General features: G+C 70.4%; 52 protein-coding genes, 1 tRNA gene and 1 pseudogene (2 of these 54 cut by a window edge). 19 read left to right on the top strand and 35 right to left on the bottom strand.

The genetic code is table 11. The features are described from left to right. The 6 genes from ACZ56E_RS24715 to ACZ56E_RS24690 form a co-directional block, all read right to left on the bottom strand. Positions 1 to 1,107 carry the 5' portion of a sensor histidine kinase gene (locus ACZ56E_RS24715; RefSeq protein WP_471217364.1) on the bottom strand. It extends 222 nt beyond the left edge of the window, so the window shows 1,107 of its 1,329 coding nt (coding positions 1–1,107); it begins with the start codon at positions 1,105 to 1,107; its stop codon lies beyond the left edge, outside the window. Between the two features lie 651 nt (positions 1,108 to 1,758). Continuing rightward, positions 1,759 to 3,420: an AMP-binding protein gene (locus ACZ56E_RS24710; protein WP_471217362.1), complete on the bottom strand. Its 1,662-nt coding sequence runs from the start codon at positions 3,418 to 3,420 to the stop codon at positions 1,759 to 1,761. 168 nt (positions 3,421 to 3,588) lie between these two features. Then, positions 3,589 to 4,191, bottom strand: coding sequence for a lytic polysaccharide monooxygenase auxiliary activity family 9 protein (locus ACZ56E_RS24705; protein ID WP_468601463.1), 603 nt, complete (start codon positions 4,189 to 4,191; stop codon positions 3,589 to 3,591). Between the two features lie 78 nt (positions 4,192 to 4,269). Beyond that, a complete protein-coding gene (locus ACZ56E_RS24700) occupies positions 4,270 to 4,914 on the bottom strand; it encodes a nucleoside/nucleotide kinase family protein (RefSeq protein WP_471217360.1) in 645 nt (214 codons plus the stop codon). Continuing rightward, the gene (locus ACZ56E_RS24695; RefSeq protein WP_471217767.1) at positions 4,898 to 6,070 is read right to left on the bottom strand and encodes an SPFH domain-containing protein; all 1,173 of its coding nucleotides are present in this window, start codon (positions 6,068 to 6,070) and stop codon (positions 4,898 to 4,900) included. Before ACZ56E_RS24695 ends, ACZ56E_RS24700 begins: the two co-directional genes overlap by 17 nt. A 77-nt stretch (positions 6,071 to 6,147) precedes the next feature. Further along, positions 6,148 to 7,251 (bottom strand): peptidoglycan-binding protein, encoded by a 1,104-nt coding sequence (locus ACZ56E_RS24690; protein ID WP_471217358.1) that lies wholly within the window; start codon positions 7,249 to 7,251, stop codon positions 6,148 to 6,150. A 209-nt stretch (positions 7,252 to 7,460) separates the two neighbouring features. Between ACZ56E_RS24690 and ACZ56E_RS24685 the strand changes: the two genes are divergently transcribed. The 4 genes from ACZ56E_RS24685 to glxA all read left to right on the top strand — a co-directional run bounded on the left by ACZ56E_RS24685 (position 7,461) and on the right by glxA (position 12,270). After that, positions 7,461 to 7,534, top strand: a tRNA-Lys gene (locus tag ACZ56E_RS24685). An 89-nt stretch (positions 7,535 to 7,623) separates the two neighbouring features. Further along, on the top strand, positions 7,624 to 8,337 hold the full coding sequence (locus ACZ56E_RS24680; RefSeq protein ID WP_468601469.1) for a FadR/GntR family transcriptional regulator: 714 nt from the start codon (positions 7,624 to 7,626) through the stop codon (positions 8,335 to 8,337). Positions 8,338 to 8,446: 109 nt separating this feature from the next. Next, positions 8,447 to 10,333 carry a glycosyltransferase family 2 protein gene (locus ACZ56E_RS24675; RefSeq protein WP_471217356.1) on the top strand — a complete coding sequence of 629 codons (1,887 nt, stop codon included), beginning with the start codon at positions 8,447 to 8,449 and terminating at the stop codon, positions 10,331 to 10,333. Next, positions 10,333 to 12,270 carry a radical copper oxidase GlxA gene (gene glxA, locus ACZ56E_RS24670; RefSeq protein ID WP_471217354.1) on the top strand — a complete coding sequence of 646 codons (1,938 nt, stop codon included), beginning with the start codon at positions 10,333 to 10,335 and terminating at the stop codon, positions 12,268 to 12,270. The genes ACZ56E_RS24675 and glxA overlap by 1 nt, the downstream gene beginning before the upstream one ends. A gap of 3 nt (positions 12,271 to 12,273) precedes the next feature. Here glxA and ACZ56E_RS24665 read toward each other — a convergent pair whose 3' ends face one another. Continuing rightward, the gene (locus ACZ56E_RS24665; protein WP_471217353.1) at positions 12,274 to 13,305 is read right to left on the bottom strand and encodes a glycoside hydrolase family 6 protein; all 1,032 of its coding nucleotides are present in this window, start codon (positions 13,303 to 13,305) and stop codon (positions 12,274 to 12,276) included. A gap of 454 nt (positions 13,306 to 13,759) precedes the next feature. Between ACZ56E_RS24665 and ACZ56E_RS24660 the strand changes: the two genes are divergently transcribed. After that, positions 13,760 to 14,230, top strand: coding sequence for an ANTAR domain-containing protein (locus ACZ56E_RS24660; RefSeq protein ID WP_471217351.1), 471 nt, complete (start codon positions 13,760 to 13,762; stop codon positions 14,228 to 14,230). A gap of 291 nt (positions 14,231 to 14,521) precedes the next feature. Here the strand turns inward: ACZ56E_RS24660 and ACZ56E_RS24655 are convergent, their stop codons facing one another. From ACZ56E_RS24655 to ACZ56E_RS24600, 12 genes are all read right to left on the bottom strand, one after another. After that, on the bottom strand, positions 14,522 to 15,187 hold the full coding sequence (locus ACZ56E_RS24655; RefSeq protein ID WP_471217350.1) for a class F sortase: 666 nt from the start codon (positions 15,185 to 15,187) through the stop codon (positions 14,522 to 14,524). A gap of 15 nt (positions 15,188 to 15,202) precedes the next feature. Next, complete coding sequence (locus tag ACZ56E_RS24650) at positions 15,203 to 15,751, bottom strand: hypothetical protein (RefSeq protein WP_471217348.1); 549 nt, start codon at positions 15,749 to 15,751, stop codon at positions 15,203 to 15,205. A gap of 59 nt (positions 15,752 to 15,810) precedes the next feature. Continuing rightward, the gene (locus ACZ56E_RS24645; RefSeq protein WP_468601481.1) at positions 15,811 to 16,590 is read right to left on the bottom strand and encodes an HAD-IIA family hydrolase; all 780 of its coding nucleotides are present in this window, start codon (positions 16,588 to 16,590) and stop codon (positions 15,811 to 15,813) included. Positions 16,591 to 16,671: 81 nt separating this feature from the next. Then, positions 16,672 to 17,754: a 2-aminoethylphosphonate ABC transporter substrate-binding protein gene (locus ACZ56E_RS24640; RefSeq protein ID WP_471217347.1), complete on the bottom strand. Its 1,083-nt coding sequence runs from the start codon at positions 17,752 to 17,754 to the stop codon at positions 16,672 to 16,674. A 48-nt stretch (positions 17,755 to 17,802) separates the two neighbouring features. Further along, positions 17,803 to 18,600 (bottom strand): ABC transporter permease, encoded by a 798-nt coding sequence (locus ACZ56E_RS24635; RefSeq protein WP_471217346.1) that lies wholly within the window; start codon positions 18,598 to 18,600, stop codon positions 17,803 to 17,805. Beyond that, a complete protein-coding gene (locus tag ACZ56E_RS24630) occupies positions 18,587 to 19,552 on the bottom strand; it encodes a 2-aminoethylphosphonate ABC transporter permease subunit (RefSeq protein ID WP_471217344.1) in 966 nt (321 codons plus the stop codon). The genes ACZ56E_RS24635 and ACZ56E_RS24630 overlap by 14 nt, the downstream gene beginning before the upstream one ends. Beyond that, complete coding sequence (locus tag ACZ56E_RS24625; protein WP_471217343.1) at positions 19,545 to 20,597, bottom strand: ABC transporter ATP-binding protein; 1,053 nt, start codon at positions 20,595 to 20,597, stop codon at positions 19,545 to 19,547. The genes ACZ56E_RS24630 and ACZ56E_RS24625 overlap by 8 nt, the downstream gene beginning before the upstream one ends. Further along, positions 20,597 to 21,292, bottom strand: coding sequence for an HAD family hydrolase (locus tag ACZ56E_RS24620; protein ID WP_471217342.1), 696 nt, complete (start codon positions 21,290 to 21,292; stop codon positions 20,597 to 20,599). The genes ACZ56E_RS24625 and ACZ56E_RS24620 overlap by 1 nt, the downstream gene beginning before the upstream one ends. Positions 21,293 to 21,297: 5 nt before the next feature. After that, positions 21,298 to 22,422, bottom strand: a complete 1,125-nt coding sequence (locus ACZ56E_RS24615) for a TIGR03364 family FAD-dependent oxidoreductase (RefSeq protein ID WP_471217341.1) — start codon at positions 22,420 to 22,422, stop codon at positions 21,298 to 21,300. A 133-nt stretch (positions 22,423 to 22,555) separates the two neighbouring features. Further along, on the bottom strand, positions 22,556 to 23,350 hold the full coding sequence (locus tag ACZ56E_RS24610; RefSeq protein WP_471217337.1) for a GntR family transcriptional regulator: 795 nt from the start codon (positions 23,348 to 23,350) through the stop codon (positions 22,556 to 22,558). Positions 23,351 to 23,445: 95 nt separating this feature from the next. Beyond that, complete coding sequence (locus tag ACZ56E_RS24605) at positions 23,446 to 24,327, bottom strand: hypothetical protein (protein ID WP_471217336.1); 882 nt, start codon at positions 24,325 to 24,327, stop codon at positions 23,446 to 23,448. 1,070 nt (positions 24,328 to 25,397) lie between these two features. Next, positions 25,398 to 26,600, bottom strand: a complete 1,203-nt coding sequence (locus tag ACZ56E_RS24600; RefSeq protein ID WP_471217335.1) for an ROK family transcriptional regulator — start codon at positions 26,598 to 26,600, stop codon at positions 25,398 to 25,400. Between the two features lie 56 nt (positions 26,601 to 26,656). Here ACZ56E_RS24600 and ACZ56E_RS24595 point away from each other — a divergent pair, with 56 nt between their 5' ends. From ACZ56E_RS24595 to ACZ56E_RS24580, 4 genes are all read left to right on the top strand, one after another. Next, entirely contained in the window at positions 26,657 to 27,793 is a 1,137-nt protein-coding gene (locus ACZ56E_RS24595) for a Gfo/Idh/MocA family oxidoreductase (RefSeq protein ID WP_471217334.1), read from the top strand. After that, complete coding sequence (locus tag ACZ56E_RS24590; RefSeq protein ID WP_471217332.1) at positions 27,790 to 28,269, top strand: heme-degrading domain-containing protein; 480 nt, start codon at positions 27,790 to 27,792, stop codon at positions 28,267 to 28,269. The genes ACZ56E_RS24595 and ACZ56E_RS24590 overlap by 4 nt, the downstream gene beginning before the upstream one ends. A gap of 130 nt (positions 28,270 to 28,399) precedes the next feature. Further along, on the top strand, positions 28,400 to 29,290 hold the full coding sequence (locus ACZ56E_RS24585; protein WP_471217330.1) for a radical SAM protein: 891 nt from the start codon (positions 28,400 to 28,402) through the stop codon (positions 29,288 to 29,290). Between the two features lie 10 nt (positions 29,291 to 29,300). Continuing rightward, positions 29,301 to 29,711: a nucleotide triphosphate diphosphatase NUDT15 gene (locus tag ACZ56E_RS24580; RefSeq protein ID WP_468082755.1), complete on the top strand. Its 411-nt coding sequence runs from the start codon at positions 29,301 to 29,303 to the stop codon at positions 29,709 to 29,711. Between the two features lie 27 nt (positions 29,712 to 29,738). Here ACZ56E_RS24580 and ACZ56E_RS24575 read toward each other — a convergent pair whose 3' ends face one another. The 7 genes from ACZ56E_RS24575 to ACZ56E_RS24545 form a co-directional block, all read right to left on the bottom strand. Then, on the bottom strand, positions 29,739 to 31,433 hold the full coding sequence (locus tag ACZ56E_RS24575; protein WP_471217329.1) for a hypothetical protein: 1,695 nt from the start codon (positions 31,431 to 31,433) through the stop codon (positions 29,739 to 29,741). A 44-nt stretch (positions 31,434 to 31,477) separates the two neighbouring features. Beyond that, a complete protein-coding gene (locus tag ACZ56E_RS24570; protein ID WP_471217328.1) occupies positions 31,478 to 32,320 on the bottom strand; it encodes a trypsin-like peptidase domain-containing protein in 843 nt (280 codons plus the stop codon). Between the two features lie 141 nt (positions 32,321 to 32,461). Next, complete coding sequence (locus ACZ56E_RS24565; RefSeq protein ID WP_471217327.1) at positions 32,462 to 33,067, bottom strand: hypothetical protein; 606 nt, start codon at positions 33,065 to 33,067, stop codon at positions 32,462 to 32,464. Between the two features lie 85 nt (positions 33,068 to 33,152). Beyond that, the gene (locus ACZ56E_RS24560) at positions 33,153 to 34,010 is read right to left on the bottom strand and encodes a fumarylacetoacetate hydrolase family protein (protein ID WP_471217326.1); all 858 of its coding nucleotides are present in this window, start codon (positions 34,008 to 34,010) and stop codon (positions 33,153 to 33,155) included. A 115-nt stretch (positions 34,011 to 34,125) separates the two neighbouring features. Next, complete coding sequence (locus tag ACZ56E_RS24555) at positions 34,126 to 34,893, bottom strand: YidC/Oxa1 family membrane protein insertase (protein ID WP_471217766.1); 768 nt, start codon at positions 34,891 to 34,893, stop codon at positions 34,126 to 34,128. A 153-nt stretch (positions 34,894 to 35,046) separates the two neighbouring features. Further along, a complete protein-coding gene (locus ACZ56E_RS24550; RefSeq protein ID WP_468601516.1) occupies positions 35,047 to 35,367 on the bottom strand; it encodes a DUF6412 domain-containing protein in 321 nt (106 codons plus the stop codon). Positions 35,368 to 35,444: 77 nt separating this feature from the next. Continuing rightward, positions 35,445 to 35,975, bottom strand: a complete 531-nt coding sequence (locus tag ACZ56E_RS24545) for a winged helix-turn-helix transcriptional regulator (RefSeq protein ID WP_471217325.1) — start codon at positions 35,973 to 35,975, stop codon at positions 35,445 to 35,447. A 107-nt stretch (positions 35,976 to 36,082) separates the two neighbouring features. Here ACZ56E_RS24545 and ACZ56E_RS24540 point away from each other — a divergent pair, with 107 nt between their 5' ends. Further along, on the top strand, positions 36,083 to 37,510 hold the full coding sequence (locus ACZ56E_RS24540) for an MFS transporter (RefSeq protein ID WP_471217323.1): 1,428 nt from the start codon (positions 36,083 to 36,085) through the stop codon (positions 37,508 to 37,510). On the opposite strand, the gene ACZ56E_RS24535 is transcribed toward ACZ56E_RS24540, so the two are convergent. From ACZ56E_RS24535 to ACZ56E_RS24525, 3 genes are all read right to left on the bottom strand, one after another. Beyond that, positions 37,476 to 39,005 (bottom strand): sodium:solute symporter family protein, encoded by a 1,530-nt coding sequence (locus ACZ56E_RS24535; protein ID WP_471217322.1) that lies wholly within the window; start codon positions 39,003 to 39,005, stop codon positions 37,476 to 37,478. The two genes, ACZ56E_RS24540 and ACZ56E_RS24535, sit on opposite strands and share 35 nt — an antisense overlap. Continuing rightward, positions 39,002 to 39,238, bottom strand: a complete 237-nt coding sequence (locus ACZ56E_RS24530; RefSeq protein WP_471217765.1) for a DUF3311 domain-containing protein — start codon at positions 39,236 to 39,238, stop codon at positions 39,002 to 39,004. The genes ACZ56E_RS24535 and ACZ56E_RS24530 overlap by 4 nt, the downstream gene beginning before the upstream one ends. 98 nt (positions 39,239 to 39,336) lie before the next feature. Continuing rightward, complete coding sequence (locus ACZ56E_RS24525) at positions 39,337 to 40,110, bottom strand: class E sortase (RefSeq protein WP_471217763.1); 774 nt, start codon at positions 40,108 to 40,110, stop codon at positions 39,337 to 39,339. Here ACZ56E_RS24525 and ACZ56E_RS24520 point away from each other — a divergent pair. The 3 genes and pseudogenes from ACZ56E_RS24520 to ACZ56E_RS24510 all read left to right on the top strand — a co-directional run. Then, positions 40,039 to 40,194 carry a hypothetical protein gene (locus tag ACZ56E_RS24520; protein ID WP_471217798.1) on the top strand — a complete coding sequence of 52 codons (156 nt, stop codon included), beginning with the start codon at positions 40,039 to 40,041 and terminating at the stop codon, positions 40,192 to 40,194. The two genes, ACZ56E_RS24525 and ACZ56E_RS24520, sit on opposite strands and share 72 nt — an antisense overlap. 414 nt (positions 40,195 to 40,608) lie before the next feature. Beyond that, positions 40,609 to 41,649 carry an SEC-C domain-containing protein gene (locus ACZ56E_RS24515; RefSeq protein ID WP_471217320.1) on the top strand — a complete coding sequence of 347 codons (1,041 nt, stop codon included), beginning with the start codon at positions 40,609 to 40,611 and terminating at the stop codon, positions 41,647 to 41,649. Between the two features lie 442 nt (positions 41,650 to 42,091). Further along, positions 42,092 to 44,269: pseudogene (locus tag ACZ56E_RS24510) on the top strand (DUF3427 domain-containing protein); the annotation flags it as partial. On the opposite strand, the gene ACZ56E_RS24505 reads toward ACZ56E_RS24510, so the two are convergent. Further along, on the bottom strand, positions 44,262 to 44,870 hold the full coding sequence (locus ACZ56E_RS24505; RefSeq protein WP_471217319.1) for an ATP-binding protein: 609 nt from the start codon (positions 44,868 to 44,870) through the stop codon (positions 44,262 to 44,264). The pseudogene ACZ56E_RS24510 and the gene ACZ56E_RS24505 overlap by 8 nt on opposite strands. A 227-nt stretch (positions 44,871 to 45,097) precedes the next feature. Between ACZ56E_RS24505 and ACZ56E_RS24500 the strand changes: the two genes are divergently transcribed. The 5 genes from ACZ56E_RS24500 (at position 45,098) to ACZ56E_RS24480 (ending at position 48,884) form a co-directional block, all read left to right on the top strand. Beyond that, positions 45,098 to 45,946 (top strand): helix-turn-helix domain-containing protein, encoded by an 849-nt coding sequence (locus ACZ56E_RS24500; RefSeq protein WP_471217318.1) that lies wholly within the window; start codon positions 45,098 to 45,100, stop codon positions 45,944 to 45,946. Beyond that, the gene (locus tag ACZ56E_RS24495; protein ID WP_471217317.1) at positions 45,943 to 46,149 is read left to right on the top strand and encodes a DUF397 domain-containing protein; all 207 of its coding nucleotides are present in this window, start codon (positions 45,943 to 45,945) and stop codon (positions 46,147 to 46,149) included. Before ACZ56E_RS24500 ends, ACZ56E_RS24495 begins: the two co-directional genes overlap by 4 nt. A gap of 709 nt (positions 46,150 to 46,858) precedes the next feature. Beyond that, complete coding sequence (locus tag ACZ56E_RS24490) at positions 46,859 to 47,914, top strand: SRA domain-containing endonuclease (RefSeq protein ID WP_471217315.1); 1,056 nt, start codon at positions 46,859 to 46,861, stop codon at positions 47,912 to 47,914. Positions 47,915 to 47,964: 50 nt separating this feature from the next. Beyond that, entirely contained in the window at positions 47,965 to 48,480 is a 516-nt protein-coding gene (locus ACZ56E_RS24485; protein ID WP_471217313.1) for a nucleoside deaminase, read from the top strand. Between the two features lie 101 nt (positions 48,481 to 48,581). Beyond that, positions 48,582 to 48,884, top strand: a complete 303-nt coding sequence (locus ACZ56E_RS24480; protein WP_471217312.1) for a hypothetical protein — start codon at positions 48,582 to 48,584, stop codon at positions 48,882 to 48,884. Positions 48,885 to 48,918: 34 nt separating this feature from the next. Here ACZ56E_RS24480 and ACZ56E_RS24475 read toward each other — a convergent pair whose 3' ends face one another. The 4 genes from ACZ56E_RS24475 to ACZ56E_RS24460 all read right to left on the bottom strand — a co-directional run bounded on the left by ACZ56E_RS24475 (position 48,919) and on the right by ACZ56E_RS24460 (position 53,482). After that, on the bottom strand, positions 48,919 to 49,341 hold the full coding sequence (locus ACZ56E_RS24475; RefSeq protein WP_471217310.1) for a hypothetical protein: 423 nt from the start codon (positions 49,339 to 49,341) through the stop codon (positions 48,919 to 48,921). A gap of 125 nt (positions 49,342 to 49,466) precedes the next feature. Continuing rightward, complete coding sequence (locus ACZ56E_RS24470) at positions 49,467 to 50,444, bottom strand: GlxA family transcriptional regulator (RefSeq protein ID WP_471217309.1); 978 nt, start codon at positions 50,442 to 50,444, stop codon at positions 49,467 to 49,469. Between the two features lie 58 nt (positions 50,445 to 50,502). After that, a complete protein-coding gene (locus ACZ56E_RS24465; RefSeq protein WP_471217307.1) occupies positions 50,503 to 51,984 on the bottom strand; it encodes an MFS transporter in 1,482 nt (493 codons plus the stop codon). 196 nt (positions 51,985 to 52,180) lie between these two features. Further along, the gene (locus tag ACZ56E_RS24460) at positions 52,181 to 53,482 is read right to left on the bottom strand and encodes a DUF445 domain-containing protein (RefSeq protein ID WP_471217761.1); all 1,302 of its coding nucleotides are present in this window, start codon (positions 53,480 to 53,482) and stop codon (positions 52,181 to 52,183) included. Between the two features lie 314 nt (positions 53,483 to 53,796). On the opposite strand from ACZ56E_RS24460, the gene ACZ56E_RS24455 reads away from it, so the two are divergent. Beyond that, on the top strand, positions 53,797 to 55,119 hold the full coding sequence (locus ACZ56E_RS24455; protein WP_468601542.1) for an SGNH/GDSL hydrolase family protein: 1,323 nt from the start codon (positions 53,797 to 53,799) through the stop codon (positions 55,117 to 55,119). A 131-nt stretch (positions 55,120 to 55,250) separates the two neighbouring features. On the opposite strand, the gene ACZ56E_RS24450 is transcribed toward ACZ56E_RS24455, so the two are convergent. Beyond that, positions 55,251 to 55,530, bottom strand: the 3' portion of a protein-coding gene (locus tag ACZ56E_RS24450; protein ID WP_471217305.1) for a DUF1707 SHOCT-like domain-containing protein. 449 nt of this gene lie beyond the right edge of the window; only the last 280 of its 729 coding nucleotides appear in the window; the start codon falls outside the window, past its right edge — the gene reads right to left on this strand; its stop codon occupies positions 55,251 to 55,253.

The following is a 55,530-nucleotide window of genomic DNA, read 5'->3' as shown; positions in this document are numbered from 1 at the left end:
GGCGGTGATGCGGGCCCGGGTGGCGCCGCTGTGCTTGCCGATGTTGGTGAGGGCCTCGCGGACCGCGAAGTAGGCGGCGGACTCGACGGCTTCGGGCAGCCGCGGGAGGGGGATGCCGTCGTCGCTTTCCATCTCCGTCTCCACGGGGACGGCCGAACGGTCCGCGGCGTCCTCGACTGCCGCGGCGAGGCCGTAGTCGGCGAGCACTTGGGGGTGGATGCCGCGGATCAGCTCGCGCAGCTCCGTGAGGACGCGGCCCGCCTCGTCGTGCGCGGTCGCGAGCTGCGCGGCGAGGGGGCTGTCCGGGGGTGCGTCGAGCCGGGCGAGCCCGAGGACCATGGTGAGAGCGACAAGCCGCTGCTGCGCCCCATCATGCAAGTCCCTCTCGATACGGCGGCGTTCGGCCTCGAAGGCGTTCACGAGGCGGGCGCGTGAACGGGTGACCTCCGCGAGGGCGTCGGCGGTTTCCGCCTCGCGCGGGGCGAGGAGGAGGCGGGTGAACGCGGCGCGGGCCGCGGCGTAGGCGCCCAGCGGGTACGCGAGGGCGAGAAGCAGGACGAGCCCCAGCAGCGCGGTGCCCCACGCCGCGGGGTACGACTCCACGAGCCACAGCTTGGCGGGCCGGACCCCTCCCTGCCCCGGGCTCCCCGGGCCGCCGGTCAGGGCGAGGTGGGCGGGGGCGGCGAGGAGCAGGCCGGGGAAGGCGGTGGTGCAGGCGAGGACGAGGAGGTCGAGGGGCCACAGGACGAGGGCGAACAGGACGGTGTACGCGAGTTCGCGCCAGGTCGCCTGCTCCTTCGTCCGGAGCCGGAACCAGGCGGGGATGCCGGGGGTGGTGGGGGTGCGGTGGGGGGTGGGCGCGGGGGTGGGCTCGACGAGAAGCAGGCGGCGGCGCTCCAGGGCGGCGACCGGGACACCGGCGAAGGCGAGGGCGCCGAGGAGGGGGATGCCGATGAGGACGAGACTGAGGAGGACCCCTACGGTGGTGAGGACGACCCCCATGACGAGAATCCCGGCACCGAGGATCGCCCCGCCCAGCAGGTACACGGCACTGCGCCAAGGCACAGCACGCTCCGAACAGCGGACCACCACACTCCCCCGGACCATGGCCCTACGGTAGACGGATGCTGGCGGGGTTCGCCTTCTGCCCGTCTGTGGGGCGGGGCCGCGGGGGTATGTGCGTACTCGCCATCCCTGCGCCCCGCTGCCCGAACAAAGACGCCAGAGCCGGCTCGGTGCTCCGTTCGCACATACCCCCACGTCCCCTCGCGAGCGCGAGCGGCTGCGGCCCGGTGGGGGCCTTGCGCCTTCCCCTGCGGGCGCGCTTGCGCCTGCGGCCCGGCGGGGGTTGCGCCTTCCCCTGCGGGCCGTCGCGGGGAAACAGCCCGCCCGCCCCTACCTCCGCAGGACGGGGCGGGGCAGTCCCCTACCTGCCCGCCCCCATCCCCGCAGGACGTCATGGGGTACACCCACCCACCCGCCCCTACTCCCGCGGAACGTCGCGGGGTGAACCCCCGCCCGCCCTCCCCTACTCCCGGAGGGCGTCGCGGGGCGACCCCCACCCACCCGCCCCTACTCCCGCAAGGCGTCGCGGGGTAAACGGGTGGGTGGGTGGGAGGCATCCGCCGCGAAGCGGCGGGCTTGGGGCCCCTACTCCCGCTGGACGGTGCGGGGTGAACGGGTGGGTGGGTGGGAGGTATCCGCCGCGGAGCGGCGGGCTTGTCGCCCCTACCCCCGCGGGACGGCGCAGGGCAGCAGTCACCGGTCCAACAGCATCGTGCGGGAGTGCGCGGCGTACCTCGTCAGGAGGGAGGACACGTCGGAGGGTGTGAGGCGCCGGTAGGACCCGGAGCCCGGGGGGCGCCACCAGACGGGGTCCTCGCAGAGGAACGCCTCACGCCGCAGCAGCCCCCGCGCCACCTTGTTCGTCCCAGTCGTCGGCATCCCCCGCACCACCCGGACATACGTAGGAGCCATCTTCGTCCCCAAGTCCGGTTGGGAGAGGAGGAAGTCCGCGAAGGAGCGCGGGTCGAAGGGGACGTCGGGCGGTGGGGCCAGCGCCGCCATGACCTGGTCGCCCGCCACCGGGTCGGGCACCGCGTACACCGCCACGGCCACCGCCCCCACGTACCGCGCGAGAATGTTCTCGATCACCGCCGCCGCCAGGTTCTCACTGTCCACCCGCAGCCGGTCGTCCGTACGCCCCGCGAAGTACAGGAACCCCGCGGTGTCGCGGTAGAAGAGGTCACCCGTCCAGTACCAGCCGTCGCGGCACCGTTCCGCCTGCGCCTCCTCGTTGCGCCAGTACCCCTCGAAGGGGTTCGGGCCCCGGTTGACCAGTTCCCCTATGGCAGTCGTGCCGTTCAGGAGGCGCCCGTCCGCCCCGAATCGAGCCGGTTCGCACTCCCGCCGCGTCTCCGGGTCCACCACCGCGAGGTCGTCCCCGGGCGCCGCGCGCCCGATCGCCCCGGCGGGCGTGCCGGAGGTGCGCTGGATGGCCGCGCCGCCCTCGGAGGAGCCGTACCCCTCGACGAGCCGCACGCCGAAGCGTTCCTCGAAGCGCGCCGCGTCCACCGCCCCCGCCTCGGTCCCGAAGCCGACGCGCAGCGGGTTCTCCCGGTCGTCGGGCCGCTCGGGCGTGGCCAGGATGTACTGGACCGCCCGGCCCACATACGTGAAGTACGTCGCGTCGAACTCCCTGACGTCCGGCAGGAAGCCCGACGCGGAGAAGCGGGACCGGAGCGCCACCCCCGCCCCCGCGGCCAGCGCCGGGGCCCAGTCCGCGATCACCGCGTTGCCGTGGAACATGGGCATGCAGATGTAGTGGGTGTCGGAGGCCCGGATGCCGAAGTGGCCCACCAGTGAGCGGCCCGCTGCGGCCAGCCTGCCCTGGCTGCAGATCGCCGCCTTGGGCGCGCCCGTCGAGCCGGAGGTGAAGTAGAGCAGCATGCGGCTGCCGGGGCGCACGGTCCGGGCGATCTCCGGTTTCGCGTCGGCGTAGGGGGCCAGCAGGTCGGCGTAGGCCTCGGTGTCGGTCACGAGGACGCGTACGCCCGGGAGTTCGAGCCCTTCGAGGAGTGGCAGGTGTGCCTGTTCCGTCACGAGGAGCGTGCAGTCGGTGTGCAGGATGTCGCGGGCCAGCTCCGCGCCGCGCCGCGTGGGGTTGATGCCGGCGACCGCCGCGCCCGCGAGCGCGGCCGCGCTCAACCACAGGGGGAATTCAGGGGTGTTGTCGAGCAGGACGCCGATGTGGCGTTCGCCGTGCGGGGGCAGCAGGTCGGTGAGGAGCGCGGCCCTGGCCGCCGCGCCGGCCGTCACCTGGTGGTGGGTCAGCCGCCCGCCCGTGTGGCGCAGGCCGGTGCGGTGATCGCCCCAGCGCGCCTGTACGAGTTCCGCGACCGTGGTTCCGGTGCTCTCCATGGCCGCGCACGGTAATTGATGGAGCGTCAGATGGGGAGTCCGACGCGTGTTCACGTACGGCTCCGCGCACGCCGTGTGGTCAGGACGGCGTGCGCGGAACCTACCCGAGGGGTGCGGGGAAGACCCTCGGGCCCTGGTCGGAACCGGCCGGGACGCGGGGAGACCTCGTCAGAACTGGACGTCCGAGCAGGCGTAGAACGCGTTCGTCGTGTCCGCGACCGTCCAGACGGCGACGATCACGTGGTGGCCGCTGCGGCCACCGGGGATGGTGCCGCTGTGCGACAGGGTCGCGGGCGGCTGCTGGCTGTTGTAGGGAACGCTGAGGAACGGCGTGGTGTCCAGGGCCGCCCTGGTCACCGCCTTGCTGTCGTCCCAGCCCTGCTTGGTGATGTAGTACTTGAAATCGGTGGTGCGGTGGCGCGCGGTGAACTGCCAGCGGAACGTGTAGTTCTGGCCGCCGCTCACCTTCGTGGTCGGCCAGGCCGCGCCGCCGGGCGTCTTGGGCGAGTTGAGCTGGTTGAAGCCCGCGATGCCCGCCGAGCAGATCTTGCCGTCGGCCGGACCCCCGGCGGGGAAGCCCTTCGGGCCCTCGACGCTCTGTGGTTCGTACTGGATGGAGCCACAGTTGGCCACCACGCCCTTGGCGCAGTTGATCTGCCGGCTGGCCGGCAGGTCCGTGTAGCCGTGGCTGCTGGCGCCACCGGAGGAGAGCGCGAACGCGCCGACCGTGCCGAGGCCGACCAGGGCCGCGTACATCTTCTTGTTTCGCATGTGCCGCTCCTGCCGAACGTGGGGAGTTCCGTGGGACGTGCGCGCACTGCGGTCTAGACCAAGTTCAGATTATTGCCGTTAGTTGAACATGTCCATACCAATCTCGGAGAGGATCCGTCCGCATCTCCCCCGCGACGTCTCCACAAGTTCACCGTTGGGCTCGTCGTTCGCCGCGACCCAGGCCGCGGCCTCCCCCGGCGACCTGCCGCCCGCCAACTGCCGTTCGACGAGGCGCCGTTGACGTACCTCCGCTGGTGAGTCGAGGTACCAGCACTCCGCCATGAGGCCGTACGCGGCGCGCCAGCCCGGCAGGTCGCAGGCGAGGTAGTTCCCCTCGGTGATCACGAGGCGGGCGGAGGGCGGGACGAGGTGCCGGGCCGCGACCGGTTCGTGGAGCGTGCGGTCGTAGTCGGGTACGTAGATGTCGTGCCCCGGGTCGTCGAGCACCCGGCGCAGCAGCGCGACATATCCCGCCACGTCGAAGCTGGGCTCCGAGCCCTTGCGCCCGGTAAGGCCGAGCCGCGCCAGCTGACCGTTGGACAGGTGGAAGCCGTCCAGCGGCAGATACGCGGCGTCCGCGCCGATCCGCTCCACCAGGGCTCGCGCGAGCGTCGACTTGCCGGTGCCGGGCGGTCCCGCGATCCCGAGGACGGCGCGCGGGACGCCGGCCGTCAGCCTCCGGGCGTCGGCGGTGAGACGGGCGAGGTCATCGGTGTTCTCCATGGCCCGTATAGAACGCCACCGTCAGGTCCTTCACCAAGGCCTTGCGCTCGTAGTCGTCGAGATCCACGAGGCCCCGCGTGGTCAGCCGCGTCACCGTGTCCTCGACCGAGTCGACCACCGAGGTCAGGACCGTGTCGCGGTGCCGCGCGTCCAGGGCGGCGACCCGGCGGCGCCGCATCGCGTCGGCGACCTCGGGGGCGTACTCGATACGGGTCGGCTGCGCCGAGAAGATCTCGACGCCGACCGCCTCCGCGTCCGCGGCGAGCGTCCGGGTCAGCGCGGCGCCGACGGCCTCGGCGTCGCGCAGGGTGGGGGCGTCGTCGTGGAAGGCGTCGGCGGGCAGCCGCGAGAGGACCCGGGCCGTGGTCGCCTCCACGCACTCCCGCAGATACTCCTGGTGGTCCTCGACCGCGAGCGTCGCCCGCGCGGGGTCCTTCACCCGCCACACGACGAGCAGTACGACGCGCAGGGCGACGCCGCCGCGGTCCACGGCCGGCATCGGCTCGCTCCGCCAGTGCCGCAGCCGTACGTCGACACGGCGGCGCAGCAGCAGCGGGTTCACCCACATCAGGCCGGTGCGGCGGACGGTGCCCCGGTAGCGGCCGAAGAGGCTCAGCACCCAGGCCCTGCCGACCCGGCCGCGGGCGAGCCCGCCGAACCCGAAGAGGCCGAGCGCCCCCGACCCGGCGAGCGACGCCCACTGCGCGGGCCCGAGCCGGATGCCCTCGTGGCCCGGCAGTCCCGTCACCGCCAGTACGGGCTCGGGCAGCACCCCCGCCCACCACAGCGAGAGCGCGCACCCCGCGACGCCCGCGCAGCCGCCGAGCACCCCGGCGAGGCCGGGCAGGACACGGGCCCGCCGCTCCACGAGAGCCGGGTCGACGTCGGGCACGGGCCGGGCGACCGGGGCGGCGAGGGGCACCGCCGCCGGGCGGCGCGGCGTCCGCGGCTGCTCCCCCGTGCCCCGCCTGCGCCGCACCACGGCGGGCGGCAGCGCGACGCCCGTCACGTCGTCCGGATCGTCGCGGAAGAGCAGGTGGACAGGGATCTCGGTGGTGGCCTCGCTCTGGATCACCCGCGGCAACCGCGTGACGCCCGTCCCGGGCCCCCCGTCGGCCCGCGGGACCGGTGACTCTGAAGCTGCCGTCGCGCTCATCCCTGCCTCCGCCTCGACCTTGTCCGGCTCCCGCACCTCCGCGCGCTCCGGCAGCGCGCGTCCACCCACCACTCCGCTCACCGGAACAACCGCCGCCACGTCTCCGGCCCCGGGAAGCCGTCCGCCGCCGCGCCCCGCCAGCCCTGGGCGCGCTGGAACGCCTCCACGTTGCGCCGGTCGCTCTCGCTCCAGGAGCGGCTCGGGCCCCGCGCGTAGTGCCGGCCGAAGCCCTTGCGCACCAGCTGTCTGCCGAGCCGCTCGATCGCCGCGTGCGACTGGCCCGGGCGGAAGACGCCCCGGCCCGGATAGGCGGGCACACCCGCACCGCCGGAAGAGGCGGAACCGGCACCGCCGTCCCCCTGCGTCACCTTGGTGCCGGCGTCGGTCGGCGCGGTGGCCGCAGGTGCCGGGCCGGCCGGGGGGCCGACGCCGACGCCCTTGTGGCGATAGGGCACGTAGCGGTCCTTGTACGTCCAGTAGCCATAGGGAGTGGACTGTTTACGGGCGTGCGGGCGGGCCAGTTCGTACGCGAGGTAATGCGTGCGCGTGTGGTCCGTCCAGCCCCCGAAAATGGTCACGTGCGAGCCATTGGTGGGGTTCGCCGGATTGTGGAAGAGAAGAATGTCGCCGGGCTGCAGCTGGTCCTTCGAAATACGCGTCGCGTACGAGTCGAGGCTGCCCGTCCATTCGTTGCCGCCGAGGTTCCAGGCCATGGAGACAAAGCCGGAGCAGTCCTGCCGATAGCCGTCGGGCCGGTACTTCTCCATGCTGTACGGGACCTTCTCGGCGACCCACGCCTTGGCCCGGTTGATGATCTCCGCCCGGGTGGTCGCCCGGACCCCGCTCCCCCCGGGTGCGCCCGGCAGGCCCGCGCCGGGGCGGCCGTGCAGCGGGCTCACCGTGCCCTGCGGGGTGTCGGGGCCGTCGTCCGCCGGGCCCGCTGCCGGTCCTGCCGGACGGCTTCCCACCTCGGCCGATGCCACCGCGGGCAGCGTCTGGCCGCCGAGCACCGTGCCGGCCGCGGCGGCGAGGACGAGGGCGCGGCGCGCGCCGTGCGCCGCGGGGTGACCGCCGAGCCGCGGGGGCAGCGCGTGCGCCGTCGTGCGGCGCCGGTGAATACAGCCGGGACAGTCGCAGTCGCTCTCGGGGGTGAATTCCTCGAACAGCGGAGCGGCCTCCATGCGATTCCCCTCACACCCCGGAAAAGAATGTTCGCGCATCTGCACGTCCGTCAGTTTCTCAACTGTCCCGGGATATCGCATGTTGACGGTCCGAATGATGGATCGGGCCGCCGCCGGGCTCCGCCCGCGCCCGGCGGGGGCCCCGCCGGGCGGCCGCCGGATGGTCGGGACCACTCCTCGGTGTCCGGTAGAGTTATCCACGTCAGCAGGCGCCGCTAGCTCAGTTGGTTAGAGCAGCTGACTCTTAATCAGCGGGTCCGGGGTTCGAGTCCCTGGCGGCGCACAGACAGCGAAGGCCCTCCGTTCACGCGGGGGGCCTTCGTCGTGTCCGCGCGGGGCCGGTCCCCGCATCCGTACCGCTACCGTGTCGCCATGGCGCGCGACATCCAGGAGCGGATCAAGAAGCTCATCATCGATTCCAGGCTGCCCTCCGGCGCCTCCCTGCCGACGGAGCCCGAGCTGATGGAGCGCCTGGGGGTCAGCAGGAACTCCGTGCGGGAGGCCCTGAAGGCGCTCCAGGCGATGGGGATCGTGGAGATCCGGCACGGTTTCGGGACGTATGTCGGTCCGATGTCCGTCGCGCCGATGATCGAGGGCCTTGCCTTCCGTACGGTCGCGGGCCACTACCGCGGCGAGGACAGCCTGCTCCAGCTCCTGGAGCTGCGCGAGGCCGTGGAGACCGGGCTCATCGCACGCCTCGCGGGCCGCGTCCCGGACGACGACCTGGCAGAACTCGACGCCCTGGTGGAACGGATGGAGGCCGAGGCGGCGTCCCCGGAGGGCGCCGTGCACGCCGAGACCGACCGCGCATTTCACGCCACGCTCTACCGCGGTCTGGGAAACCTGCTGCTCGGCGAGGTTCTGGAGGCGTTCTGGGACGCTTTCCACAAGGTTCGGACCGACCTGGTGGACGTCCCGCTGGATCCCCGGGTCACCTGCCGCCAGCACCGGGAAATCCTCGCCGCGGTGCGCTCGGGCGACGTTCTCCGCGCTGAGCAGGCCATACGCGAGCACTTCGGCAACATCCGTACCCGGCTGAGCTCACCCGTCCCAGCAGACACTCCACATCGCACGTATGACCGGTAAACCCCTTGTTTTCGCTCTTGCGATCATGCCGTAAGGCGTAGAACCCTGGCGGTGCCAGGGGGGCAGCATGCGAACGACCACGCGGTGGACCGCGTGCGGGGGGATGCTCATGACGTCGACGCCGACGGGCGCCCGACCGAACGACCCGTCAGATACGACCCGGCTGCGGGTGCCGTCGCACGGAACCGGCGGGTTCCGCAGAATCAAGAAGACCCTGCCGCGGTACGACTACGAGCACTACAGCCGGCTCGCCGGGCCCCTGACCCGGCCCGATCCGGGCAAGCCCTACAGGGTGGGGTACCGCTCGCTGCTCTCGCAGGAGCCGCACAGGATCCGGGCCGCGCTGATGCTGGGCGCGGCCCCACTGCTCTCCCTCGTCCTGCTCGGCTGGCTGCTCCAGCCCGAGCACTGGACGGAGCGGGACCACGTCGCGAACGACTGGCTGCCGGTCCTCGACGTCGTCATGCTCATATCGATCGGTCTGATCGAGTTCTTCCGCTGCATGAACGTGCTGTCGAACGCGCACGCCACGCTCGTCGCCCGGGACCCGATACCCGTGGTCCCCGAGACCGGCACCAGAGTCGCCTTCCTCACCTCCTTCGTGCCCGGCAAGGAGCCGATCGAGATGGTGACGAAGACGCTGGAGGCCGCGGTCAGGATCCGGCACCGCGGCCCGATGCACGTATGGCTCCTCGACGAGGGCGACGACCCCGAGGTCAAGGAGGTCTGCCGGCGGCTCGGCGTGCACCACTTCTCCCGCAAGGGCGTGGCGCAGTGGAACACGGCCAAGGGCCCGCACCGCGCCAGGACCAAGCACGGCAACTACAACGCCTGGCTGGCCGCGCACGGCGACGCCTACGACTACTTCGCGTCGGTGGACACCGACCACGTCCCCATGCCGAACTACCTGGAGCGGATGCTCGGCTTCTTCCGCGACGAGAATGTCGGCTTCGTCATCGGCCCGCAGGTCTACGGTAACTACGACAACTTCGTCACCAAGGCCGCCGAGTCGCAGCAGTTTCTCTTCCACGCGCTGATCCAGCGCGCGGGCAACGCGTATGGCGCCCCGATGTTCGTCGGCACGTCCAACGCGGTCCGCATCAAGGCCCTCAAGCAGATCGGCGGCCTGTACGACTCGATCACCGAGGACATGGCGACCGGCTTCGAGATCCACCGCGCCACGAACCCGGCGACCGGCAAGAAGTGGAAGTCGGTCTACACCCCGGACGTGCTCGCGGTCGGCGAGGGCCCGAACGCCTGGACGGACTTCTTCACACAGCAGCTGCGCTGGTCCCGCGGCACGTACGAGACGATCCTCAAGCAGTTCTGGAAGGCGCCGTTCTCCCTGCCCCCGGGCCGCCTCTTCAACTACACGATGATGGTCATCTTCTATCCGATGTCCGCCATGAACTGGATCCTGGCCGCGCTGAGCTGCGCGCTGTTCCTGGGGCTCGGCGCGTCCGGCGTGAACATCGACCCGACCATCTGGCTGATGCTGTACGGCAACGCCTCCGCGCTGCAGATCGGCCTGTACATCTGGAACCGCAGGCACAACGTCTCCCCGCACGAGCCCGAGGGCTCCGGTGGGGTGGCGGGCATGGTGATGTCGGCGCTCTCGGCGCCGATCTACGCGCGCTCACTGCTCGACGCCGCCCTGCGCCGCAAGAGCAAGTTCGTGGTGACGCCCAAGGGCGACTCGGCGAGCCCGGACACTCTGTTCGGGACCTTCCGGATCCACCTGTTCTTCATCCTGGTCTTCGGCGGCTCGATGGCCGCCTCCTTCGTGTACGGGCACTCCCATCCCGCGATGATCGTCTGGGCCGCGTTCGCCCTGCTGATCACGGCCGCGCCGGTCTTCGCGTGGCGCTGGGGCATGCGGCAGGACAGGAAGAAGCCCGGGCCGCCCGCGCCGGACGTGCTCGTCCCGCGGCGGAAGCCCAGCTGGGCCGCCCCGCCCGGCCAGGCCCTGCGGATCTCCCTTGGGGGACGTGAGTGATGAAAGAGCGTGCCGGCCGTCGCCGCGCCCGCCGCATCGCGATAGGCGCGGCGGTCGTCCTCGCGCTGGCGGGGCTGAACGGCCCGTGGCTGTGGCGCGTGGGCTCCGAGAAGTACCACGAGTACAAGATCAACAGGCCGGAGTACAAGGCGGACAACGGCCACTGGGACGTGCTCGACTTCCCCGAGGAGTACCGCCAGAACACCATCCACGCGGCGCTCCTGCACACGGGCAAGGTCCTGCTGGTCGCCGGGTCGGGCAACAACCAGAAGAACTTCGACAGGAAGAAGTTCGACACCCGGCTGTGGGACCCGGTCAAGAACACGGTCAAGAAGATCCCGACGCCCACCGACCTGTTCTGCACGGGCCACACCCAGCTGGGCAACGGCAATCTGCTGATCGCGGGCGGCACCCAGCGCTACGAGAAGCTGAAGGGCGACGTCACCAAGGCCGGCGGCCTGATGATCGTCCACAACGAGGACCCGGACGAGCCGAAGACGATCCCGGCGGGCACCGAGTTCACCGGGAAGAAGAACGGCAGGACGTTCGTCTCCCAGGACAGCGTGCTGGTCGAGAAGGCGAAGAAGGTCTTCGACAAGCGGACCGGCCGGTTCCTGCGCACCGAGCCGGGCCTCGGCCGGGTCTATGTGGAGGCGGCGAGGAGCGGCGCCAAGTACGAGACGGGGACCCAGGACAACTACCGCATCCGGGGCCTGAAGGGCTCCGACACCCGCAACGTCTACGGCATGGCGCAGAAGCTCGCGCTGGACAAGAAGGACTTCCAGGGCATCAAGGACACCTTCGAGTTCGACCCGGTCGCCGAGCGGTACATCAAGGTCGACCCGATGAACGAGGCGCGCTGGTACCCCACGCTGACCACGCTCGCCGACGGCAGGATCCTCTCCACCTCGGGCCTCGACGAGATCGGCCAGCTGGTGCCGGGCAAGAACGAGGTGTACGACCCGAGGACGAAGAAGTGGACGTACACGAAGGGGATCCGCCAGTTCCCGACGTATCCCGCGATCTTCCAGCTGCCCGACGGCAAGCTCTTCTACTCCGGTTCGAACGCGGGCTACGGCCCCGACGACGTCGGCCGCAGGCCCGGCATCTGGGACCTGCGGACCAACAAGTGGCGGGGCGTCCCCGGCCTGAGCGACCAGAAGCTCCTGGAGACCTCGGGCACGGTCGAGCTGCCGCCCGCGCAGGACCAGAAGTACCTGGTCGTCGGCGGCGGTGGCGTCGGCGAGTCCAAGGAGTCCAGCGAGAAGACCCGCGTCGTCGACCTGACGGCGGACGAGCCGCGCTTCGTCGACGGGCCCCCGCTGGAGAAGGGCACGCGCTATCCGCAGATCTCGACGCTGCCCGACGACACCGTGCTGATCTCGGGCGGCTCCGAGGACTACCGCGGGCGCGGCGACTCCAACATCCACCAGGCGCGGATCTACGACGCGAAGACCGGGAAGATGCGGCGGGTCGCCGACCCCGAGGTCGGCCGCAACTACCACGCCGGTTCGGTCCTGCTGCCCGACGGCCGCGTGATGTTCTTCGGCTCCGACTCGCTCTACGCCGACGAGGCCAACTCCAAGCCCGGCGTCTTCGAGCAGCGCATCGAGATCTACACGCCGCCGTATCTGTACGGCGGTGCACGGCCGACGCTCGGCGCGGGACCGAAGACGATCGGACGGGGCGAGTCGGGGACGTTCCCGACGAAGCACGCGTCGGCCGTCAGGACGGCCCGCCTCATCAGGCCGAGTGCGTCGACGCATGTCACGGACATCGACCAGACGTCGATCGCGCTCGGCCTGAAGAAGGCGCGCAGCGAGGTCACGGTGACGGTCCCGAAGAACCGGAGTCTGGTCGAGTCCGGCTGGTACATGCTCTTCGTCACGGACGACGAGGGCACACCCAGCAAGGCCCGCTGGGTACGGGTGCCGTAGCCCCTAACGGGCCGCCTTCGCCAGGCCCAACGCGTATTCGGGCCACCACTCGCCCGCCTTCGGGCCGCCCCGGCACGTGCCGTCGGACTCGCCGGGGCGCTTGACCCAGAGGTAGGCGTCGACGAGCGGGTCGGACGTCCTGGTGGTGGGCTCCTCGCCGAGGGCCCGGCCCGGCGGGTTGCACCAGGGGTCCTTGCCCTCGGTGTACGGTCCCGCGCCGTTGCGCCCCGTGTCGATGACGAACGGCTTGCCGCCGATCCTCGCCGAGAGGTTCTTGCCGAACTCGGTGCTGGTTTCGGTGGTCTGGAAGTTGGAGACGTTCACCGCGAAGCCGTCGGCCTGCTCGACGCCGGACCGCTTCAGCGGCTCCCAGAGGGCGTCGGGGTCCTGCCATCCCGCATTGCCCGCGTCGAGGTACACCTTCGTGTTCTTCAGGGACTTGAGCTTCTCGACGGCGCCCCTGAGGAGGTCGTAGCGCTCCTCGTGGAACTGCCCCGGCGTGCAGTTGTCGACCAGGTGGAGGACCGCGTCGGGCTCCAGGATCACCGTGGCGCGCCGGTCGCCGATGCCCTTGGCGACCTGGTCGACGAAGGCGCGGTACGCGTTGCCGTCGGCCGCGCCGCCGCCGGAGTACTGGCCGCAGTCGCGGTGCGGGATGTTGTAGACGACGAGGAGCGCGTCGCGGTCGGCCTTCTCCGCCGCCTCGGTGAAGCCGCGGGCCTGGTCCTCCGCGTTCTCCGGGACGAGCCACTCGGCGACCGGCTGCTCGGCTATCCGCCGGATCAGCTCGGCGTCGTCCTTCCTGCCTTCCTTGGTGTACGCGGCGACCTGCTTGGCCGCGTTGCCCTCCGGGTTGACCCAGTACGGGTCCTTCTCCTTGGGCTGCTGCTTCACCGGCCCGCTCGACGTGTCGTCCTCAGAGCCGCCGTCGGAGGAGCACCCGGAGAGGAGCAGCGCGGCCCCCGCGAGCGCCGCTCCCGACCTCACCCCCAGGGCCGCGAAAGCGCGTCCGCGGCCGGTGTGTTTGCTGTACATCCACTCCCCCTTGGGTGTACTGGCCTTGCCTCAATCGTGGCATACCGACCCCCTTCCCACGAGGCCCGCCGGGCCCGGCGCAGGGAGCTGTACGAGAGCCGTTACAGGCCGCCCGGGGCGGGGTAGGCGCAGTCCGCGGGGAGTGGAGGTGCATGGGACATGCGAGACCGCGACAGCGAACTGCGGCTTGCGGAAGTCCTGGTGGAGACCGCGGACACCCTGACCGACGACTTCGACCTCGGCCGCTATCTGAGGCGTCTCGCCGACCGCTGCGTGGAGTTGCTCGGCGCCCGGGGCGCCGGGGTGATGTACACCGGCGGCGTCGACGACGTCCTCCTCGCCGTCTGTGAGTGCCATCGGGCGGCGGTCCAGGAGCTGTTGGAGATCCAGCACCTCGGCGGCCCGTGCGTGGAGAGCTTCGGTACCGGCGAGCCCGTGGCGCCGGTGCGGATCGATGACGCGGAGGCCCGCCGGCCCGCCGGCCGCGCGGGCCGGCGAGTACGGCATCGCGGAGACGTACGCGGTGCCGATCCGACGGAACGGCACGGTGCTGGGCGCGGTCAACGTCTTCGTGGCGGCGCACCGCACGGCGGGCGCCGCGAGCGGGCCGACGTCCGAGCGCGAGGTGCGGATCGCGCAGGCGCTCGCCGACGCCGCGGCGACCGGGCTGCACAACCACCGCACCCACTTCGCGTGCCGGCTGCTGTCCGAGCAGCTCCAGACCGCGCTGGACAGCCGCATCCGGGTCGAACAGGCCAAGGGGATACTCGCCGAGCGCTGGCAGACGGGCATGGACGAGGCGTTCGAGGCGATGCGGAGCTACGCACGCAGGGAACGGCAGGTCGTCGACCTGGTCGCCGCCCAGGTGATCAAGGGGTTGATCGATGCCGAGACACTCCGCCGAGGCAGGTCCCGCCCCTCTTGAAGGCCCACCACCTGCGCTGATCACGCAGTGAGAGGGGCCCGCGACGTGGCGTCATTCTGCCTCGATCGCCCCCTAGGCCCGGGCGCTCATTCGTTCTACAGTTCTTGCACGGCCCAAGCCCCCGGCCAGTCGGCCATTCCGCGTTTCGGAATGGTCCCCGTACCTCCCGCGCCGGCGCCGGGTTTCTCCCGCAGCCCGTGCGCGCGCGGTCGAGGACCAGCCCGGTCGGCGGCTCCGGGGGGAGCGGGCCGCCGACCGGGCCAGGTGCGGGAGCCGTACACCTGGGAGCTCCTACCGCACGCCCGTGAGGTAGGCCGAGACGATCACGTTGGCCGAGTACGTGCGGGCGGTCTTGTCGAAGACGCCGCCGCAGGTGATGAGCCGCAGCTCGGCGCGGCCCTCCTGGTGCGGGCCGTAGGCCTTCTCCGCGTCGAAGCGCGCCCGGGTGACGACCCGGACGTCGTCCACCGTGAACTCCGCGACCGTGCCGTCGTCGCGGGCCACCCTGATCCGTTCGCCGGCGCGCAGCGCGCTCAGGTCGTAGAAGACGGCCGGTTCGGTCTCGGTGTCGACGTGGCCGACGAAGAGGGCCGGTCCCGGCTCGCCGGGCCGGGCGCCGCCCGCGTACCAGCCGACGGTGTCGGCCTGCGCGAAGGACGGCGGGTCGATCGCGCCGTCGGCGTCCAGGCCGCGGGCCGCCACCGGGGCCCGCACCTCCAGCGAGGGCACGTCGACGCGTTGCGGGCGTGCGGGCGCCAACGGCTCGTGGGCGGGCGGCAGTTCGACGCCGAGGGGGCGGCCGACCGCGGCCACGTCGCCCGTGGCGGGCGCGGACATTCCGCCGCGCAGGCCGCCGGAGATGTCACTCCCCCAGAGCCAGAGGCCGACCAGGAGGACCGCCCAGGCGACGCCGGTCAGCAGGCGTCCCGAGCCGGTCGCGCGTCCACCGCCGGACACGGTTCCGTCCGCCCGTCACTCGGAGCGGCGCCGGCGGCGGACGCTGCGGAACGCGACGGCCACGGCGGCGACGCCGGCGAGGACCAGGCCGATCACGGCGTGCCGGGTGCCGGGTCCCGCCTCCTCCGCCTCGGCCGAGGTGGCGGTGGTCAGCGGTGCGGCGCCGCCGCCGCCGGCCCGCACCGGGGAGACCGGGGCCGGGTCGGGCCGGCCCACCTGGACCGTGCCGACGCCCTGGTGCGGGTGGCCGTCACAGGTGACCGTGACGTCGAACGTCCCGGTGACACCGCGCCTGATCTTGGTGCTGCCGTTGAGCGCGTACTTGCCGCCGTCGCGGCCGGTGAGCTCGGCGTCGCCCTCGAAGGCGCCCGACCCCGCCGTACCTGTGGTGCCCCCGCAGCCCGAGACGCTCACCTCGACGGTGGCGCCGGGCTCGGCACCGGCCGGGGTGACGGTGGCCCGTACCGAGTCCTTGTCGTGGGCCTGGGCCGCGCCGGCGGGCAGGGCGGCCGCCAGGACGACGGCCACCCCGGCCCGACGGAGAGCTAGGGAACGTATACGCATCGTGAACCTCCACTTACGAGGTTCACCCGCCCCGGGCGACTCCGCATCTCGGCGGGCGGCTAGACGCGGTCGACGAGGTCCGCGATGGAGTCGACGATGTTCGAGGGGCGGAAGGGGTGGCGGTCGATGTCGGCCCGGCTCGTCAGGCCGGTGAGCACCAGGAACGTCTCCATGCCGGCTTCGAGCCCGGCGAGGACGTCCGTGTCCATGCGGTCGCCGATCATCGCGCTGGTCTCCGAGTGCGCGCCGATCGCGTTCAGACCGGTCCGCATCATCAGCGGGTTGGGCTTGCCCGCGAAGTACGGGTTCTTGCCGGTCGCCTTGGTGATCAGCGCCGCGACGGCGCCGGTGGCGGGCAGCGGGCCCTCCGTGGAGGGTCCCGTCTCGTCGGGGTTGGTGCAGATGAAGCGGGCCCCGCCGTTGATGAGGCGGACGGCCTTGGTCATGGCCTCGAAGGAGTACGTGCGGGTCTCGCCGAGCACCACGTAGTCCGGGTCGTGGTCGGTGAGGACGTACCCGATGTCGTGCAGGGCGGTGGTCAGGCCCGCCTCGCCGATGACGTACGCGGTGCCGCCGGGGCGCTGGTCGTCGAGGAACTTGGCGGTGGCGAGCGCGGAGGTCCAGATGTTCTCGACGGGCACGTCGAGGCCCATGCGGTTCAGCCGGGCCTGGAGGTCGCGCGCGGTGTAGATGGAGTTGTTCGTCAGGACCAGGAAGGGCTTGCCGGACTCGCGCAGCTTCTTGATGAAGGCGTCGGCGCCGGGGATCGGCACTCCCTCGTGGATGAGCACGCCGTCCATGTCGGTGAGCCACGATTCGATGGGCTTGCGCTCTGCCATGGGGTGCACTCCTGCGGTGTACGGGGTGGCTGGGGCGCCGGAACAGCGCTGTGCCGACAGCCCACAGCCTAGTCAGACGGTTCAGCTGCCCGTCGCCGACTTCCAGTCCTCCACGTACGACTGGAGGTTCTCGGAGATGTCCTGCCAGTCCGGCTCGAAGATCTCCACACCGTCCATGATCTTGTCGAGGGCGATGGCGTTGGCGTCGGTGGCCTTGATGTCCTCGCGGGCCGGGAAGCCGCCGCCGATCTCGCTGACCTGCCGCTGGGCCTGCTCCCCGAGGAGGTGGTCGAGGAACTTCTTCGCGTTGGCGTCGTGGGGGGCCTTGGCCACCAGACCGGCCGCGTAGGGCAGCGCGAACGTGGTGGGCCTGTCCGGGTTCTTCTTCGTCGCGGGGAACCAGATGCCGAGGTTCGGCATGTCCTTGGACTGCGCGTAGTTCATCTGGACGTCGCCGTTGGCGGCAAGCAGTTCGCCCTTGTCGACCTTGGGCGCGAGCTTGCCGGTGGAGGCGGACGGGCCGACGTTGTTGGTCTGCAGCTTCTTCAGGTATGCCATCGCCGGCTCCTTGCCGCCGAAGTCGTGCATCGCCTTGATGAGCACGGCGGTGCCGTCGCCCGCGACGCCCGGCGTGGAGTACTGCACCTTGTTCTTGTACGCGGGGTCGGTGAGGTCCTCCCACGTCTTCGGCGCCTTGCCGCCCGCCAGTTCCTTCTTGTTGTGGATGAACCCGAAGTAGTTCTTCACCACGGCGGTCCACTTGCCGTCGGCGGCCTTGTCGGCGCCGCCGACGTGGTCGGACCCCTTGGGCTCGTACGCCTGCAACAGGCCCTTCTCGTCGGCCTGCTGGATGAACGGCGGCAGGGTGATGATGACGTCGGCCTGCGTGTTGGACTTCTCGCGGACGGCGCGCTGCACCATCTCGCCGGAGCCGCCCTCGACGTAGTTCACCTTGATGCCGGTCTTCTTCTCGAAGTCCTTGAAGACCCGGTCGTACCAGCCGTCGCCGTTCTCGCCCTTGAGGCCGTCGGCGCTGTAGACGGTGACGACCTTGTCGTCGGACGCGGCCGAGCTGCCGCCGCACGCGGTGAGGGAGCCCGCGAGGACGAGGCTGCCGGTGACGGCGGCGAGCGTTCTGATGCGGATGCGGGTGTGACGCGACATGACGTTTCGTACTCCTTGAAGTCGGCTTGGAGAAGTCGGCTTGCGGGGTCAGCGGTAGGAGGCGCGGGTGCGGACGCGGGAGACGGCGAGGAGCACGAGGAGCGTGGCCGCCATGAGGACCACCGCGAGGGCAGCGCCGGTGAAGGTGGACCCGCGGTCGGTGGCCGCGTAGATCCGCACGGGGAGCGGTGTCCAGTCCGGCGGATAGAGCATCATCGTGGCGCTCAGCTCGCCCATGGAGAGGGCGAAGCAGAGCCCGGCGGCCGCGTTCAGGGACGGCAGCAGGAGCGGCAGTTTTACCTTCCACAGGACGTACGAGGGCCGGGCGCCCAGCGACGCGGCGGCCTGTTCGTACGCCGGGTCGAGCCGCGCGATCGCGGCGGTGACCGACTGGTAGGCGAACGCCGTGACCAGCAGGGCGTGCGCCAGGATCACGATCCACCGCGTCCCGTTGAGGATCATCGGGGGCTTGGAGAAGGCGACGAGGACCGCGAGGCCCACGACCACGGACGGCACGGCGACGGGCAGCACGAACAGCGCGTCGAGCAGCTTGCGGCCGCCCCTCTTGAGCGAGGCGGCGGCGAGCGCGGCCCAGGAGCCGACGGCCAGCGCGAGCAGGCTGGCGCCGACGGCGGTGACGAGGCTGGTGGTGAGGGCCTGCAACGACTCCCCGCGGGTCGCCGCCGCGTAGTGCTCGCCGGTGAGTCCGGACGGGAAGGCCCCCGACCAGTGCTCGGAGAACGACGCCGTGAGGATCACGAGCAGCGGCAGCGCGAAGAGCGGCAGGAAGAGCACGGCGAACAGGACCCAGGTGGCCCACTTGCCCTTGCGGCTATGCACCAACACGACGGCTCACCACCCGGTACAGGCCGTAGAGGCCCACGGAGATCACGATGTTGACGACGGCGACGACGCACGCCGCGGGATAGTCGGCTTCGAGCATCGCCTTGCTGTAGACGAGCATCGGCAGGGTCGTGACCCCCTTCGCCCCCGTGAAGAGGACGATCCCGAACTCGTTCAGGCACATGACGAGGACGAGGCTGCCGCCGGCGGCGAGCGCGGGCAGCGCCTCGGGCAGGATGACGCGCCGCACGATCCGGGCGGGCCTGGCCCCGAGGCCGGCCGCGACCTCGATCTGCGCGGTGTCGAGCTGCGAGAACGCGGCGAGCAGCGGCCGCATCACGAAGGGCGTGAAGTACGTGATCTCGGCGAGCAGGACGCCCCACGGGGTGGTCAGGAACTGGAACGGCCCCTCGGCGGCACCGGTCGCGTCCGTCCACACGCCGTTGGCCATGCCCTTCGTGCCGTAGATGAACAGCAGGGCGAGGGTGATCAGGAAGGACGGGAAGGAGAGGAAGACGTCGATGAACTTTGCGACGGCCTTCCCGCCGGGGAACGGCACGAACGCGATGATCAGCGCGAGCGCGAACCCGAGCACGAGACATCCCACGGTCGCCCCGACGGCGAGCCACACGGTGGTCCCGAGCGCCTCCCGGAACGCCTCGGAGGCGAACACGTCGGAATACGGCTGAAGGGAGGTCCCACCGGTGTCGGGCTGCACCGACTGCTGAACGACGAGGAAGAGGGGGTAGAGAAAGAACACCCCGAGAAGGACAACGGGCGGCAGCACCCACACGAAAGACGGCACTTGGCGCCCGAGCTGCCCCTGCTGTGGGCAGGCGTTCCGCACGGCGATGGGGGCGCCCCCTGCTCGAGCGGAGTCGAGAGCTTGGGGGAGGGTGGGCACAGCCTCCGGTGCCGGGTCACTTGAACGGAGGCGCTCGGCAGGACTACCCATCGGTCACCCCTCCGGCCAGGAGCACCGCGTCGTCGGGCGCGAAGTGCAGCGTGACCTCGTCCCCGAGGCCAGGCGGCGTCCGCAGCTCACGGACGTCCGCCTTGACCCGCTCCCCGGCCACCTCGACGTACAGCCGGTGCGTGGCGCCCCGCCACTGCACCTCGGCGACCCGCCCGGTCAGGGCGTTGGGCCCGTCCCCGAGCCCGACCAGGTGCGGCCGCACGCACAGGGTGGCGGCCGCCCCCGGGGCGGCTCCCCCCGTGTCCGCCTTCAGCGACACCCCGCCGAAGGAGACGGCCCCCGTCTCCACCGTCACCGCGAGGAGGTTCGCGTTGCCGACGAACGACGCCGTGAACTCCGTGCGCGGCGCCCGGTAGAGCTCCTGGGGCGTCCCGCAGTCCCGCAGCCGTGCCCGGTCCATGACGGCGATCCGGTCGGCGAGGGTCAGCGCCTCGACCTGGTCGTGGGTGACGTACAGGATCGACACGTCGGGCAATTCCCGGTGCAGCCGGGCGAGTTCGGCCAGCATGCCGGAGCGCAGCTGCGCGTCGAGCGCGGAGAGCGGCTCGTCGAGGAGCAGCACGCCGGGCCGGATGGCGAGCGCCCGCGCGATGGCGACCCGCTGCTGCTGCCCGCCGGACAGCTCGCGCGGGAACCGCTTCGTGTACGCGGCCATGCCCGTCATCTCCAGGGCTTCGGCGACCCGTCCGGGGATCTCCGCCTTGGGCGTCTTTTGCGCCTTCAGGCCGAAGGCGACGTTGTCCGCGACCCGCATGTGCGGGAAGAGGGCGTACTGCTGGACGACCATGCCGATGCCCCGCCGGTGCGGCGGCAGCGCGGTGACGTCGCGGTCCCCGATGAACACCCGCCCCGCGGCGGGCCGCACGAAGCCCGCGACGGCCCGCAGCGCGGTGGTCTTGCCGGAGCCGGAGGGTCCGAGCAGGGCCATGACCTCGCCGGGCTCGACGGTCAGGTCGAGGGAGTCGAGGACGGTGTTCCCGTCGTACGCGACGGAGACCCCGTCGAAGCGGATGCCGCTGCCCATCAGCCGACTCCCCGGAGCAGCGCGGGCAGTTCGGCGACGGAGCCGAGCACGTGGGTGGCGCCGGCCTCGCGGAGCGCGGCGTCGCCGTGGGCGCCGGTGAGGACACCGGCGACGACCGAGGCGCCGGCGCGTACGCCGCTGAGCATGTCGTACGCCGTGTCGCCCGCGACGGCGACGTCCCGGACGCCGGCCACGGCACCGGTCCGCAGGAACGCGCTGAGCACCATGTCGGGGTAGGGGCGGCCGCGGCCGCCCGCGTCGGCGGGGCAGAGGGTCAGTCCGACCAGGCCCCGCCACCCCAGCGCGTCGAGGATGGCGTCCTGGGTGACCCGGGCGAAACCGGTGGTCAGGACGACGGTGCGGCCGTCGTCCGCGAGCTCCTCGATGGCTTCGCGCGCCCCGGGGACGGGTGCGATGCGGCCGCCGTCGACCAGCGTCCCGTACGCCTTCTCGAAGGCGGTGTTCGCCTGCTGCGCGAGCTTCTCCTCGCCGAACAGGTGCCGGAAGACGGAGATCTTGGACTCGCCCATCGTGGCGCGGACGTACTCCAGTTTCGCGGCGTGGTCCGCGGAGTCCGGTTCGACGCCGAGCTCCCGCGCGGCGGCGGCGAAGGCCTGCTCGACGAGGCCGCCGTCGGCGACGGTGGTGCCTGCCATGTCGAGCACGACCAGGCCGATGTGTTCGTTCGCGGTCAATTCGCTCACCATCCCAGTTCGTCGGCGGTCTGTTCGGCGATCGCGGGCGAGCAGGTCATGCCGCGCCCGCCGGGCCCGGTGACCAGCCACACGCCGTCGCGCACCCGCTGCCGGTGCACGACGCGGCTCGGGTCGACGCACTGCGCGTACACCCCGGCCCAGCGCCGCCTGATCTTCGGCAGCGGGCGGCCGAGGAAGCCCTCGACGACCTCGGTGAGGTGGTCGTAGGGCTCCTCGACGGTGTCGAAGGCGAAGGGGTGCTCGTACTCGTGGGTGTCGCCGATGGTCAGGCCGCCGTCCGCGCGCTGCACCATGAGCAGCTGCATCTTGTGCTCGGCGGCGGTCGGCGTCTGGGCCTGGCCTGCGTTGAGCGCGTCGAGTGCGGGCGACTTGTACGCCGGGTAGTAGCGGAAGCTGTCGGCGTCGGCGACGGAGGTGGTGAGCGGTTCGCCCAGCGGCTCGGTCTGCATCATCTGGAGGCGTACGCGGCGCACGGGCAGGTCGGGTCCCGCCAGCTCGCGGACGAGGCCGCCGAGCCAGGCGCCGGTGGCGAGGACGACGACATCACCGGTGTGCACGTCGCCGTGGTCGTCGCGGACCGCGCTCTCGCCGACGACCTCGCGGACCTCGCGGCCGGGCAGGAAGGTGTAGCGCGGGGAGGCCAGGAGGGCCTCGCGCAGCCGGAGTTGGGCGGTGCGCGGCTCCACGGCCGCGTCCCGCTCGCACCACAGGGCCGCGGTGAACTCACCCCGTAGGGCCGGGTTGAGGGCGCGCGCCTCGTCGGCGCCGAGCAGCTTGTAGCCGCGGGCCGCCGCGTCCGGGCGGGCCAGGGCGGCCTCGGCGACGGCGCGCTCGCGTTCGTTGCGCACGAGGGTGAGGGAGCCGTTGGCCCGGAAGCCGAGGCCCGGCACGCGTGCGCCGATGTGCTCCCACAGCTCACGGGCGCGCAGGGCGGTGTCGAGCTCCTCGCCGCCCGCCCGGCCGCTCACCCATATCTGCCCGAAGTTGCGCAGGGACGCCCCGCGCGCCTCGCTCTCTCGCTCGATCTGGACGACCTCGTGGCCGCGTTCCACTGCGTGCCAGGCGTGCATGGTTCCCACCACGCCGGCTCCTACGACGATGACTCTCACGGCGGCAACGCTCCTGGGGACCGGTGTCCCGCGCGGGGCCGGACGGCAACGGGACGGTGAACGGCCACCCAAGCTTGGCCTAGACCCGTTACGTTTCCGTTATGCGGCTGAGGCTGTTCGCGGGACGGCCGCTTCAGCCGAGACGCGTGGTGAACGAGAACCGGTCACCCCGGTAGAGGGTGCGCACCCGCTCCAGCGGGCGGCCCGAGGTGTCCCGCGACAGCCGGTGGATGAGCAGCATGGGCAGCGCGGGCGGCGTCCCGATGAGCAGGGCCTCGCGCGGGGTGGCGAGGACCGTCTCGATCCGCTCGTCGGCGTCGCCGAAGGAGATGCCGATGCTGTCGCGCAGGTACGCGTAGAAGGAGGAGTCGGGCTCGAAGTCGGCGTCGAGCCGCGGCACCCGCGCCACGGAAACGTACGTGCTCTCCAACCCGACCCTCTCCTCGTCGGCGAGGAGCACACGCTCCATGTGCCAGACGGGCTCGCCCACGTCGGCGCCGATCTCGCGGGCGAGCGCGGGCGGGCACGGGAACCGGTCGAGGGAGATGAGGTTACGTCCGGGGGTACGCCCCTGCCGCCGCACGCCCTCCGTGTAACTCGCGAGCGACAGCGGCTGCTCCAGCTTCGGACCCGCCACGACGGTGCCACGCCCCTGCCTGCGCAACCGCCCCTCCAGGAGCAGTTCGCGCAACGCCTGCCGCACGGTCTCGCGCGCCACTTCGTACCGCTCGGCGAGATCCCGCTCGGTCGGCAGCGGCTGTCCGTCCCCCAACTCCTCGATGAGCGCGGCGATCCTCGCCTTCACGGCGTAGTACTTCGGGATGCGGCCGTGCTCGGGGATGCCGGAGCGGATGGGGGCGCCCGGCGCCTGGTCGAGCAGGTGGGCGGGGGGATGCGCGGGGTGGTGCGCGGTGTTCGGGTTGTCCACCTGGGGATGTTCGCAGACGTACGTGAACGGGGGTCGCCGGAGCCGGCCTGTGCCCGTGCCCGTGCCCGTGTCCTTGCCCGTGTCCGTGCCCGCGTTCAGCGCCACCGGACCCGCAGGCGGCGGGCGGCCCACAGGGCGAGGACGCCGCACCCGACGAGGACGACGGCTCCGGCGGCGGCGATCCGCGTGGCGAGCGGGACGTGCCGGCCGGTCTCGGCGAGCTCGGCGCGCAGTTCGGCGGGCGGCTCGGCGTCCCGGTCCGGGGAAGCGGCGGGGGCGAGGTCGAAGGGGTAGTCGTTGGAGGCGCCGACCCAGTCGCCGTCGCCGTCCCTGCGCTGCACCACGGCGGCGGACGCCACGACGTGGTTGGGGCCTGCGTCGGCGGTGAAGGCGAGCCGGACCTTGACGGTGACGGTACGGCCCGGTGCGACCGTGAAGCCGCCGAAGCCGTCGTCGAAGACACCGACGTGCTCGCCCTGCCCGGTCCGCTCGAACGCGACGGGCCGCCAACGCGTCCCGTCGTGGAACCGCAGCCGCATCTGCCGGGGCGTCAACGTCCGCTGCTCGTCGACGAGGACGAGGATCGGGTGGATGTTGGCGCAGGGTTCGCCGGTGGCGTTGGTGAGGTCGACGGTCCAGTCCTCGTGCGCGCCGCCGGGTTCGTAGTCGGCCGGCCCCCGGCGAATACGGGTGTCGATGGGAAAGTCGACACGGTCCTCATCCACACAGGTGGGCCCTCGCATCGCCGCCCGCGCCCCCTTCCGCTCCCGCTCCCGGTCCTGGGCCACACGGACCCCGGACTCCCCGGGCGCGGCGGCGCAAGAATCCCGGACCACGCCCCCTGCCACCACACACCCCGCCCCGTCGCCACCCCGCGCGACCCCCTCCGCGGCCACACCGGGCACGGCGGACACGAGGGCGGCGGCTGCGACGGCCACGGCGGTGACACCGAAGGCGAGAGAACTGCGGAAGCCCATGAAAGACCTTTACTTGGCGCCGACCGGCAGATGGGGGACGGGGACGAGGGTGGAGGGGACAGGGGCGTACGAACAGCTGGGGAGGCAGACGGACGGGGGACGGAGACGGAGGCTCGGGAGCCGGCTGACCAGGCGGACGGACGGAGGGCGGAGACTCGGCAGCCAACGGACGACAGCGGACGGACGAGGGACGAAGGCGGAGACTCGGGAGCCGCCGGACGACACGGAGACGGACTCGGGGCCGGCAGGCAACACGGACGGACGAGGGACGAAGGCGGACGGGCAGGAGCTGGCGGACTACGCGGACGGACGGGGGACGAAAGCGGAGACTCGGGGGCCGGCTGACGACGTGGGCGGACAGGGGACGGGGAGCGGAGGTCCCGGGGTCGACGGGCGGCATGGCCGGACCGGACCGCGCCGGACCACCGGACGGCACCAGACCAGACCGGACCGCCGGACGGCACCAGACCAGACCGGACCGGACGGCGCCGGGCCGGACCGAACCCACCGGACGGCCCCGGACCACCTGACCTCACCGCATCGGACCAGACCGGACCAGACCGCCGGACGGCACCGGACCACCGAACCGGACCGAACCACAGGACGGCACCGGACGGACACCACATCGGACCGGCCCGGACCGGACCACCCGACGGCACCAGACCAGACCGGACCGCCGGACGGCACCAGACCAGACCAGACCGGACGGCGCCGGGCCGGACCGAACCACCGGACGGACACCGGACCACCTGACCTCACCACATCGGACCGGCCCGGACCGGACCACCGGTCGGCGCCGAACCGCCGGACAGCACCAGCCCACACCGAGCCGGACCACCAGCCAGCACCGGACCGGACCACCGGACGGACACCGGCCGGGACCGCACCGCACCGCCCCGGAACCGATTCCGATTCCGATTCCGATTCTGACCCTGCCATGCGTGGGCGACGCGGCCACCCCACCACCGCCTGACAGGCCCGACCGGCCCACCCAAGCCCCCCGTTCAGGCGAGATCCCCACCCCCGCGCATAACTCCCGGCCGTGACACCCACCAACCGCCAACCCGCCCTCAACGCACCGGAAAAGCCACCTCCGCTCGCCCGAAGAGCGGTGCCAGGACGAGCTGCGCCGCCCCTTCCGCCACCCCGCGCTCACCGCCGGGCGCGAGGCTCACCGGCACCCGGAGGGTCCCGCCCCCGCGCCGGACGCGCTCGGCGACGACGGCGCCCACCCCCCGTACGAAAAGGTCCCCCGCGGCGAAGACGGTCCGTCCGCCGAGGAGGACGTGGTCGATGTCGAGGAGGCCGACGAGATTGCCGGCGGCCGTACCGAGTACCCGCGCCGCCTCGTCGAGATCCCCCCGGCCGACGGCCGCGAGGCAGAGCGCCTCCACACAGCCCCGGTCCCCGCACTCGCAGGGCGGCCCGTCCATCTGGAGCACCTGGTGGCCGAACTCGCCCGCACCCGTACGGGCCCCGCGGTGCAGGGCGCCACCGAGCACGAGCCCGGCACCGAGCCCCGTACCCAGATGGAGGTACGCGAAGGAGTCGGCGGCACCGGCGAGAGCGAGGCCGAGAGCCGCGGCGTTGGTGTCCTTGTCGACCACGACGGGCAGCCCGAGCCGCTCCGAGAGCACATCCCGCAACGCGAACCCGTCCCATTCCGGGAACCCGGTCACACGGTGCAGCACCCCCGCCGCATGGTCCAGCGGCCCGGGCAACGCAACCCCAACCCCAGAAACGACACCCCCACCAGCACCGGTGCCGGTGCCGGTGCCGGTGCCCCAGTCACTGACACCGCCGCCACCGCCACCGCCACCCCCGTCCCCGACAACGCCGCCCCCGGCGAGCAACCCCCGTACCTCCCCCACCGCCACCTCGACCACCGCCTCCGCTCCCGCGCCGAAGGCGAGAGGGGCGCGGCGTTCGGCGACCACCGTGCCGGTGAGGTCGACGAGGACCGCCGTCAGTTCGTCACGGTCCAGGTGGAGACCGACCGCGTGCCCCGCGGCGGGGACGAGGCGCAGCACCGTGCGGGGCTTGCCGCCCGTCGAGGCGCGGCGGCCCGCCTCCGCGGCAAGACCCTCCGCCCGCAGCCTCGCGGTGATCTTGCTGACGGCCTGCGGGGTGAGCCCGGTGCGCTCGGCGAGCTCCAGGCGGCTGATGCCCGCCTCGCCCGCGGCGCGCAGCAGATCGAGCACGAGCGCGGCGTTGTGCCCGCGCACGGCCGGCAGGTTCACTCCGGGGTTCACCCTGTTCACGTACGACTTCACCAGCCCATTGTCCCGCCCGCTTGCACTTTGGCAACACCGTTGCTTAAGTGGAGGACATGACTGGCACAGGTACTGGTACGGGTACGAGCACAGGGAACACGGACACGGGGAGCACAGGCACGCGCTCTCCCCTCCGCGTCGGCCTCGTCGGATACGGCCTCGCGGGTTCCGTCTTCCACGCCCCGCTGATCGCCGCCACCGAGGGCCTCGTCCTCGACACGGTCGTGACGTCGAACCCCGAGCGGCAGGCACAGGCCCGCGCCGAGTTCGGCGACGGCCTGCGCTGCGCGGCCTCGGCCGACGAGCTGTGGGAGCGGGCGGCCGAGCTCGACCTGATCGTCATCGCGTCGCCGAACAAGACGCACGTGGCGCTGGCCACCGCCGCCCTGAAGGCGGGCCTGCCGGCCGTCGTGGACAAGCCGGTCGCGGGCACGGCCGCCGAGGCGCGCGAGCTCGCGGCCCTCGCCGACGAGCGCGGACTCCTCCTCTCCGTCTTCCAGAACCGCCGCTGGGACGCCGACTTCCGCACCCTGCGCAAGCTGCTCGCCGACGGCGATCTCGGCGACGTATGGCGCTTCGAATCCCGTTTCGAGCGGTGGCGGCCGAAGCCGAAGGGCGGCTGGCGCGAGTCCGGCGACCCGGAGGAGATCGGCGGTCTCCTCTACGACCTGGGCAGCCACGTCGTCGACCAGGCCCTGGTGCTCTTCGGCCCGGCCGTGAGCGTGTACGCCGAGTCGGACGTCCGGCGCCCGGGCGCGGAGGCCGACGACGACACGTTCCTCGCGCTCACCCACGCGAACGGAGTCCGCTCGCACCTCTACGTGAGCGCCACCACCGCCCAGCTCGGCCCGCGCTTCCGTGTCCTCGGCTCGCAGGCGGGCTATGTGAAGTACGGCCTGGACCCGCAGGAGGCCGCGCTGCGCGACGGCAAGCGCCCGGCCACGGATGACCCGTGGGGCGTGGAGCCGGAGTCGATGTGGGGGACGGTCGGAGCCGGCGAGTCCCCGCCGACCGGCGGCGGCCGCCCGCTGCCGAGCCTGCCGGGCGACTACCCCGCGTACTACGAGGCGGTGGCGAACGCCCTGCGCGGCACCGGCGAGAACCCCGTCACCGCGCACGAGGCCGCCGCCGCCCTGGACGTCCTGGAAGCGGCCCGCCGCTCCGCCCGCGACGGCGTGGCGGTGACGCTGTGACCACGCCCGCCGTGACCCCGCCGACCATCGACGAGCTGGAGGCCCAGGAGCGCCGCCTGGTACTCCCCCACTTCACGTACGACGACGCGTGGACGCTCGGCACGCTCCTGGTGGAGCTGGCCCGCGAGCGCCGCGCCCCCGTGGCGATCGACATCCGCCGCGGCGGCCAGCAGCTCTTCCACGCGGCGCTGCCCGGCTCCACCCCGGACAACGACGCCTGGATCGACCGCAAGCGCCGCGTCGTGGAGCGCTACGGCTGCTCCTCCTACCTGGTCGGCTCCCGCTTCCGCGCCAAGGGCACGACGTTCGAGGACTCCTCCCGCCTCGACCCCGACGTGTACGCGGCCCACGGCGGCGCGTTCCCGATCGCGGTGGCGGGCGCGGGGGTGATCGGCACGGTGGTGGTCTCGGGCCTGCCCCAGGTGGAGGACCACACGCTGGTGGTGGAGGCGTTGGAGCGGTTCACCGCAGCCTGAACGGTTCGTCACAGCCGGAACGGTTCCTCGCAGCCCGAACCAGGATTGTTCAGCGCAACGAGTGAAAACCACTCGCTTGAACGAGGGGAAGCGATACTCCGGGGCCCCACGGACCCCATAGTGTCCGTCCATGCAACTGCCCGCGTTTGTAGACCTGCGTCCCATCGGGCGTTGCAACCTCAGCTGTCCCTTCTGCTTCGGCCCCCGCCACGAGGTCCCCTCGATGCCGCGGGAAACGGCGCTGCGCATCGCTTCCGTTCTCCGGGACTCGGGCGTGCGAGGTGTCGTCATCTCCGGTGGAGAACCGACACTGCTGCCCTACCTCCCGGAACTGGCCGAGGAGTTGAGCCGCACGCTGCCGTCCGGGCGGCCGCCCCGCGTCGTCCTCAGCACCAACGGCCTCGCCCCCCTGAAATCCATGCAGCGCCTGCTCCCCCACCTCTCCTGGCTCGCCCTGCCGCTGGAGTCGAGGGACGCGGTGGAGCACGGACTGCTGCGCACCGGCAGCCCGGCACCGCACCGCGACAGGGTGCTCGACCTGCTGACGGAAGTGCGCAAGAACCACGAGCACGTCCGGGTGAAGCTGGGCACGGTCGTCACGCGCCTCAACGTGAAGGGCGCGCCGCACGTCCTGGACCTGATCGAGGACGAGGCCTCGCTGCCCGACGTGTGGAAGGTCTACCAGATGTCCGAGACCAACTACGGCGCGGACAACAGGGACTGGCTCTCCATCGGCGACGCGGAGTTCGAGGACGTCGTCGCGGAGTGCGAGGAGGCCGCGCGGCGGCGCGAGGTGTCCTTGCGGGTGTACCGCAACTCGACCCGCACCGGCAGCTACTTCTTCATCGATCCGGACTGCGAGATCGTCGTCGTCGACGAGGGTGAGGAACGGAGGATCGGGAATCTCTTCGAGAAGCTCGCGGACCGCACGCTCCGGCCCGCCGAGCTGATCACCCCCGCCAGGAACGTCGAGAACTTCGCCGGCACGTATCCGGACCCGGACGGCCCACCGGCCCTGTGAGGAGCTCCCGATGACAGCGCATGTACGCGTAGGTGTCCAGGCGATCGTCCGCCTCGGCGGTGACGTCCTGCTCGGCCTGCGGGCCAACTGTTTCGGCGCGGGCACCTGGGGCCTGCCCGGCGGCCATCTGGAGGTGGGCGAGTCCCTGACGGACGCCGCCCGCAGGGAGCTGGCCGAGGAGACCGGCATCCACGCCCTGGACCTGCGGGTCGCCTGCGTGACCGACCCGGACCCGGCGGCCAACCACCACATGCAGGTCGGCGTCGAGGTCGTCGACTACACCGGCGACATCCTCGTACGCGAACCGGACCGCTGTCTGCGGTGGCAGTTCTGGCCCCTGGACGCGCTGCCCGAAGCGCTCTTCGTCGGCTCCGCGGGTGTCCTGAGAAGCATCAGGGACGGCGCGGTGCACTGCCCCTGATCCGCCACGCGGCTGCTGGGGGCATCTCTACTCCTGGCTCTTGCTCCACCGGTCGTCGGACTGCGTCGTCATCAGCGCGCGCAGCCTCTCCTTGTGCTTCTCCTCGTGCATGCCGAACTGCTCCCATGTGCTGGTCAGTTCCCACTGCGTACGGAACGCCGCCAGGCTGTCCTCGTAATACTTGCTGTCCTTCAGGAACTGGTGCTCGAAGACGCTCAGGCCCCTGCGGGTGCGCTGCAGCGGATTCATCGTGATGTACGGCTCGAAGAATCCCGCTTCCGATGTGAGCAGCGTCGACCCTGATATGTCGGTGGGCGTCAGCTTCAGTTCGATGTGGTCGGGGAATCGGGCGCGCAGGTCCTGATAGGAGGCGATGACCGGCAGGAACGTCTTCTGGTAATACGTGCTCGCCCGTACCCGGCCCACGATGTTCTGGTGGCTCACCGGCTCCGAGTCCGCGCTGTGCTGCAGAAAGATCGCGAGATTGTTCCAAGGACTGCTCAGAATCACGTGGAAATAGGTGCCGCGCTCCAGGGCGCGATGAATCTGCCAGTAGAAGATGTCCAGGTCGGCGAGGAAATACGAGGCGCCGGCGTGCGCGGTAAGCCGGATCACGTTCCGCTCCGCGTCGATCGCTTTCTTCTTCGCGGTGTTGCGTACGTCGTTCTCCTGCGGAGTGTACGTACGGTCGATCCGGTACGGCAGATCGTCCGTCTGCACCGTGGCCGCCCGTAAATGCGCGAGCGCCTCTCGGATCGCGAGGGTCTGGGCGTGTTCCCTGCCGAGCGCCTCCACGGCCATCTCCTCGGCGCTCTCCAGCAGCACCACGGCCCGCCGCCGGCGCAGCAGACTCCCCGAGCCGCCGCTCGCCGCCTCGAACTCCGCGACGGCCAGGGCCGCCTGGGCCACGATGGTCTCGCGGTGGGTCGCCCCCAGGAACGCCGACGCGTTGAGCTTCACGATCTCCAGCTCGCCCAGTTGCCGCTCGCTGAGCTCCACGTCGTGCCCGGCCGCGGCCGCCTCGAACGTCGCCGTGGCGAGGGCGCGCCGGGCGGCGATGGCCGCGGGGTGGTCGCCGCCCTTGAGGGCGATGGAGTGCTCCGCGGACCGGTCGAACTTCTGCAGGGTGTCGTGGATCCGGTCGATGTCCTTGCCCGACCTGGCGACCTCCAGCCGCACCAGGTCGGCGGTCAGCCGGGCGTCCGGGTCGTCGCCCGGCCGCGTGTCCATCTCCTCCAGCGCCTTGCCGGCCCAGAAGTCGGCGTCCCCCAGGTCGCCCCTGCGCAGGCTGACGGCGCTCAGGTTGGCGAGGATGCGGCCCCGCTCGGGGACCTGGCCGCCCCGCTCGGCCCTGCTCAGCGCACGGCCGAGGACGAGCCGGGCCCTTTCCAGTTCGCCGTGCTCGGCGAGCAGCGAGCCCAGCTCGTTCCAGACGGACGCCGCGTACACCGCGCGGTCCGCCTCCACGATCTCCATGTGCCGCAGGGTCATGTCGGCCACCGACAGGGACAGCGTCTTCATGCCGAGGGCGCTCAGCAGTTTGGCCAGATGGATGAGCTGTTCCGCCCGTAACTGCTGGGACCTGTCGGCGGGATCGGGCCTGCGGACGTGCTTCACATAGGCGGCCAGGCGGCCCTTGTCCTGGTGGCGCGGCCCGGCGGGCGCCAGGAGCATCTCTTCGGCGACGGCTATGGCGTCGTCGAGGTACCGCATCGTCGTCATGGTCCCTCCCGGGAGGTCGCCGGCCCACGTGCCGGGATGCTGGGTCAGCGGCGTATCCAGTGCACTGCCACCACGGAGTCGTGGCCCGCCTTCTTGAGGGCCTCGGCCACGGCGGCACTGACCCGGAGCTTCTGCTCCGTCTCGGCCGCCTCCACCGAGTAGGGCCGGACGGCCAGGGGCCACTGGTCCCTCGCCAGGTCCTCGATGCGGAACCGGAAGCGGTCGAACTGCCGGACGGCTTCGCGGATCGTGCCCGCGTAGACCGTGTCGCCCTCTGTGCCACCCGCCGTGCCGGCCGCCGCGCGCCGCTCGACGACGAGTCCGAGGACCGCCGCCGGCCGGTAGGGATTGCCGCGCTCCACCGGGCTGCCCGCGTACAGGCCGTAGTCGTCGAAACTGGCGTGGCAGTTGAGGCGCAGGGCGCAGATCTTCACGCCCTTCTGGGGCTCGCCGTATTCGTACGAGACGTCGGCCACGGTGCCCGTCAGCACGTCGTCGGTCTCCGGGGGCTGGTGGGTCGCCTTCCACAGCTCGTCGCGGCGGGCGTCGTCGAAGCAGACTCCGGGGAGCTGGACGTCCTCGCCCTCGGCGAAGCTGAGGTTGAGCAGGGCGAGGTCGGACCGCCGGTCGTAGTCGAGCACCCCGCCCGTGACCTGCTTGCCGTCGGAGAGGCGGAGCATGACCGGATCGAGGCCCTTGAGCTCGCGGGCCTTGAGGCAGTGCGCGGCGGTGAGGGCGAACTCGCGGGTGAGCCGCACGCCCGAGCCCCGACGGCAGCTCTCGTCCTGCCCGAGACCTTCGTCCCGCCGGCAGTCGTCCCCCCGTCGGCATTCGCCGCCCTGTCGGCAGCCGCTCCGGAAGATCTCGATGAAGTGCTCGTCGTACACCGCGGACCAGCCCCCCGTCCGTGACCCCTGAGCGAACCCCCGCCATCCCTGAGCGAACTCCCGCTTTCACCCGGAAGACGCCATGGTAGCCAGAATCGGTTGCTGTGGAATGGGCCCGTGGCACATCTCCTGGAATATTCGTCAGGGTCGGTCAGGAGTTCGTCCGGGGTCGATCGGGCGTCTGCGCCGTGGATTCGGCAGCCTGAACCGCTTCAGCCGCATCGACAACTTGCGTCTCGCGGAGATCCGTTCCGGATGGACCTCGGCGCGCAGCAGCGACAACAACCGGCGGTCGGCTTTCCGTGACTTCTTCACGGCCTTCTTGAACGCGACCCAGAATGCGTCGTTGTCGCTGATCCGGGGGTTGTTCTCGCGCTGGGTGTGCCAGGTGCCCCAGGCGATTTTCCACCGCCTGCGGGCGGCGAAGGCGTGCTTGCAGGCGGCGAGCAGTTCGTCGCTGCCGTAGATCTCCAGGCGGGCGAGGAGCGGGGACATGTCGTCGGCGGGGGCCGTCTCACCGGCCCGCCGTTCGGGGAAGGCGCCGGTCCGGCGGACGGCCTCCCTGAGGTCGGCCATCCGCCGGACGGCGATCATCACTTCGTCGTAGACGGCCATCCGCCGGTCCCACACGCGGTTCTCGTGCTCGCGTCTGGTCGTGGCCCGCTGGATGAGCCACGCGCTGGAGAACGTGGCCAGGGCACCGAACGCCGTGCCGGTGAGCGCCGCTTCGGCCGGAGTCAGTCCCATGGCGTCATCATGGCGCGCCGGCGCCCCCGGCGAACCGGGAACGCCGGCCCCGCGTCCAGGGGGCGGGCTGCGCGTTCAGCACGGCCTACGCGTCCTTCAGCTCCTGCCGCTGCCGCCCGAGACCCTCGATCTCCAGCTCCACCACATCGCCCGCCCGCAGGTACGGCTTCGGCTCGGGCTGTCCCATCGCGACGCCCGCGGGCGTACCCGTGTTGATGACGTCACCCGGGTACAGGGTCATGAACTGGCTGACGTACCGCACCACTTCGGCGACCGGGAAGATCTGGTCGGCGGTGGTGCCGTCCTGCTTCAGTTCGCCGTTCACCCAGAGCTTCAGGGAGAGCGCCTGCGGGTCCGGCACCTCGTCGGCGGTGACCAGCCAGGGGCCCAGCGGGTTGAACGTCTCGCAGTTCTTGCCCTTGTCCCAGGTGCCGCCCCGCTCGATCTGGAACTCCCGCTCCGACACGTCGTGCGCCACCGCGTACCCCGCGACGTGCGCCAGCGCCTCCTCGTGCGACTCCAGATAGCGCGCCGTACGTCCGATGACCACGGCGAGCTCGACCTCCCAGTCCGTCTTGACCGAGCGGCGCGGCACCAGGACGGTGTCGTCCGGGCCGACCACCGTGTCGGCCGCCTTGAAGAAGACGACGGGTTCGGCGGGCGGCTCGGCGCCGGTCTCGCGGGCGTGGTCGTGGTAGTTGAGGCCGATGCACACGACCTTGCCGATCCGCGCCACCGGCGGTCCGACGCGGAGCCCCTCGGCCGCGAGTACGGGCAGGTCGCCCGCGTCGGCGGCGGCCCTGATCCGGTCGAGCGCCGCCGCGTCGGCGAGCACGGTGCCGTCGAGATCGGCGACTACCCCCGACAGGTCCCTGAGGGCCCCGTCGGCGTCCAGCAGCGCGGGGCGCTCCGCCCCCGCCGTACCGACTCGCAGCAGTTTCATGGTCAGTCTCCCTTGGTCGAGCGTGGCCCGGCCGATGGGGTGCGGCCATCGGAGGATTGGTCGATCGTCCAAGGTCCCTGTGCCGTATGCAATACCCGGTTCACGTACTGGACCATTACCCGGCGGTAGCCAGTGCGCCCGCCCCGCCTGGCATGTCCCGGTACAGCACCGCCCGCTCGACCGCGCTCCACGTCGTGCTGGTCACCACATACAGCGCGGCGGCCAGCGGCACCACGGCCACCGTGAACAGAGTCATGAACGACATCAGCGGCATCACCTTCGTGATCGCTCCCATGCCGGGCACCTGCTGGTCCCCGGCCTGCCCCTGCGGCAGCGGATTGGCGGCCAGCTGCACCTTCGTACGCCGGTAGTTGAAGGTGGCGACGGCGGCGACGACCACGAACAGCGCCACATAGACCAGCCCCTGCGACCCGAAGACCCCGCCGTCGGCCAGCGCGTCCGTCCACCGGCCGCCGAGCGGCGCGGCGAAGAGGGTGTGGCCGAGCAGCGCGTTCGCCTCGCCGCCGATGCCGGCACTCGAGAAGAGGTGGTAGAGGAGGAAGAAGGCCGGCAGCTGGAAGAGGCTCGGCAGGCAGCCGGAGAGCGGCGACACCTGCTCCTTCCTGTGCAGTTCCAGGACGGCCCGCTGGAGCTTCTCGGGGTTCTTGGCGTGCTTCTTGCGCAACTCCGCGATCTGCGGCGACAGCTTGGCGCGCGCCTTCTGCCCGCGGGCCGCGGCACGCGACAGGGGATGTACGAGGAGTCGTACGCAGGCGGTGAACAGGACGATCGCGGCGGCGGTCGCCGAGCCGTGGAAGAACGGTTCGAGCAGGTCGGCGATGTGCTCGACAAGCTCCGCGAACAGAGACATGAACGCGGACAGGAAATCGGACATGGAGAAGCCCTCCGAGGGATCCGTCGTGCCGGAAGAAGACCGGAAGAAGACCGGAAGAAGAAGCGACGGGAAGACGTCGCGTCGTCGGCGTGACGGCCCGCGAAGGGCTGGGTGGGGCGGGGGTGTTGCGGTACGGAACCCCTACGCGGCCGTCAGGAGGGGACGGCCGGGTGCTCGGGGGCGCGTGCGGCCCCGAGCATCGGGGTCGCGTTGCGGCAGGAAGGCGGTGCGCATCTCGCGGTCGCGGATGGCCGTGCGCACTCTGGTGCGGGGCACGGCGGGCGCGCAGCGCGCGGCGATCACGGAGCAGACGGCGAGCGCGGAGGCCGCGGCGGCGGTCGCGGCGAGCGCGACGGCTGAGGCGAGGCCTCCGGTGTCGACGAGGACGACCTCGACGAGGAGGAACAGGAGGAGCAGGGCGGGGCGAGCGGCTGCTGTCCCGTTACGGATGACGTCCCGCATGGCCCCCTCCTCACATCTGTCGTACTGCCGTTCAACAGTGCTGCCTTCAGCAGTACTGCCTTCAGTAGTACTGCCGTTTATACAGGATCGACGTCGACCGGCTGAAGGAGCCTGCGGGGCCGGGCGAGCGCCCGGCTGACCGGATCCGCCGGCTCCGGATCGAGTCCGGGGCCGGGCAGCATCTCGACGTCCGCGAGGGGGACGGGCCCGCCGCAGGCCGGGCAGTCGCCCACGACGCCCAGTTCCGTGCCGCACCGCGCGTGCCGGAAGTACCGCAGCGGCGCGCTGCCGGGGATGTGGTCGCGCCCCCACAGGCCGAGCGCGCGCAGCGCGGGCCACAGGGCCTCGCCGCGCTCCGTCAGCACGTACTCGTGCCGTCTGGGCGCCTCGGCGCACGGCCGCCTGTCGAGGACCCCTGCGGCGACGAGCGTCTGGAGGCGCGCGGCGAGGACGGCGCGCGGGATGCCGAGGTGGACGAGGAAGTCGTTGTACCGCCGCACTCCGTAGAGGGCGTCGCGGACGACGAGCAGCGTCCAGCGCTCGCCGACCACCTCCAGCGCACGGGCGATCGAGCACTCCTGCGCCGCGTAGTCCTTGCCGAGAGCCATGGCCCCACTCTAACCACTTTTCGCGTACGAGGTTCAGTGAACGAACTTCAGGTGCTACGGTCACTCACCGCACCGAGTTCATTGACTGAACCTCGAAGGGCTGACCCATGTCCACCCGGCTCGTCCGCACACCCGCCACCGCTCCGTCGACCGCCCCCGCGCCACCACCCGGCACCCGCACATCCCCCGCGCCGCGCGCCGCCGCCACGCTCGCCGTCACCAGCGCCGCCACCGCCGTGGCCCTCATGACGTACACCGCGCCGATGATCACGCTCCCCGACACGGCCGCCGCCCTGCACACCCCGCTCTCCGCCCAGGCCTGGCTGCTCAACGGCACACCGCTCGGCCTCGCCGCCGTGCTCCTGGTCGCGGGCAGCCTCGCCGACGACCACGGCCGGCGCCGGATCTTCCTCTCCGGCACCGTCGCGCTCGGCATCACCACCGCACTCGCCGCGCTCGCCGATTCGACCTGGCTGTTCACGCTGGCCCGCGTCGCCCAGGGCGCGGCGAGCGCGGCGATCCTCGCGAGCAGCCTCGGCCTGCTCGTGCACGCGTTCCCCGCGGGGCCGGGCCGGATCAGGGCGACCGGCATCTGGGGCGCGTTCGTCAGCGGCGGCATCGCCGCGGGCCCGCCCGTCGCGGGCGGCATCGCGAGCGTGGGCCCGGACGGCTGGCGCTGGGCGTACGCGGTGCTCGGTCTCGCCGCACTTGTCGTCGCCGCCTTCGTCCCGCGGGCGGTGACGGAATCCCGCGCCGCGCGGCCCGGCCGCCCGGACCTGGCGGGCGCGTCGGCGCTCGGCCTCGCCCTGACCTCCCTGGTGGCCGCGCTCACCCTCGGCAGGGACGGCTGGCTGCGCGCGCCGGTGGGCGCGCTCCTCGCCGCGACGGTCGCCCTGCTCGCCGCGTTCGTGGCCGTGGAGCGCCGCGGCAGAAACCCGATGCTCGACCTCGGCCTGCTGCGCCGCCCGCTCTTCCTGGCCTCGACGACGGGCGGCCTGTTCACGGGCTTCTCCGTGATCGCCCTCTTCAGCTACCTGCCGACCCTGCTCCAGCACACGCTGGGCCTGTCGACGATGCACGCGGCCTGGCTGTTCGTGATCTGGTCGGGCACGTCCTTCGTGGCGGCGCTGCAGGCCAGACGGCTCGCGGGCCGGGTCTCGCCCCGCCACCAGCTGGCCGTCGGCTTCACCCTGCACGCCGTCGCCGTCCTGACGATGCTCGGCGCGGCCGGAGGCGGCTCCTGGCTGCGTCTGCTGCCGGGCCTCCTCCTCTCGGGCATCGGCAGCGGCCTGCTGAACGCCGCGCTCCCGCTGCTCGCGGTCGAGTCCGTGCCTGCCGAGCGCGCCGCGATGGGCTCGGGCGCCAACAACACGGCGCGCTACATCGGTTCGGCGGCGGGCGTCGCACTGATGATCGCGGTGTCGACGTCGACGGACGACCTCGCGCACGGCGCGGACATGGCGATGGTGGTCTCGGCCGGCCTCGGCCTGCTGGCCGCGGTCAGCGTGCTCCTGCTGAGGGAGCGGCGGGGCTGAGGACATCCTCTTCGCCGAGCGGGTCGCTCGCGAGGACCTCGTCGTCCGGCCGCCCGTCCTCGCGGTCGGCCGGACCGGCGTACGTCACGGTCAGCGCCACGGCGAGATTGACGGCGAGCGCGACGATCCCCGCGTTCACCCCGAAGACGGGGTCGTGCTCGCTGAAGACGAGGGCGCACACGATCCCGACCCCCACGACGAGCCCGCTCAACACCCCGGCGAGCGTCAACTTCCGCCACACCAGACCCAACAGCAGCATCGGTACGAGCTGGGCCATCCCCTCGTAGGAGATGAGAGACAGCCGTACGAGGGTGTTGGGCGCCCCATAGGTCAGGGCGAGGGCGAGCGCGCCCGCGACGACGACCACGCCCTGCGAGGCGAGTTTCTGCCGCTGCGGAGTGCGCCACCGGGGCAGCAGCGACAGCACGCTGCTCCCCCACATCGTCCCGATGACCAGCATGAACACGGCCATCGGGACGATGGAGGAGAGCGCGGCCGCCACCCCGATGACGCCGACGGCCCACGCGGGCAGCGAGTCGACGACCAGCTTGAAGAGCGCGAGGTTGGACTCGGCGCCGACGAGCCCGGGCACGACGAAGAGCGCGGCCATGCCGAGGAGCATGGGCACGAAGAGCAGCACGTTGTAGGCGGGCAGCCAGATGGCGTTGCGCCGCAGCCCGTCCGCGCTGCGGGCGCCGAGGTAGCCGGCGACGGTGGTGGGGAAGATGACGACGGTGAGCGCGTTGAGGAGCGAGGTCGTGGCGAACCACGCCTCTCCGTAGGCGCTGCCTCCGCTCCCCGGCAACGTGAGCCAGTCGCTCTTCTCGCGCACGATCCGGTCGAGGAACGGCCCGTACCCGTCGAAGTAATGCAGGGGTACGTAGACGGCGAGGAAGGCGAGAGTCCCCACGACGAGGACGTCCTTGAGCACGGACACCCAGGCGCTGCCGCGCAGCCCGCTCACCACCACGAACCCGGTCGTGACCGCGAAGCCGATGAAGTAGGCCCAGTTGAGGCTGATGGCGCCGTAGGAGATGGTGGAGACGACCACGCCCATGCCGGTGATCTGCAGCTGGATGTACGGCAGCAGGAACACGGTGGCGAGCAGGGCGACGCCCGCACCGAGCCACGGCCGTCCGTACCGGTGGGCGACCATGTCCGAGATGCTGACGAGCCCGTGCCGCCGGGCGTAGGCCCACAGCATGGGTCCGACGACGTACCCCACGGCGTAACCGCAGGACATGTAGGCGACGACGTACAGCACGGGCGCCCCGTGGTTGTACCCCCAGCCCGCCGCCCCCAGATAGCTGAAGCTGGTGTACCCCTCCCCCGCCATCAGCACCCAGATGAACACGGCCCCGAGGCTGCGCCCGCCCACGGACCACTCGGCGATCCCGCCCTGCTGCCCGCGCCCGCGGACGGCGGCGAGGCCGAGGGCGACGGTGCCGGCCATGAAGACACCGAAGACGAGGGTGGCGACGGCTCCGTCACTCATGCCGGACCGCCTTCGCGCTTCCGGGCCGGCTCCCGGTCCCGCTTCCGGCCCAGCTTCCGGTCCCCGCGGTGGGCCAGCCACACGCACAGCGGCGTGAGGAGGGTCGCGCAGAGGAGCCAGAAGAAGAGGAAGGGCAGCCCGAGGACGACGGGCCGGACGCGGTTGGCGAGGGGCAGGGCCCCGAGATAGAGCACGAAGGGGCCGAGCAGCCAGAGGAGGTGGGGGCGGGACAGGTAGGACGGCGGGCGGCGAGCGATCACGAGGGTCGACCCTATCCGGGCCTACCCGGGCCTACCCGGGCCTACCTGGGCCTACCTGGGCCTACCCGGGCCTACCCGGGGCGCATGGACCGCAGCTTCCCCCAGACGACGAGCCGGTATTTGGAGGTGTACTCGGGGGTGCAGGTGGTGAGCGTGATGTAGTACCCGGCGTCGCGATACCCGTGTCCCGTGCGTACGTCACTACGCGGCACGCTCCGGATGACGCCACTGTCGCGGGCGGAGGTCTGCGCCAGGGTCTTGTCGACGACGTACGTGTAGAGGGCGTCCGCGGTCCGGACCTCGATCTCGTCCCCGCGCCGCAGCCGGTTGATGTACCGGAAGGGCTCACCGTGGGTGTTGCGGTGCCCGGCGAGAGCGAAGTTCCCGGCCTGGCCGGGCTGGGCGGTGCGGGGATAGTGCCCGGCGTACCCCTGATTGAGTACGGCCCCTTTGCTCACGCCCTCGCCGACGGGGACGCGGATGCCGATGCGGGGGATGCGGAGGACGGCGTAGGCCTGGTCCCAGTGGGGTTCGGGCGCACCGGTCGACCCACCGGTGGCCCCCGCGGGTGGGCGGCCGTCGCGCGGTGGCCGGTCACCGCCGCCTCCCGAGGAGGCCTGGGGAGGGGGCACGGGGAGGGACCCCGAAGGCCGCCCGGAAGCGTCGGCCTTCGGAGTGGGCTCCCCGACAGGGGAAGTGGCCCACTCCCTCTCCAGGGCCTCGACCTTCCGCTCGGCGGCGGCGCGGGCCTGCCGGTTGGTCCACCAGAGCTGATGGGCGACGAGGAGGAGCAGGACGATCCCGAGGGTGACGGCGACTTCGGCACCGTTCCAGAGGAGCCGCAGGCCGAGGGGGCGAGGCGGGCGGCGCTCTTGCTGAGGGCGACGGGGGCGGTGACCTCGCTGTGGGCGACGGGGGCGGCGCCCTAGCTGAGGGCGACGGGGGCGGCGCCTTAGCTGAGGGCGACGTGGGCGGCGACCTTGCTGAACGACGGGCACGCGACTACGCACAACGCCTCCTCAGCCCGATGTCCCCCGCCCGGCCCGACGGGCCGCCGCTGCCCGGCGGACTGCCACTGCCCGACGGACTGCCATTACCCGACAGGCTGCCGCTGCCCGACGGACTGCCGCTGCCCGACGGGCTGCCATTGCCCGACAGGCTGCCGTTGCCCGGCGGACTGCCATCGCCCGACGGACTGCCATCGCCCGACGGACTGCCGCCGGAGGATAGGCGCTGCACCGACAACATTCCATGGCCGAACCACATCAACGCCCGCACCCACTCAGCGCTGTCGTGGCCCCGACCCTCCTGCGGGAGGCACGCTCGGCAGTACGGTGTCCCGTATGCGCCCCGAGAAGCCTGCTGCCGCCGACCACGTCGACGTCGACCACATCGCCGAAGCCGCGCGCCTGGAACGCACGGCCGACCTGTATCCGGAGGACGCCGAACAGCTCCTCCTCCAGGCCGCGGCCCACCTCGAACTGGCCGGCGCCCGCGACCGCGCGACGACGCTCTACGACCGCCTCCTGTCCCCCTCCGCGCCGCACCCCGCGTCCGCCCCGCTCCTGATCCGCGCGCTGAAGGCCTCGAACCTCTGGGAGTACGGCCACGAGGCCGAGGCCCGCGCGATCATCGACGGAGTCCGCACGGCGGCCCCGCGGGAGCCGGCACCGTGGGTGATCGTGGCGGAGTCACTCGAAGCACACGACGAACTGGAACAGGCGCAGGCGACCTTCACGGAGGCGGTGTCCCTCCTGATCCCCGCCACCACGACGGACCCCCCGTACACGACGCACCCCCTCCTCTTCGGCCGCCACCGGGTACGCCGCCTCCTGGGCGCGGAGCACGACGAGTGGGACGCGCTCGCGGACCGCGTCTCGACGGCCTCCGTCTCCCTGGACGAACTCCACGACCCGAAGCGGATCTGGTCCCTCGGCTCGGAGAACCCCGCGGAACTCCGCGCGGAGATCGCCCGCATCCAGGCGGAGTTGGGCTCCTACCGCGAGGCACTGTCCCGCCCGTTCCCCGTAGCAATCCTCCACTGGCCGTCATCGGAACTGACAGAACTCCTGACGGCCTACCCGTCCCTGACCTCGGAATACCCGTCCCACGAGGCCCACCTGTCGACCATAGAGTCCTCCCTCCGCGAACTCTCCACCTCAGGCACCCCGAACCTGGGCATCGTCACAGGCACAGTCCCCTCCTACGAAGCCTTCGCCGCCTCAGAGGCCACATCCCCGGCGGACCCATCCCTGCTCCCCCAGTACGCAACGACACTGGCGGCCCGAGGCCGAGCGGTCTCTTGGCCGCCGGAGAGGGGCGGGGTTTGTTGGTGCGGTTCGGGTCAGACTTACGCCTCATGCCACGGAGCCCCCTCCGCCTGACCGCGAGGACCTCTGGCTAGCCCCACCGACACAACGCTAAAGATCCTCCCGCTGCCGACCGAGTCCATAGGCTGGTTCGGCATACCGCCGCTAGGTGATATCGCGTGCGGCACTTTCCTGGGGAGGACTAGGCGTGACTGAGGCGTTGGGGCCCAACGAGGCCACTTCTGGGTTGTACGAGCAGTTGGTGGCGCTGCGCATCGAGGACCAGCTGAAGGGCCTCGATGCAGCCAACTTGCCCACGATCAACGGCTTGACCGGTTCTGCGTCGACGCCTCGCGACGTCGCATGGCGCATTGCCGAGGCCATACGCAGCACACTCCAGCAGCTGCCCGAGCAGGAACGGGTGCACACGGCACACAGCCTTCTGGAGTCAGTGGCAACGTTGGATGGTGTCCGTGACTGGGTCAATCGTCTAGCTGCTGAACGCGGGATGATTGCCTATCCGCACCAGAAAGACATGCTGGAGCGTCTAGCAGTAGAGCGCTCGGTCCGTGGCCGCCACCGCAATCTCTTGGTTGCCGCGACTGGAACGGGCAAGACGGTGATGGCGGCGCTCGACTACCAGGAGCTGTGCCGCGAAGCAGGACGCAGTCTGCGACTGCTTTTCGTCGCACACCGCAAGGAAATCTTGGATCAATCACGGCAAACATATCGACGTGTGCTAAATGATGCCACGTTCGGCGAATCACTGCACAGTGGCGACAGCCCTCAAAAGTGGAACCATGTCTTCGCGAGCGTCCAGTCTCTCAACCCTCAAGTGCTAGAGGGCATATCCCCAGATTACTTTGACGCAATCGTCATCGACGAGTTCCACCACAGCACCTCCCCTACATACCGAAAGATCATCGATCACTTCACGCCGATGGAACTTCTCGGCCTGACCGCAACCCCCGAGCGCATGGACGGAAAGAACGTTCAAGATGAGTTCTTTGACGGTCACATCGCGGCAGAGATGCGTCTATGGGAGGCGCTAGAGAACGAACTCCTCAGCCCATTCCGTTACTTCGGGATCAGCGATGACACTGACCTGCGGTCGGTGGCGTGGAAGCGTGGCACTTACGATCTAGCCTCCCTCAGTGAAATATTCACGCAGAGCGGTGAACGTGCCCAACTCGTCGTAGAAGCAGTCAAGGAGAAGGTTCCTGATCTGGGAAGTATGCGCGCCCTGGGATTCTGCGTATCCGTCTCTCACGCGCAGTTCATGGCCCACTACTTCCGAGAGGCTGGGATAAAGGCCACCGCTCTCTCTGGCGCGAGCCACCGCGATGAGCGAAAAGAGGCCCTAAGCGACCTGACGGCCGGAAAGATCCAAGTGATCTTCTCTGTTGACCTGTTCAATGAAGGCCTCGACATCCCCGATGTAGACACTTTGCTGCTGCTCCGCCCCACCGCAAGCGCGACCCTGTTCCTGCAGCAACTCGGCCGCGGACTGCGCCGCACAGAACATAAAGAGTTTCTGACGGTTCTAGATTTTATCGGCCAGCACCGCAAAGAGTTCCATTTCGAGAACCAATTTCGAGCGCTCACGAACCTCACCAGGAAGCGCCTACTGGATAACCTGGAGCACGATTTCCCATCGTTGCCGTCGACCTGCCAAATCATTCTGGAGCCCAAGGCCAAGCAAGCCATCATCAAGAACATCAAGGAGCAACTTAACGTCAACGCCAATGCCCTTGCTCGCGAAGTCAGGGAGTACGACGAGTCCGACCTGTCTACCTACCTGACAGAAAGCGGGCGAGACATCAAGGAAATCTACCGTGGCGGCAACGGCAACTCGTGGACCAGCCTTCTCCGGCGCGCGAAACTGCTTCCGGAAGCGGCCCCTCATGGCGAGCTAGGCCTGTTGAAGCGCATCTCATCTTTCCTCCACGTGGACGATCGTGACCGCATCGAGGCATATCAGCGACTCCTTGCAGATAATGCACCTATCTACGACGACATGAGCCCGCTCGATCAGAGCTTCGCCCGCATGCTCTTCTTCAACTTCTGGGACAATGCCGGCGGTTACTCCTCCTACCAGGAGGGCCTAGCTTCACTGCAGGAGCATGAGGCTGTCCGCGACGAGCTCCGCCAGGTCCTTGAACACTGCCTGGCCCACGCAGATCACTACCCGATCCGCCTAGAAGAGCCGCACAGCAACCTCCCCTTGAACATCCACAGCTCCTACAACCGCTCGGAGATCCTTGCAGCCCTCAATGTGGCCCGCTTGGGTGGGCAGATGCCGCGTTCGTTTGCGCAAGGCGTAGTGGAGGCCAAGGAGTTCAACACCGATGCCCTCCTCATCACTCTTGAAAAGGATGACAAGGACTTTACTCCCACCATCCGGTACAAGGACTATGCGATGAGCCCGACACTCTTCCACTGGGAGTCGCAGAACGCCACGGATGAGAACTCCGCCACCGGCCGCCGCTACCGCGAGCACGCCCAACGCGGCAGTCACATCCTGCTGTTCGTGCGCCGCTACAAGAGCACCGACATCGGTGGCGCCGAGCCATGGATGTTCTTGGGTCCCGCCCAGTACGTATCCCACGAGGGCAGCAAGCCGATGGCGATCACCTGGCAGCTCCAGCACGAGGTGCCGGCCGACGTCTGGACGTACTCCTCAGTCACTACCTAGGGGCCTCTTCCTCAGCCTCGAAGTGCAGTTGCGCCCGATCCAACACCTCGTCGGGGTCACATCCGTACGCGCGGAGCCAATGGAGGAGGCCGGCGATCTGACCGATCGCCGCTTCCTCCGCCACCACGGCTCTCAGGCGCCCCTGCCCTAGTGGCTGTGCAAAGCAGGCGTCGCTGTACACCGCAAGAGGCTGCGCCGTCCGCGGCGCAGGTGAGCAGTCCCCGTGACCATTCCGGGCAATGAGGTCCATTGCCAGTTCACACCACACCACCTTGGAATCCGCGTGGAGGATAATGCCCCAACGTTGCTCTGTGACGGCATCGATGAGTTGCATTCCACGCCCCGATTCCGCGTCACTTCCGGCGGCGTGAAGAGTGGGTAGGGCTCGCGCGTCAGGGTCTCGCATCTCGATGCGCAGATACGTGCACCTCATGGAGACCGTGAGCGTAGCGGGTGTTCCCACACCGACGTGGTTGATGACGTTCGAGGTCAATTCCGTGACGCACGTCTGAGCCGAATCGACGAGCCCCGGAATCCCCCACCCCGTGAGGTGGTTCTTCAACGCGCGCCGCAGTACCGCTACCTCTCTGAGATCTGTCACGAAGGATAGGTCCCACGATTTCTGCCTAGCGCAGCTACCTGCAGGGGTCACAATGCCTACCTTCCACACCATCCGCGCACTGCGTGACCACGGGTCACTCTTAGCGAGAGAGTCCCAGTGACCATCCCGTCGTGCAACATGCACGAAGAGATTCCCCTGATGGAGTGATTGGAAGTTGGCGTCACCTCCGATGTGATGGAACATCCGCTACAGCAAGAGGAGTTGACGTGTCCGGTTCGCCCACCGCACGCCGCCGACGACTGGCGATCGAGGTCAAGAGGCTGCGCGAGGAGAACGGCTTCACCTGCAACCAAGTCGGCAAAGCGCTGGACTGGAGCAGCTCCAAGGTGAACCGTATGGAGACGGGGCAAGGCCGGGTCCAACCATCTGATGTGGACGCTCTGTGCCGCTTCTACGAAACCTCGGATGAACTGCGCGACCTGCTCAAGTCCCTGGCCAAGGAGTCCAAGACAAAGGGCTGGTGGCACGCCCACGGGACTGCCGTCCCCTCCTGGTTCTCCGTCTACGTGGGGCTAGAGCAGGCGGCATCCGACCTGCGTAGCTATCAGGGAGAGTTCATCCCCGGCTTGCTTCAAACGCGCGACTATGCGACGGAGTTGAGCCGCTCTTGGGTCGATCACACAGCCGACGAGATCCAGCGGATGGTCGACGTGCGCATGCGACGCCAGGCTCTGTTGGTAGGCGACTGTCCCCCTGACCTGTGGACCGTCGTGCACCAGAGCACGCTGATGCATGTCGTCGGAAATCGGCGGGTCATGGCCGGCCAGCTCGAACGTATGCTGGAAATGGCGGAGCTGAGGAACGTGACGGTCCAGGTCTTGCCGTTTGACGCAGGCGCCTACCCCACGACCGGGTCGTTCACTGTGCTCGGCTTCCCGGAACAAGAGGACCCAGACGTGGTGTACCGAGAAGGACTGACGGACTCCGTCTATCTCGAGGAGCCCAAGGACGTCGCCCTCTACTCGAAGGCGTTCGACCACCTCAGGGCCTTGGCCCTCGGCCCGCAGCGCTCAGTATTGCTGATCAAAGAAATCCTGAAGGAGCACTCCCTATGACCTCACTTCCAACGGTTCAGTGGCGGAAGAGCAGTTACAGCAATGGCATGGGTGGGGAGTGTGTCGAGGTCGCCAGGTTGTCGACGACTGACATTGCCGTGAGGGACTCCAAGGTGCCTACACGACCTAGCATTACCGTGGGCGCCCGCGCCTGGGAGGGGTTCATAGGCGCCGTTCGCGAGGCGCAGTCCATCGACGCTTAGCTAGCGAACCGCTACCAGCTTCTAGGTGGCTGACTGCTCCGTTCCCCGGACTACCTCCCCGGCACGTTCCAGGAAGAGGGCGCGGTGATCTGCCACGACCTGCATTTTTCGCTCCCACTGGGTCCAGCGCGAGTCCAGGTCTCCTGCGGTCTGGGGCATCCCGCGCTGAGCGTCGACGAGAGCGTGAGCTGCCTCGGCCGTTTTGGTTCTGAGTAGCTGAGCGAGATCCACCACCTCCTCCGGTCCCCACAGGGCGAGTTGGTTGAGACAGGGCTGCATAGCCAATATGCGCGAACCGAGTTCAGTACGGGCGTCGCTTGCGAGAACTCCGCCCCCGCGCACGCCAGCCGCTGCTCGACGCAGTGAGTCCTCCACCGCGGAGTGTGCGTCGAGCAACTTCGCGTAGACCTGCTGTTGCTGGCTGCGAACCCATTGGACATGCCCGGCAGCAGCTTGTCCCTCAACCTGCAGTCGAGCGGACTCCACTGTCTTCTCTCCGCCAATGCGAGCGCCTCGGAGGCCAGCGAGTGCGCCGATGAAGGCGCCTGCGACGGCCCCCGCGGTCCCGGACACTCCAGCTATCACCGCAGCGAGTCCTTGGTCCATGCGTCCATCATCCCCGACTCACCAGTACGCCCCAACGGCCCCCCTGGCTTGGCCCCTTGCCCCCTCACTCTCAGGCTGGATCGGGCCGACTAGCCTCTGAGGTATGACCACTCTCGCCCCTTCGTTCAGACCCGGAGACATCCGCACCCGTGCGGAAATTCGTGCGGAACTGGGAGGAAGCCCCCAAGGGGGCATCTGCCCGTCAAGGGAGAAGGGAACGGTAGTTCTCTACTCCGACATCAGCGCTGGTGAGAAGTACGGGTACCGGGACGGGTGGCTACGCGAGCCGGATAGATTTGGCCCCATTTTCGAGTACACGGGCGCGGGCGCTGTCGGAAACCAGTCGTTCGAAGGGCTGCGGGGGTCAGGGAACGCAGCGATTGCCCTGCACGCCACTGATGGGCGCATGCTTCATCTATTTATCGCGGCTGGAAAGGTCCCGGGCACGGGCATCAGGACCCACCGCTATGTAGGGGCTTTCGGGGTCGATGAAGATCGACCGTATGTCATACGACGCGCGCTCGACGAGAACCAAACAGAGCGCGATGTCATCGTTTTCCGTCTGCGGCCTATCGGGGAATTCTTCCGGTCGGAGGATGACGTAATTCCGCCCGCGCGGGAGACGAAAGTGACCTTCGTCCGAGGCGGGGCACTACGCCGCCCGAGGGCGCCCAAGCGAGGGAGGGTAATCGGCGGGCGGGACGCCTCGGCGGCAACTGCTGCTGCTCAGACGCGGGAGGACTTGACTGTTGACTATGCAGCCACACTCAGCGGTGATCAACACTCTGTTGGCCGTCTTGAAGTGCGGGCCCGAGGCCTCGAAGACACCCTAGTCGCCGAACTGTTCGACGAGACCCAGCATGCTGTCTACGAACCTTCCGGAAGCGCCTCCCGCCAGGCAACCAAGGACGCCTTTGTGCAGCTCCTGGAAATCAGTAGGTACGTGGAGTCAACCGACAACAGGCCACTGCGGCGCATGGTCCTCCTGCCTGGCTTGCCTGATGACGACATTCGCGACCTTCTCGCAGCGAATAACGTCGGAATTATATATCGAGACGAAGCTGGAGATTTCATCGAGTTCTCCAGCTCGAGCCCCACGTTCAGCATGTCGGAGAACCCGACATACCCCTGCGCCGAATGTCCTGTACTCGCCCGTTAGGGCTGAGTTACGGTGCTTCTGTATGGATGTGTCGATGGAGAGGGAGATCCGTGCCTTACGCCCCCGAGCAGGACCACGACCGTAAGTTCCTCGAAATGGCCATCGCCAACTCCCGGCGCTCGCTTGAGGACGGCAGCAGCAAGAAGCCCTTCGGAGCCGTCGTCGTCCAGGGTGGGGAAGTCGTGGGGGCGGGGAGCAATTCCGTCGTCGAGTCATGTGATGCGACTGCTCATGCTGAGGTCAATGCCCTGCGCGATGCGGGGCAGCGGCTCGGGACGTATCTCCTGGAGGGCGCCACGCTGTACTCCAGCTGCGAGCCCTGCCCCATGTGTCTCACCGCCTGTTACTGGGCGGGGATCAGTCGTCTCGTCTACGCCGCCGACCGGCACGACGCCGCCCGCAACGGGCACCCGGACCTTCAGTTCTATCGGGAGCTGGCGCTGCCCAACAGCGAGCGGCGGTTGTTGGACGAGGTGCCCGTCGAAGGGGAGATCCGGTCCGACGCGGTCGGGGTGCTCGCCGCGTGGGCCGCCGAGCAGCCGGAGCCGGTCGAGCCGAAGCTCTGAGGAACCGAGGCTCTGAGGGGGCCGGCCGCCGCCTCGTTGCTCCGCGTTAGCCTCATCCGTAGACAGACAATGTGGGTGTAATACCGAGAGGCGGATCAGTCATGGCGAGGATTCCGGCGGCAGTCGTGGCGGCGAGTGGGCTGGTCGGGGGGTACGCCACCGCCCGGTTCACCAAGAAGCGGCCCCTCGGTGGCGTCGTGCTCGCCGCCGCCGGAGCCGTGGCCGCTCGGCAGTGGCGCGAGACCGCCGGCGCGAAGACCGCCGCCGCGCTCAGCGCCGCCTACGTCGCCGGGTTCGCCGGGTCGCATCCGCTCGCCAAGAAGGTGGGCGCCTGGCCCGCCGTCTTCAGCGTTGCGGGTGGGGTCGGGGTCGCCTCCTGGGTCCTCGCCGACCGCCGTAGTTGAGGGGGAGGGGAGGGGGCTACGGGGCTGCCCTGGCTCATGTGGTGCGGCGGGCCGCGCTTCTCGCCACTCCCGCCGTCACCAACGCCCCCACCCCCATCACCAGCGTGCAGAACGCCCACGCCAGTGGCCACGCGTTCGCGTCCTGCGTGGGGTGGGAGTTGAAGGAGACGTACATCAGCGTCGCCGGTGGGGCCGCCACCACCAGTAGCGTCCATGCCAGGCGGTCTCTTATGCCGAAGTAGGCCGCGAGGGTCAGGAGTGACAGGGCCAGGAGTGCTGCTCCTGACGTCGTCACCGGGGACGTTTCGTTGAGCGCGCCCGCGGTCTCCGTGCGGTTGCGCAGGTCCCAGGGGAGGCACGCCACGTAGGCCGTGGCCGCCAGCGCCGCGCCCAGGAGGCGGGTCGCGTACCTGGGAAGCGGTGCCGTGTGCCGTAGCGGTATCAGCGTCGCGTTCATGTGTACGACGGTGCCGTCCCGGCCGCGCGGCACGACAGAGTACGCGTACTCATTCCAGCGTGCTCATTCTCGGAGTGCGCTCATTCTCGGAGTGGGGCCCAGCCGCGGACTTCACGAAGTGGGGCCTAGCCTCGGAACGTTGCGCGATACGTCGCCGGTGACACCCCCACCCCCGCCACAAAGTGCGCCCTCAGCGACGCCGCCGTGCCGAAGCCCGCCTCCGTGGCCACCCGGTCCACCGTGTGGTCCGTCGACTCCAGGAGTTCGCGGGCGCGGTCGACCCTCCGCTGCGTCAGCCACTGCATCGGTGTCAGGCCCGTCTCCTCGCGGAAGCGGCGGCTGAACGTGCGGACGCTCATCGAGGCCCTGGCGGCCAGCTCACCCAGCGTCAGCGGGTCGGACAGGTGCTCCTCCGCCCACGCTCGCGCCGCGCTCGTCGTCGATGTCGACTCCCGGACCGGAACCGGCCGTTGGATGTACTGCGCCTGGCCGCCCTCCCTGTGCGGCGGCACCACCGTGCGGCGTGCCACGTCCGCCGCCACCGCCGCGCCGTGGTCCCGGCGGATCATGTGGAGGCACAGGTCCACGCCCGCCGCCTCACCCGCCGAGGTGAGGATCCGGCCCTCGTCCACGTACAGGACGTCCGGGTCGACCGTCACCGAGGGGAACGTACGGGCGAACAAGTCCGTGGACAGCCAGTGTGTCGTCGCCCTGCGGCCGTCGAGCAGGCCCGCCGCCGCCAGGACGAACGCTCCCGTGCAGATCGACGCCAGCCTCGCCCCGGACGCCGTTTCCAGTGCCCGTGCCAGCGGGGCCGGCAGGCCGTCCGGGGGCAGTTGCTCGTCCTCCTCGTGCGAGGCGGGCACGATCACCGTGTCCGCCCAGGCCAGCGCCTCCGGGCCGTGCGGCGCGCCCACCGGGAAGTCCGCGTCCGTGCGGACCATGCCCGGACCCGTCACCGCGCACGTCCGCACCTCGTACAGCCGCTCCCCCGCCGGGCCCCGCGCGCCGCCGAACAGCTGGTGCACCAGGCCCAGTTCCATCGGCAGTACGCCGTCTCGTACGAGCACCGCCACCCTGTGTGTCCTGGAACTCATGGCCATGCGCAGAACCTAGCGGCCCAGCGGCCCCTCACTTCGTCTCGCTTCGTCTCACTGCGTCTCACTTCGTCGTCGCCGACAGCGGTGTCGCGATGTCCTCGAGGGACCTCCGCTCCGCCCGCACCGCGAGCACCGCCGCGACCAGGCCCGCCGCGCACATCAGGCCCGCGCCGATCTGGAAGGCCAGGACCGTGTCGCCGACGACTCCCGACTCGGTCAGCTTCGCGAAGATCAGCGGGCCGCTGATGCCGCCGGCCGCCGTGCCGACCGCGTAGAAGAAGGCGATGGCCATGGCGCGCGTCTCCATCGGGAAGATCTCCGAGACCGTGAGGTACGCGCTGCTCGCGCCCGCCGACGCGAAGAACAGGACCACGCACCAGCAGGCCGTGAGCGTCGCCGCGCTCAGCGAGCCGCGGTCGAAGAGCCAGGCCGTGACGAAGAGGAGGACGCCGGAGGAGATGTACGTCGAGGAGATCATGATCCGGCGGCCGACCGTGTCGAAGAGCTTGCCGAGGAAGAGCGGGCCGAGGAAGTTGCCCGCCGCGATGACGGCGAAGTAGTAGCCCGTGCTGCCCGACGGGACGTCGTAGAACTTGGTCAGGATCGCACCGAAGCCGAACGTGATCGCGTTGTAGAGGAACGCCTGGCCGATGAAGAGGGACAGGCCGAGGACCGCGCGCTTCGGGTAGTCGCGGAACACCGTCTTGGCGATCAGGCCGAAGCCGATGCTCTTGCGCTGGTGGATGGTGATCTCGCGGTCGGGCGGCGGCAGCGGCTCGCCCTTCTCCTCCTCGATCTCCCGTTCCACCGACGAGACGAGTTCCTCCGCCTTCTCCCCGTGCCCGTGGATGAGCTGCCAGCGCGGGCTCTCCGGGACGTGGCGGCGTACGAGGAGGATCACCAGGCCGAGTACGACGCCGAGGGCGAAGGTGAGCCGCCAGCCCAGGTCCTTGGGGAAGATGCTCGTGTTGAGCATGACGACCGAGAGCAGCGAGCCGCCGATCGCGCCCAGCCAGTAGCTGCCGTTGATGATCAGGTCGACGCGGCCCCGGTACTTGGACGGGATGAGCTCGTCGATGGCCGAGTTGATCGCCGCGTACTCCCCGCCGATGCCGAAGCCCGTCAGGAACCGGAAGAGGAAGAACCACCAGGCGTCGAAGGAGAGCGCGGTGAGGGCCGTGGCGCCGAGGTACACCGCGAGGGTGACCATGAAGAGCTTCTTGCGGCCGTACTTGTCGGTGAGGCGCCCGAAGAACAGCGCTCCGGCGCAGGCACCCGCCACGTAGAGGGCCGCGGCGAGGCCGGTGACCTGGGCCGAGCTGATCGCCAGACCGCTGCCTTCCTCGGAGAGGCGGCTCGCGATGTTGCCGACGGTGGTGACCTCGAGGCCGTCCAGGATCCAGACCGTGCCGAGGCCGATCACGATCATCCAGTGCCAGCGGGACCAGGGCAGCCGGTCCAGGCGGGCGGGGACGGCGGTGGTGACGGTGCTGCCCGGTTCCTCTCGGTCATGCGATTCCGCAGGCGTGGACGACGCGGTCATGGCGGGCGACTCCTTCCGCTGCAGCCACGTCGCCGGAGGGACTGCGCCGGAGGGACTGACCCCCGCACCACCCGGACGACGGCCACCTCGACGCCGAGGGGCCCCTCCAGAGTGCCCAGCGAACCCCCGATCACGCTCGCCGACCCGCGTCCACGTGCGCCTGAGACGTGCGCCCACGCCCCCCGCCCGGCAGCCGCTACGCCCCCAGCAGCCGCGACACCGAATAGATCGCGAGCCCCGCCAGGGAGCCGACCACCGTGCCGTTGATCCGGATGAACTGCAGGTCACGGCCGATGTGCGCCTCGATCTTCTTCGAGGTGTGCTCGGCGTCCCAGCCGGCCACGGTGTCGCTGATGAGCGAGGTGATCTCGTCGCGGTACGTCGTCACCACGTACACCGCGGCGCCCTCGACCCAGCCGTCGACCTTCCGCTGGAGCCGCCCGTCCTTCGCCATCCGCGCGCCGAGCGACAGCAGCGACGCCCGCACGCGCAGCCGCAGCTCGCTGCGCTCGTCCTCCGCCGCCGCCACGATCATGGCGCGCACGGCCGACCAGGCGGAGGCGATGAGGTCCTGCACCTCACCGCGGCCGAGGACCTCCCGCTTCAGCCGCTCCACGCGCTCCCGCGTGTCCGAGTCGGACTGCAGGTCGGCGGCGAAGTCGGCGAGGAACCGGTCGACGGCGCCGCGCGCCGGGTGCTCCGGCATGTCCCGCATCTCGGTGACGAAGCGGAGCAGTTCCTTGTAGACCCGCTCGCCGACCCGCTTGTCGACGAACCGCGGCGTCCAGCCGGGCGCCCCGCCCTGCACCGCGTCCATCACCGAGTCGGCGTGCTCGACGAGCCAGTCGTGCGCGCGGACGCAGACCAGGTCGACGACCCGCTTGTGGCCGCCGTCCGCGACGACCTTCTCCAGCATCTTGCCCATGCCCGGCGCGATCTCCTGGGCGTCGGCCCGCCGCGTGATGGCCTCGCCGACGACGGCCTGCACATCCGAGTCGCGCAGCACGGTCAGCGCGCCCCGCAGGGCCGTGGCCAGCTCGGCCGTCACCCGGTCGGCGTGCTCGGGGTCCGCCAGCCAGGTGCCGAGGCGGCTGCCGATGCCCACCGCGCGCAGCCGGCCTCGTACGACATCGGCGGAGAGGAAGTTCTCCCCCACGAAGTCACCCAGGGAGGCGCCCAGCTGGTCCTTCTTGTTCGGGATGATCGCCGTGTGCGGGATGGGCAGGCCGAGCGGGTGACGGAAGAGCGCCGTGACCGCGAACCAGTCGGCGAGCGCGCCCACCATGCCCGCCTCGGCCGCCGCGGCGACATACCCCGCCCACGGGCCCGCTCCGGAGTGCTGCGCCCACTTCGCGAGTACGTAGACGACGGCGACCAGGACGAGCAGTCCCGTCGCCGTGATCTTCATGCGGCGGACGCCCCGGCGCTTCTCCTCGTCGGCGGGGCTGTAGGCGAGGCCGCCGAGGCCGCCCTTGAGGGGCCCTACAGGTTCCCGTATGGGTTCCTTTGAGCCATTTGAGGGGCTGCCGGCACCGAAAGCGCCGCCCTCCTTGGTCGAATCCTCCGCATTTGCGCGTTCCACTTACTCCACCCGGCCCGTTCGCGTCGTCCTCGTCCGCACTGTTCCCCTGCCACTGTTCCCCTGCCCTGTGTTCTACGTCCCTTCTGCCCTACTCCTGGAACGAACGACAAGTTCCCGGCGTCTGAAAGAGCGGAGGGGGGCAGTGTCGGCCGTCTCCCGGCCCATGCCGCATCATGGGGTGATCACACCGGAGCCTCGGGGCTCCCCCTGCCCGAGGAGAAAGAGCCCGCATGACCAAGCGACACGGTTATGCCCTTCTCGCCGCGGTTCTCGCGGTCATAGTGGTGATTTCAGGCGCCATATACATCGGCGTCTCCGGCACGGACGACGGCTCGCAGGACACCATCAGCGCCGGCGGCCGCAACCCCCGCAACTCCGCCGCACCCGCCTCCTCCGGCACCTGGGTCGGCTCCTGGTCCGCCTCGCCCGCGGGGTCCGAACCGGGCACGGCACAGAAGGGGTTCGCCGGCCGCTCGATCCGCAACGTGGTGCACACCAGCGTCGGCGGCACCAGCGCCCGCATCACCCTCTCGAACCTGTACGGGACCACACCGCTCAGCGTCACGCACGCCTCCCTCGCCCTCGCCTCCGCGTCGAACAGCCCCGCCGCGGCGGCCGGCACGCTGCGCAGGCTCACCTTCAACGGCAACACGTCGGTGGTGATCCCGCCCGGCGCCCAGGTGATGAGCGACGCGGCGCGGCTGCGGGTCCCGCACGACGCGGACCTGCTCGTCACGACGTACTCGCCGACCCCGTCGGGCCCGGTCACCTACCACCCGCACGCGCGCCAGATCAGCTACGTCGCGGAGGGCGACCGCACCGAGGACCAGCTGGGCGACGCGTACACCGAGCAGAGCCCGTACTGGCGTTACCTCTCCGCGGTGGACGTCCTCAGCAACGAGACCGACGGCACCGTCGTCGTCTTCGGCGACTCCATCACCGACGGCATCTCGTCCACGATGGGGGCCAACCGGCGCTGGACCGACGTCCTCGCCGACCGGCTGCGCACCGAGTCGGGCGCGCCGCGCTACGGCGTCGCCAACCAGGGCATCAGCGGCAACCGCATCCTCTCCGACGGGAACGGCAACCCCGCCGTCAACCCGAGCGGGCTCTCCCGCTTCGACCGGGACGTGCTGGACAGGACCGGGGTCAAGGCCGTGGTCATCGCGCTCGGCGTCAACGACATCCTGCGCAACCCGCACCAGAACGATCCCGACCGGATCGTCGAGGGGCTGCGCGAGCTGACCCGGCAGGCGCACACGCGCGGGCTGCGGGTCGTCGGGGCGACGCTCATGCCGTTCGGGGGGCACCGGGGGTACGAGCCCGTCCTGGAGGACGTGCGCCAGGCCGTCAACGCGGAGATCCGCTCGGGGAAGGTCTTCGACGAGGTCGTCGACTTCGATCGGGCGTTGCGGGATCCGTACGATCCGCGGAGGCTGCGGAAGCAGTATGACTCCGGGGATCATTTGCATCCGTCCGATGCGGGGTTCCGGCGGATGGCGGAGACGTTTAATTTGTCTGACCTGAAGGGGTCGGCTGCGGCTGAGCTCTGAGTCTTTGGGTCCCCCGCCCCCTGGGGCTTCCCTCCCGGGTGCGGGGGATTATCTGCGGGTTCGGTGTGGCTGGGCGCGCAGTTCCCCGCGCCCCCAGAACTACCCGGGGTGCTCGGTGCGTTAAGTGCTGGTCAGGGGTGGATTTGGCGGCGGGACTGCTTGCGTTGGAGTTTTTCTTTGCGGCGTTCTTCCTTCAGGCGGAGTTTTTCGGCCTTGCGGAGTTTGCGGTCGACGCCCACGCCGCCCATGAGGGCGAAACCCTTGACCACGACGCGGGGTGAGTCGGGTGTGCCCTCGCCGGTCGCCCTGTCGTCGAAGCCGCCCATGATGCCGAAGCCCTTGACCACGACGGTCATCTCGGGCGGCACGGTGACCTGCAGGCCGCCCATGATCGTGAAGCAGCGGATCTCG

It is taken from the genome of Streptomyces sp. NPDC039480 (assembly GCF_055597165.1).
Note: the sequence above shows the minus strand (reverse complement) of the source record. Positions and strands in the feature narration are given on the sequence as shown.

What these genes read in the sequence shown, in the direction of transcription:
- ACZ56E_RS24710 (WP_471217362.1), bottom strand. Translation starts at nt 3,420, where the DNA reads ATGGAGAGCACCGGAACCACGGTCGCGGAACTCGTACAGGCGCGCTGG.
- ACZ56E_RS24705 (WP_468601463.1), bottom strand. Translation starts at nt 4,191, where the DNA reads ATGCGAAACAAGAAGATGTACGCGGCCCTGGTCGGCCTCGGCACGGTC.
- ACZ56E_RS24700 (WP_471217360.1), bottom strand. Translation starts at nt 4,914, where the DNA reads ATGGAGAACACCGATGACCTCGCCCGTCTCACCGCCGACGCCCGGAGG.
- ACZ56E_RS24695 (WP_471217767.1), bottom strand. Translation starts at nt 6,070, where the DNA reads ATGAGCGCGACGGCAGCTTCAGAGTCACCGGTCCCGCGGGCCGACGGG.
- ACZ56E_RS24690 (WP_471217358.1), bottom strand. Translation starts at nt 7,251, where the DNA reads ATGGAGGCCGCTCCGCTGTTCGAGGAATTCACCCCCGAGAGCGACTGC.
- ACZ56E_RS24680 (WP_468601469.1), top strand. Translation starts at nt 7,624, where the DNA reads ATGGCGCGCGACATCCAGGAGCGGATCAAGAAGCTCATCATCGATTCC.
- ACZ56E_RS24675 (WP_471217356.1), top strand. Translation starts at nt 8,447, where the DNA reads ATGACGTCGACGCCGACGGGCGCCCGACCGAACGACCCGTCAGATACG.
- glxA (WP_471217354.1), top strand. Translation starts at nt 10,333, where the DNA reads ATGAAAGAGCGTGCCGGCCGTCGCCGCGCCCGCCGCATCGCGATAGGC.
- ACZ56E_RS24665 (WP_471217353.1), bottom strand. Translation starts at nt 13,305, where the DNA reads ATGTACAGCAAACACACCGGCCGCGGACGCGCTTTCGCGGCCCTGGGG.
- ACZ56E_RS24660 (WP_471217351.1), top strand. Translation starts at nt 13,760, where the DNA reads ATGACGCGGAGGCCCGCCGGCCCGCCGGCCGCGCGGGCCGGCGAGTAC.
- ACZ56E_RS24650 (WP_471217348.1), bottom strand. Translation starts at nt 15,751, where the DNA reads ATGCGTATACGTTCCCTAGCTCTCCGTCGGGCCGGGGTGGCCGTCGTC.
- ACZ56E_RS24645 (WP_468601481.1), bottom strand. Translation starts at nt 16,590, where the DNA reads ATGGCAGAGCGCAAGCCCATCGAATCGTGGCTCACCGACATGGACGGC.
- ACZ56E_RS24640 (WP_471217347.1), bottom strand. Translation starts at nt 17,754, where the DNA reads ATGTCGCGTCACACCCGCATCCGCATCAGAACGCTCGCCGCCGTCACC.
- ACZ56E_RS24630 (WP_471217344.1), bottom strand. Translation starts at nt 19,552, where the DNA reads ATGGGTAGTCCTGCCGAGCGCCTCCGTTCAAGTGACCCGGCACCGGAG.
- ACZ56E_RS24625 (WP_471217343.1), bottom strand. Translation starts at nt 20,597, where the DNA reads ATGGGCAGCGGCATCCGCTTCGACGGGGTCTCCGTCGCGTACGACGGG.
- ACZ56E_RS24605 (WP_471217336.1), bottom strand. Translation starts at nt 24,327, where the DNA reads ATGGGCTTCCGCAGTTCTCTCGCCTTCGGTGTCACCGCCGTGGCCGTC.
- ACZ56E_RS24595 (WP_471217334.1), top strand. Translation starts at nt 26,657, where the DNA reads ATGACTGGCACAGGTACTGGTACGGGTACGAGCACAGGGAACACGGAC.
- ACZ56E_RS24585 (WP_471217330.1), top strand. Translation starts at nt 28,400, where the DNA reads ATGCAACTGCCCGCGTTTGTAGACCTGCGTCCCATCGGGCGTTGCAAC.
- ACZ56E_RS24580 (WP_468082755.1), top strand. Translation starts at nt 29,301, where the DNA reads ATGACAGCGCATGTACGCGTAGGTGTCCAGGCGATCGTCCGCCTCGGC.
- ACZ56E_RS24575 (WP_471217329.1), bottom strand. Translation starts at nt 31,433, where the DNA reads ATGACGACGATGCGGTACCTCGACGACGCCATAGCCGTCGCCGAAGAG.
- ACZ56E_RS24565 (WP_471217327.1), bottom strand. Translation starts at nt 33,067, where the DNA reads ATGGGACTGACTCCGGCCGAAGCGGCGCTCACCGGCACGGCGTTCGGT.
- ACZ56E_RS24560 (WP_471217326.1), bottom strand. Translation starts at nt 34,010, where the DNA reads ATGAAACTGCTGCGAGTCGGTACGGCGGGGGCGGAGCGCCCCGCGCTG.
- ACZ56E_RS24550 (WP_468601516.1), bottom strand. Translation starts at nt 35,367, where the DNA reads ATGCGGGACGTCATCCGTAACGGGACAGCAGCCGCTCGCCCCGCCCTG.
- ACZ56E_RS24545 (WP_471217325.1), bottom strand. Translation starts at nt 35,975, where the DNA reads ATGGCTCTCGGCAAGGACTACGCGGCGCAGGAGTGCTCGATCGCCCGT.
- ACZ56E_RS24540 (WP_471217323.1), top strand. Translation starts at nt 36,083, where the DNA reads ATGTCCACCCGGCTCGTCCGCACACCCGCCACCGCTCCGTCGACCGCC.
- ACZ56E_RS24535 (WP_471217322.1), bottom strand. Translation starts at nt 39,005, where the DNA reads ATGAGTGACGGAGCCGTCGCCACCCTCGTCTTCGGTGTCTTCATGGCC.
- ACZ56E_RS24520 (WP_471217798.1), top strand. Translation starts at nt 40,039, where the DNA reads ATGGGCGACGAGGAGGAGCAGGACGATCCCGAGGGTGACGGCGACTTC.
- ACZ56E_RS24515 (WP_471217320.1), top strand. Translation starts at nt 40,609, where the DNA reads ATGCGCCCCGAGAAGCCTGCTGCCGCCGACCACGTCGACGTCGACCAC.
- ACZ56E_RS24495 (WP_471217317.1), top strand. Translation starts at nt 45,943, where the DNA reads ATGACCTCACTTCCAACGGTTCAGTGGCGGAAGAGCAGTTACAGCAAT.
- ACZ56E_RS24490 (WP_471217315.1), top strand. Translation starts at nt 46,859, where the DNA reads ATGACCACTCTCGCCCCTTCGTTCAGACCCGGAGACATCCGCACCCGT.
- ACZ56E_RS24480 (WP_471217312.1), top strand. Translation starts at nt 48,582, where the DNA reads ATGGCGAGGATTCCGGCGGCAGTCGTGGCGGCGAGTGGGCTGGTCGGG.
- ACZ56E_RS24475 (WP_471217310.1), bottom strand. Translation starts at nt 49,341, where the DNA reads ATGAACGCGACGCTGATACCGCTACGGCACACGGCACCGCTTCCCAGG.
- ACZ56E_RS24470 (WP_471217309.1), bottom strand. Translation starts at nt 50,444, where the DNA reads ATGGCCATGAGTTCCAGGACACACAGGGTGGCGGTGCTCGTACGAGAC.
- ACZ56E_RS24465 (WP_471217307.1), bottom strand. Translation starts at nt 51,984, where the DNA reads ATGACCGCGTCGTCCACGCCTGCGGAATCGCATGACCGAGAGGAACCG.
- ACZ56E_RS24455 (WP_468601542.1), top strand. Translation starts at nt 53,797, where the DNA reads ATGACCAAGCGACACGGTTATGCCCTTCTCGCCGCGGTTCTCGCGGTC.